The sequence below is a fragment of the Xanthomonas sp. DAR33341 genome (assembly GCF_003992815.1).
Lineage (GTDB): Bacteria > Pseudomonadota > Gammaproteobacteria > Xanthomonadales > Xanthomonadaceae > Xanthomonas > Xanthomonas cissicola.
The window spans coordinates 1-57,078 of sequence record NZ_QEYV01000010.1; the positions used below are offsets into that span (position 1 = coordinate 1).

General features: G+C 65.0%; 53 protein-coding genes and 1 other RNA gene (1 of these 54 only partly in view). 45 read left to right on the forward strand and 9 right to left on the reverse strand.

What is annotated here, in order from left to right:
• The first annotated feature begins 45 nt into the window (after positions 1-45).
• From EO156_RS00480 to EO156_RS00510, 7 genes are all read left to right on the forward strand, one after another.
• The gene (locus EO156_RS00480; RefSeq protein ID WP_003488457.1) at positions 46-474 is read left to right on the forward strand and encodes a hotdog fold thioesterase; all 429 of its coding nucleotides are present in this window, start codon (positions 46-48) and stop codon (positions 472-474) included.
• A 21-nt stretch (positions 475-495) separates the two neighbouring features.
• Positions 496-1,395, forward strand: a complete 900-nt coding sequence (locus EO156_RS00485; RefSeq protein WP_016851587.1) for a lysophospholipid acyltransferase family protein — start codon at positions 496-498, stop codon at positions 1,393-1,395.
• Positions 1,396-1,454: 59 nt separating this feature from the next.
• Positions 1,455-2,444 carry an alpha/beta fold hydrolase gene (locus EO156_RS00490; protein WP_005912163.1) on the forward strand — a complete coding sequence of 330 codons (990 nt, stop codon included), beginning with the start codon at positions 1,455-1,457 and terminating at the stop codon, positions 2,442-2,444.
• A gap of 20 nt (positions 2,445-2,464) precedes the next feature.
• Positions 2,465-2,728, forward strand: coding sequence for a hypothetical protein (locus EO156_RS00495; protein WP_015471569.1), 264 nt, complete (start codon positions 2,465-2,467; stop codon positions 2,726-2,728).
• Positions 2,729-2,854: 126 nt separating this feature from the next.
• Entirely contained in the window at positions 2,855-4,927 is a 2,073-nt protein-coding gene (locus EO156_RS00500) for a tetratricopeptide repeat protein (RefSeq protein ID WP_015462744.1), read from the forward strand.
• Positions 4,928-5,117: 190 nt separating this feature from the next.
• Complete coding sequence (locus tag EO156_RS00505; protein WP_003488468.1) at positions 5,118-5,729, forward strand: YbhB/YbcL family Raf kinase inhibitor-like protein; 612 nt, start codon at positions 5,118-5,120, stop codon at positions 5,727-5,729.
• Between the two features lie 83 nt (positions 5,730-5,812).
• Positions 5,813-6,823 carry an NAD(P)-dependent alcohol dehydrogenase gene (locus EO156_RS00510; RefSeq protein ID WP_016848723.1) on the forward strand — a complete coding sequence of 337 codons (1,011 nt, stop codon included), beginning with the start codon at positions 5,813-5,815 and terminating at the stop codon, positions 6,821-6,823.
• 54 nt (positions 6,824-6,877) lie between these two features.
• On the opposite strand, the gene EO156_RS00515 is transcribed toward EO156_RS00510, so the two are convergent.
• Together EO156_RS00515 and EO156_RS00520 are read right to left on the reverse strand one after the other, a co-directional pair.
• Positions 6,878-7,693 (reverse strand): META domain-containing protein, encoded by an 816-nt coding sequence (locus tag EO156_RS00515; protein ID WP_029827819.1) that lies wholly within the window; start codon positions 7,691-7,693, stop codon positions 6,878-6,880.
• 277 nt (positions 7,694-7,970) lie between these two features.
• Positions 7,971-8,768: an undecaprenyl-diphosphate phosphatase gene (locus tag EO156_RS00520; RefSeq protein WP_003488476.1), complete on the reverse strand. Its 798-nt coding sequence runs from the start codon at positions 8,766-8,768 to the stop codon at positions 7,971-7,973.
• Positions 8,769-8,987: 219 nt separating this feature from the next.
• On the opposite strand from EO156_RS00520, the gene glnA reads away from it, so the two are divergent.
• The 7 genes from glnA (at position 8,988) to EO156_RS00560 (ending at position 16,878) form a co-directional block, all read left to right on the forward strand.
• Positions 8,988-10,397: a type I glutamate--ammonia ligase gene (gene glnA / locus EO156_RS00530; RefSeq protein WP_003488480.1), complete on the forward strand. Its 1,410-nt coding sequence runs from the start codon at positions 8,988-8,990 to the stop codon at positions 10,395-10,397.
• Positions 10,398-10,673: 276 nt separating this feature from the next.
• On the forward strand, positions 10,674-11,012 hold the full coding sequence (locus EO156_RS00535; protein WP_002808480.1) for a P-II family nitrogen regulator: 339 nt from the start codon (positions 10,674-10,676) through the stop codon (positions 11,010-11,012).
• A gap of 22 nt (positions 11,013-11,034) precedes the next feature.
• Positions 11,035-12,477 (forward strand): ammonium transporter, encoded by a 1,443-nt coding sequence (locus tag EO156_RS00540; protein WP_029827820.1) that lies wholly within the window; start codon positions 11,035-11,037, stop codon positions 12,475-12,477.
• Positions 12,478-12,741: 264 nt separating this feature from the next.
• On the forward strand, positions 12,742-13,797 hold the full coding sequence (locus tag EO156_RS00545) for an ATP-binding protein (RefSeq protein WP_016850649.1): 1,056 nt from the start codon (positions 12,742-12,744) through the stop codon (positions 13,795-13,797).
• Positions 13,790-15,217, forward strand: a complete 1,428-nt coding sequence (gene ntrC / locus EO156_RS00550) for a nitrogen regulation protein NR(I) (protein WP_029827821.1) — start codon at positions 13,790-13,792, stop codon at positions 15,215-15,217. Before EO156_RS00545 ends, ntrC begins: the two co-directional genes overlap by 8 nt.
• Positions 15,218-15,579: 362 nt before the next feature.
• Positions 15,580-16,182 (forward strand): superoxide dismutase family protein, encoded by a 603-nt coding sequence (locus EO156_RS00555; RefSeq protein ID WP_005912185.1) that lies wholly within the window; start codon positions 15,580-15,582, stop codon positions 16,180-16,182.
• 48 nt (positions 16,183-16,230) lie between these two features.
• Positions 16,231-16,878: a superoxide dismutase family protein gene (locus EO156_RS00560; protein ID WP_016850224.1), complete on the forward strand. Its 648-nt coding sequence runs from the start codon at positions 16,231-16,233 to the stop codon at positions 16,876-16,878.
• Between the two features lie 149 nt (positions 16,879-17,027).
• Here the strand turns inward: EO156_RS00560 and EO156_RS00565 are convergent, their stop codons facing one another.
• From EO156_RS00565 to EO156_RS00575, 3 genes are all read right to left on the reverse strand, one after another.
• Complete coding sequence (locus EO156_RS00565; RefSeq protein WP_016850223.1) at positions 17,028-17,228, reverse strand: hypothetical protein; 201 nt, start codon at positions 17,226-17,228, stop codon at positions 17,028-17,030.
• Positions 17,229-17,410: 182 nt separating this feature from the next.
• A complete protein-coding gene (locus EO156_RS00570; RefSeq protein WP_016850222.1) occupies positions 17,411-17,848 on the reverse strand; it encodes a VOC family protein in 438 nt (145 codons plus the stop codon).
• Complete coding sequence (locus tag EO156_RS00575; protein WP_003488496.1) at positions 17,845-18,729, reverse strand: hypothetical protein; 885 nt, start codon at positions 18,727-18,729, stop codon at positions 17,845-17,847. Before EO156_RS00575 ends, EO156_RS00570 begins: the two co-directional genes overlap by 4 nt.
• 88 nt (positions 18,730-18,817) lie before the next feature.
• Here EO156_RS00575 and EO156_RS00580 point away from each other — a divergent pair, with 88 nt between their 5' ends.
• Positions 18,818-20,113, forward strand: coding sequence for an acetyl-CoA C-acetyltransferase (locus EO156_RS00580; RefSeq protein WP_005912193.1), 1,296 nt, complete (start codon positions 18,818-18,820; stop codon positions 20,111-20,113).
• 213 nt (positions 20,114-20,326) lie between these two features.
• Here EO156_RS00580 and EO156_RS00585 read toward each other — a convergent pair whose 3' ends face one another.
• From EO156_RS00585 to EO156_RS00595, 3 genes are all read right to left on the reverse strand, one after another.
• Positions 20,327-21,592 carry a heme biosynthesis HemY N-terminal domain-containing protein gene (locus EO156_RS00585; protein ID WP_016850220.1) on the reverse strand — a complete coding sequence of 422 codons (1,266 nt, stop codon included), beginning with the start codon at positions 21,590-21,592 and terminating at the stop codon, positions 20,327-20,329.
• Entirely contained in the window at positions 21,589-22,566 is a 978-nt protein-coding gene (locus tag EO156_RS00590) for a uroporphyrinogen-III C-methyltransferase (protein ID WP_016850219.1), read from the reverse strand. Before EO156_RS00590 ends, EO156_RS00585 begins: the two co-directional genes overlap by 4 nt.
• A 103-nt stretch (positions 22,567-22,669) precedes the next feature.
• Complete coding sequence (locus tag EO156_RS00595; RefSeq protein ID WP_005930669.1) at positions 22,670-23,449, reverse strand: uroporphyrinogen-III synthase; 780 nt, start codon at positions 23,447-23,449, stop codon at positions 22,670-22,672.
• A gap of 204 nt (positions 23,450-23,653) precedes the next feature.
• Between EO156_RS00595 and EO156_RS00600 the strand changes: the two genes are divergently transcribed.
• From EO156_RS00600 to EO156_RS00630, 7 genes are all read left to right on the forward strand, one after another.
• Positions 23,654-24,463, forward strand: coding sequence for a glycosyltransferase family 25 protein (locus EO156_RS00600; RefSeq protein ID WP_003488506.1), 810 nt, complete (start codon positions 23,654-23,656; stop codon positions 24,461-24,463).
• A 324-nt stretch (positions 24,464-24,787) separates the two neighbouring features.
• Positions 24,788-25,258: a YiiD C-terminal domain-containing protein gene (locus EO156_RS00605; protein WP_017156408.1), complete on the forward strand. Its 471-nt coding sequence runs from the start codon at positions 24,788-24,790 to the stop codon at positions 25,256-25,258.
• A gap of 28 nt (positions 25,259-25,286) precedes the next feature.
• Entirely contained in the window at positions 25,287-25,709 is a 423-nt protein-coding gene (locus tag EO156_RS00610) for a hypothetical protein (RefSeq protein WP_003488512.1), read from the forward strand.
• A gap of 74 nt (positions 25,710-25,783) precedes the next feature.
• On the forward strand, positions 25,784-26,218 hold the full coding sequence (locus tag EO156_RS00615) for a rhodanese-like domain-containing protein (protein ID WP_016849728.1): 435 nt from the start codon (positions 25,784-25,786) through the stop codon (positions 26,216-26,218).
• Positions 26,219-26,327: 109 nt separating this feature from the next.
• Positions 26,328-26,840 (forward strand): protein-export chaperone SecB, encoded by a 513-nt coding sequence (gene secB, locus EO156_RS00620; protein ID WP_003488515.1) that lies wholly within the window; start codon positions 26,328-26,330, stop codon positions 26,838-26,840.
• 15 nt (positions 26,841-26,855) lie between these two features.
• Positions 26,856-27,881, forward strand: coding sequence for an NAD(P)H-dependent glycerol-3-phosphate dehydrogenase (locus tag EO156_RS00625; RefSeq protein WP_003488517.1), 1,026 nt, complete (start codon positions 26,856-26,858; stop codon positions 27,879-27,881).
• Positions 27,882-27,941: 60 nt separating this feature from the next.
• Positions 27,942-28,018, forward strand: a non-coding RNA gene (locus EO156_RS00630) — sX9 sRNA.
• 317 nt (positions 28,019-28,335) lie between these two features.
• Here EO156_RS00630 and EO156_RS00635 read toward each other — a convergent pair.
• The gene (locus EO156_RS00635) at positions 28,336-28,932 is read right to left on the reverse strand and encodes a diffusible signal factor-reguated Ax21 faimly virulence factor (protein ID WP_003488520.1); all 597 of its coding nucleotides are present in this window, start codon (positions 28,930-28,932) and stop codon (positions 28,336-28,338) included.
• Positions 28,933-29,224: 292 nt separating this feature from the next.
• Here EO156_RS00635 and EO156_RS00640 point away from each other — a divergent pair, with 292 nt between their 5' ends.
• From EO156_RS00640 to EO156_RS00750, 23 genes are all read left to right on the forward strand, one after another.
• Positions 29,225-29,782 (forward strand): hypothetical protein, encoded by a 558-nt coding sequence (locus tag EO156_RS00640; protein ID WP_003488521.1) that lies wholly within the window; start codon positions 29,225-29,227, stop codon positions 29,780-29,782.
• A 35-nt stretch (positions 29,783-29,817) separates the two neighbouring features.
• Positions 29,818-30,174 (forward strand): hypothetical protein, encoded by a 357-nt coding sequence (locus EO156_RS00645; RefSeq protein ID WP_016849726.1) that lies wholly within the window; start codon positions 29,818-29,820, stop codon positions 30,172-30,174.
• 6 nt (positions 30,175-30,180) lie between these two features.
• Positions 30,181-30,996, forward strand: coding sequence for a glycosyltransferase family 9 protein (locus EO156_RS00650; RefSeq protein WP_016849725.1), 816 nt, complete (start codon positions 30,181-30,183; stop codon positions 30,994-30,996).
• A 663-nt stretch (positions 30,997-31,659) separates the two neighbouring features.
• Positions 31,660-42,222 carry an RHS repeat protein gene (locus tag EO156_RS00655; RefSeq protein WP_164735850.1) on the forward strand — a complete coding sequence of 3,521 codons (10,563 nt, stop codon included), beginning with the start codon at positions 31,660-31,662 and terminating at the stop codon, positions 42,220-42,222.
• A complete protein-coding gene (locus EO156_RS00660; protein ID WP_020372329.1) occupies positions 42,174-42,500 on the forward strand; it encodes a LysM domain-containing protein in 327 nt (108 codons plus the stop codon). The genes EO156_RS00655 and EO156_RS00660 overlap by 49 nt, the downstream gene beginning before the upstream one ends.
• 276 nt (positions 42,501-42,776) lie before the next feature.
• Positions 42,777-43,934 carry a tetratricopeptide repeat protein gene (locus EO156_RS00665; protein ID WP_226689971.1) on the forward strand — a complete coding sequence of 386 codons (1,158 nt, stop codon included), beginning with the start codon at positions 42,777-42,779 and terminating at the stop codon, positions 43,932-43,934.
• Between the two features lie 10 nt (positions 43,935-43,944).
• Entirely contained in the window at positions 43,945-44,208 is a 264-nt protein-coding gene (locus EO156_RS00670; RefSeq protein ID WP_003488414.1) for a flagellar biosynthetic protein FliQ, read from the forward strand.
• Between the two features lie 2 nt (positions 44,209-44,210).
• The gene (locus tag EO156_RS00675; protein WP_126936729.1) at positions 44,211-44,981 is read left to right on the forward strand and encodes a flagellar biosynthetic protein FliR; all 771 of its coding nucleotides are present in this window, start codon (positions 44,211-44,213) and stop codon (positions 44,979-44,981) included.
• Positions 44,981-46,054, forward strand: coding sequence for an EscU/YscU/HrcU family type III secretion system export apparatus switch protein (locus EO156_RS00680; RefSeq protein WP_016849723.1), 1,074 nt, complete (start codon positions 44,981-44,983; stop codon positions 46,052-46,054). Before EO156_RS00675 ends, EO156_RS00680 begins: the two co-directional genes overlap by 1 nt.
• The gene (locus EO156_RS00685; protein ID WP_016849722.1) at positions 46,051-48,114 is read left to right on the forward strand and encodes a flagellar biosynthesis protein FlhA; all 2,064 of its coding nucleotides are present in this window, start codon (positions 46,051-46,053) and stop codon (positions 48,112-48,114) included. Before EO156_RS00680 ends, EO156_RS00685 begins: the two co-directional genes overlap by 4 nt.
• Complete coding sequence (locus EO156_RS00690; protein WP_003488405.1) at positions 48,111-48,782, forward strand: flagellar hook basal-body protein; 672 nt, start codon at positions 48,111-48,113, stop codon at positions 48,780-48,782. The genes EO156_RS00685 and EO156_RS00690 overlap by 4 nt, the downstream gene beginning before the upstream one ends.
• Before the next feature lie 13 nt (positions 48,783-48,795).
• Entirely contained in the window at positions 48,796-49,563 is a 768-nt protein-coding gene (locus EO156_RS00695) for a flagellar hook-basal body protein (RefSeq protein WP_016849721.1), read from the forward strand.
• Entirely contained in the window at positions 49,563-50,270 is a 708-nt protein-coding gene (locus EO156_RS00700) for a flagella basal body P-ring formation protein FlgA (protein WP_026006957.1), read from the forward strand. Before EO156_RS00695 ends, EO156_RS00700 begins: the two co-directional genes overlap by 1 nt.
• A 10-nt stretch (positions 50,271-50,280) precedes the next feature.
• Positions 50,281-50,844 (forward strand): flagellar basal body L-ring protein FlgH, encoded by a 564-nt coding sequence (locus tag EO156_RS00705; RefSeq protein ID WP_003488399.1) that lies wholly within the window; start codon positions 50,281-50,283, stop codon positions 50,842-50,844.
• Positions 50,841-51,956 carry a flagellar basal body P-ring protein FlgI gene (locus EO156_RS00710; RefSeq protein ID WP_005932833.1) on the forward strand — a complete coding sequence of 372 codons (1,116 nt, stop codon included), beginning with the start codon at positions 50,841-50,843 and terminating at the stop codon, positions 51,954-51,956. The genes EO156_RS00705 and EO156_RS00710 overlap by 4 nt, the downstream gene beginning before the upstream one ends.
• 7 nt (positions 51,957-51,963) lie before the next feature.
• Positions 51,964-52,341, forward strand: coding sequence for a hypothetical protein (locus EO156_RS00715; RefSeq protein WP_005932831.1), 378 nt, complete (start codon positions 51,964-51,966; stop codon positions 52,339-52,341).
• On the forward strand, positions 52,338-52,721 hold the full coding sequence (locus EO156_RS00720; RefSeq protein ID WP_016849719.1) for a flagellar basal body rod C-terminal domain-containing protein: 384 nt from the start codon (positions 52,338-52,340) through the stop codon (positions 52,719-52,721). Before EO156_RS00715 ends, EO156_RS00720 begins: the two co-directional genes overlap by 4 nt.
• Positions 52,721-53,017, forward strand: coding sequence for a flagellar hook-basal body complex protein FliE (fliE, locus tag EO156_RS00725; RefSeq protein WP_016849718.1), 297 nt, complete (start codon positions 52,721-52,723; stop codon positions 53,015-53,017). Before EO156_RS00720 ends, fliE begins: the two co-directional genes overlap by 1 nt.
• Positions 53,018-53,027: 10 nt before the next feature.
• Positions 53,028-54,404: a flagellar basal-body MS-ring/collar protein FliF gene (fliF, locus tag EO156_RS00730; protein ID WP_230578006.1), complete on the forward strand. Its 1,377-nt coding sequence runs from the start codon at positions 53,028-53,030 to the stop codon at positions 54,402-54,404.
• Positions 54,405-54,408: 4 nt separating this feature from the next.
• Positions 54,409-54,855: a hypothetical protein gene (locus tag EO156_RS00735; RefSeq protein ID WP_005932824.1), complete on the forward strand. Its 447-nt coding sequence runs from the start codon at positions 54,409-54,411 to the stop codon at positions 54,853-54,855.
• A gap of 65 nt (positions 54,856-54,920) precedes the next feature.
• Positions 54,921-55,496, forward strand: a complete 576-nt coding sequence (locus EO156_RS00740; protein WP_026006925.1) for a FliH/SctL family protein — start codon at positions 54,921-54,923, stop codon at positions 55,494-55,496.
• Positions 55,496-56,821 (forward strand): FliI/YscN family ATPase, encoded by a 1,326-nt coding sequence (locus EO156_RS00745; RefSeq protein WP_016849544.1) that lies wholly within the window; start codon positions 55,496-55,498, stop codon positions 56,819-56,821. The genes EO156_RS00740 and EO156_RS00745 overlap by 1 nt, the downstream gene beginning before the upstream one ends.
• Positions 56,814-57,078: the 5' portion of a hypothetical protein gene (locus EO156_RS00750; RefSeq protein WP_016849543.1), read on the forward strand. It continues 197 nt past the right edge of the window; 265 of the gene's 462 nt are visible here — the first part of the coding sequence; the start codon lies at positions 56,814-56,816; its stop codon lies beyond the right edge, outside the window. The genes EO156_RS00745 and EO156_RS00750 overlap by 8 nt, the downstream gene beginning before the upstream one ends.

Below are 57,078 nucleotides of genomic sequence, written 5' to 3' on the forward strand. Positions count from 1 at the left end.
TTCCCCATTCCCCATTCCCCATTCCCCATTCCCCATTCCCAGCCCATGACCTTCCGCGAACCCGTCGATCTAGCCGCCCTCAATGCCGCCAGCCGCGATACCTTGATCGAGCATCTGGGCATCGTCTTCACCGAGGCCGGTGACGATTGGCTGCGCGCCACCATGCCGGTGGATGCGCGTACCAGGCAGCCCTATGGCCTGCTGCACGGTGGCGCCTCGGTGGTGCTGGCCGAAACGGTGGGCAGCAGCGCCGGCAACCTGTGCGTGGATATGACGACCCAGATCTGCGTGGGGCTGGAGATCAATGCCAATCACCTGCGCGCTGCCACCCAGGGGCTGGTGACCGGCACTGCGCGGGCGGTACATGTGGGGCGTAGCACGCATGTCTGGGACATCACCATCGAAAACCCGGCCGGCAAACGCGTCTGTGTGTCGCGATTGACCCTGGCGGTGGTTCCACGCAGCAATGGCTGAGCTCGCCCGGCAGCGGCATGCATGGAACAGCGTCATCCGCTGCCGGCACTGCGCGGCGGCCACGCTGCTGTCACAATGGTTGCGCCTCCTTCCCCCGTTACCGGTTCCGTTCGTCGAATGAGCGAGTCATCCCTGGACGCCACGCGCGACGCTGACGGCGCGTTGCGTTGGTTCCGGTATCTCTACCGGGTGCCACTGTTGTTGCTGCATCTGTGTCTCGGCCTGCCGGTCACCATGCTGTGCGTGGTGGTACCGGCGCTGGCGCGGATCCGCATCGGGCACGACGACACTCTGGAGGAGCGGATGATCCGCTGGTGGCAGGGCACCTTGATGCGCGTGTTCGGCTTCCGCCTGCGTCGCTTCGGGACGCCGCTACCGGGCGCGACCCTGTTCGTGGCCAACCACGTCAGCTGGGTGGATATCTCCATCCTGCACAGCCAGCGGGTGATGGGGTTCGTGGCCAAGCGCGAAATTGCCGGCTGGCCGCTGGTGGGCTGGCTGGCGACCAAGGGCCAGACCATCTTCCACCAGCGCGGCAATACCGAATCGCTGGGCGGGGTGCTGCAGGAAATGCTGCTGCGCCTGCAAAGTGGCAAGCCGGTGGGGGTCTTCCCGGAAGGACGTACCCGTGGGGGTACCGAAGTGGGCCCGTTCCATGCGCGCATCTTCCAGGCAGCGGTGGAAGCCGGCGTGCCGGTACAGCCGGTGGCGCTGCGGTACGGGTTGCGCGGCAACGCGCAGGCGGTGGTGGCCTTCGGTGAGCGCGAGAGTTTCTTCGCCAATATCGTGCGCCTGCTGGGCGAGCCGTCGCGGCTGGCCGAAGTGCATTTTCTCGAGCCGATTCGCGCGCTGGATATCGAAGGCCGTCGTCGCATGGCCGAGACCTCGCGCCAACGGATCGTCGCAGCGATGGAGTCCTAGCCGACGATGCGCACGCGCCTCTCCCCTGCGGTCAGCCGCAACGCCGGTGCGATACGCGCATGAACGCCTCCGACTACTTGCCGCCGCGCTGGCTGCGCAATCCGCACGTGCAATCGGTGCTGGGCAGCAGCGCCCTGCGGCGCATCCGCAGCCGCCAGTTGCTGGCCGCCAGCGGCGCGGTCACCAGCGAACATATCCTCGATGGCGGCGACGGTGTGCGCCTGCAGGGCTGGATGAGCGTCCCGCCCGGCGATGCGCCGCCACGCGGCACCGTGCTGTTGCTGCATGGCTGGGAGGGCAGCGCCGATTCCAATTACATGCGCCTGACCGCCGCGCGCCTGCTCGGTCTGGGCTACCAGGTGTTCCGGCTGAACTTCCGCGACCACGGCGGTACCCACCATCTCAATGTGGACCTGTTCCACTCCGACCGCATCGAAGAAGTGGTCAATGCCGCAGGCGATCTGTGGCGGCGTTTTCCTGCGCCGCAATTGCTGGCTGCAGGGTATTCGCTGGGCGGCAATTTCGCGCTGCGGCTGGCGCTGCGTGCGCCCGCCGCCGGCCTGCCGCTGGCGCGCGTGGCGGCGGTGTGCCCGTTGCTGGACCCGGCCGCCACCATGACCCAGCTGGAAAAGGGCCCGCAGTTCTACGATTGGTACTTCCGCCGTAAATGGCGCGAATCGCTGCTGCGCAAGCGCAAGCTGTTCCCCGAGCAGCACGGGTACGACGACGCCACTCTGGCGCTGGACATGCGCGGGCTGATGGCCTGGCTGGCGGTGAAACACACCGGGCATGGCTCGCTGGAAGCGTACTTCGACAGCTATTCGATTGCCGGCCAACGCCTGGCCAACCTGCAGGTGCCGGTCGACATCCTGATGGCCGAAGACGACCCGGTGATTCCGTTCGAAGATTTCGCTGCCTGGCAGTTGCCGGCGCATGCGCAGCTGGAAATCGCGCGCTGGGGCGGGCATTGCGGCTTTCTGGAAAACGCCCGCGGCGACGGCTTTGCCGAACGTTGGGTGGCCGAGCGGCTGGCGTCAGCGCGCCAATGATGTCGAGACGACATCCGTCCATGGATGCAATGGTCGCCGTTTTGGCAGTGGTTGTCGGTTGCGCGATGGTCTACTTCAGCGCGATCAGCCTCTACACCTATCTGCAGACCGGGGAGATCCTGTTCCGCTCACGCGCAGGGTCGGTTTCCGTGGGCGCCCATGCTGCGCTCTGGCATCTGGGCCAGGTGGTGTTTGGGGCGTTCTGCGTGGCCTATGGCGCCAGCGTGCTGCGTCGGAAGTTGGCATGCGTTTCAACCTCTGGCCGGGGCGAACGAGCGATATGAGTTCGCACCGCCGATAACGCCCACCTTGCACGCCGGCGCAGCGCCAGACGGCAGCGTCCGTTGCACATGCAAGCCGCCGCAGCGCGCATCGTTACAATAGCGGTTTGTCCGGGACCCGCCGCCGCCATGCAAGACGCCATTCTTCAAGCCCTGCGCCGCGATGCGGCCGACGATGCGGTGGCGCTGGCCCGCGAGTGGGTCACCAACGCGCCCGACCACGCCGCCGCCCACCGCTGGCTGGCGCTTGCGCTGCAGCAGCAAGGGCAGCCGGCGCTGGCGCTGGACAGCATCGACACCGCGCTGACGCTGACGCCCGAAGACGCCGACCTGCACCTGCTGCGCGCCGGCGCGTTGCTGGCCACGCGCGATCTGTCTGCCGCCGATGCCGCACTGTCGCGCACCACTGCGCTGGATCCCAACCAGTTCAATGCCTACGTGATGCAGGCGCATCTGGCGGTGGCGCGCGGCGATCTGGACGAGGCCGAACGGCTTAGCCGCACCGCCGCGCGGCTGGCGCCGGAACATCCGCAATTGCTGGCGGTCGATGGCGTGGTCGAGATGCGCCGCGGCCAGGACGACCGCGCGCTGTCGCTGCTGACCCGCGCTGCCGAGCAGTTGCCCGACGATGCCCGCGTGCTGTTTTCGCTGGGCTTTGCGTATCTGCAGAAAGAGCATTTCGCGTTCGCCGAGCGTGCCTTCGAGCGCGTGATCGAACTCAATCCGCCCGGCACCGCGCTGCGCGCCTTCATTGCCCAGCTGGCCCAGCGCCAGGGCCGCCTGGACGACGCGCTGGCGGCGATGCAGGGCGTGCTCGACCAGCCCGACGGCGATCTGCCGGCCATGCGCCGGCTTGCCGGCGAGATGGAACTGCAGGCCGGTCGCCCCGATCAGGCCGCCGCGCACCTGCGCCTGGCACTGGCGCACTGGCCGGCCGACCGCCGCACGCTGCACGCGCTGCTCACCGCCTGGGAGCGGCTGGGCGCGGTGGACGATGCGCGCGACACCCTGGATGCGGCGCTGGCCACCTCGGCCACTGCGCACGACCTGTGGCTGGCGCGCCTGGCAGTAGAGCCGGTCGGTGGGCCGCAGGCGCAGGCAGTGATCGAGCGCTGGCTGCTGGCCATGCCCGAACACCTGCCGGCCCTGGAAGCGCTGATGCGCGTGCACGACATGCAGGGCCAGGCCGACGAGGCGGAAATGGTGGCGCGCCAGATCGTGGCGGTGGAGCCGGGCCGCATCAGCGGCGAGCAGCGCATTGTCGAAGCCTTGCTACAACGCGATCCACCGGCGGCGATCGCCTGCGTCGAATCGTTGATCGAATCGCTGCCTGCACCGCAGCAGACCGTGCTGCGGCCATGGTTGGGCAATGTGCAGGACCGCGCCGGCCAGCCCGATGCCGCCGTGGGTACCTGGATGCAGTTCCACCGCGAACAGGCCCAGCATCGGTTGCCGTTGCCGCCGCAGGCAGCCAGGCAGCCGACGCAGTGGCCTGCGCTGGGCAGCATTCCCGACACCGTCACCGCACGCCCGCTGTTCGTGTGGGGCACGCCCGGCTCGCATGTCGAACGCCTGGTCGCGGTGATGGGCGCGGCCACCCCGCTGGTCCGCGGCGACCGCTATGGCATCACGCCGCCATCGGATGCGCTGCAGAGCTACCGCACCCTCGAACAGCTGGCCTCCGGCGAACTGGCACCGACGGCGCTGGTGGAAGGCTGGAAGGCGCAACTGCCGCGCCGCGGCATCGACGATGGCAATGTCATCGACTGGTTGCTGTGGTGGGACAACACCTTGTTGACCGCGCTGCGCCCGCACCTGCCCGAGGGCAGGCTGGCGATTGCGCTGCGTGACCCGCGCGACATGTTGCTGGACTGGCTCTCGGCCGGTGCGTCGGCGCCGCTGGCACTGCAATCGCCGCAACAGGCCACCGACTGGTTGCTGATCGCGCTGGAACAGCTGGCCACGCTGCACGAGCGCGACCTTTACCCCCACCGCATCATCCGGCTGGACGGGATCGAAGACGACCCGCAGGGAATTTCGACGGCCCTGGAACAGGCGTTCGGGCTGAGCTTCCCGCTGGTCGAACCGCGTGGCCCGGCGCGGTTGGCCTCCGGCCGCTGGCGCGATTACCGCGGCGTGCTCGGCGCCCAGTTCGATCTGCTCACCCTGATCGCGGTGCGCTTCGGTTACCCCCAGGACTGAGGCGCCATCAACGCGGTCGCGCCCACGGCAGGTGGGCGTGGCCGCAGTCGCGTCGTCGCATCGTGTGCAGGCGCGGTACGTACGCGGCGGTAAACCCGGCCGAGCGCATCAGAAGGTTCCATGGCGGCGTCTTCCGCTGTGGCGCAGACCCAGGCACCCTGATCCGTATCGCTTCCCTCGGAGACCCGCCATGCGTCTGACCAGCAACAGCATCGAAAACGGCAAGCCCATCGCGGTGGAGTTTGCCGCCGGCACGCCGGAGGGCTTTGCGCCCAACCGCAATCCGCACCTGGCCTGGAGCGAGACGCCGGCCGGTACGCAGTCGTTTGCGCTGCTGTGCCTGGACCCGGACGTGCCGACCGTGCCCGACACCGTCGGCCGCGACGACTTGCAGATTCCCGTCGAGCAGCCACGCACCGATTTCGTGCATTGGGCCATGGCCGATATCCCCGCCGATGTGCATGAGATTGCGGCGGGCAGCTGCAGCGACGGCTTCGTGGTCAAGGGCAAGCAGCAGCCAGCCGGCCCGGCCGGTGCCCGGCAGGGCCTGAATTCCTACACCCAGTGGTTCGCCGGCAATGCCGACATGGCCGGCGACTACCGCGGCTACGACGGTCCGTACCCGCCGTTCAACGACCTGCGCGTGCACCGGTATTTCTTCCGCGTGTTCGCGCTGGACGTGGCCAAACTTGGCCTGCCCAGCAGCTTCACCGCCGCCGACGTGCTGTCGGCGATGCAGGGTCATGTGCTGGCCGAAGCGGCGTTGTACGGCACCTACACGCTGAACCCATCGCTGCGCTGAGTGATCGCGCCGATGGCGGCGGTCGCTCCATCCCCCATGACGCCAGCCACGTTCGGCCGGCGCCGCAGCACAGGCAATCCCCCTTGAAAGCATTCCAGATTGGCAATCAAACCGGCCTTGAGAGCCTGGTTGCGGTCGAGATGCCCGAACCAGTTGCAGGAGCCGGTGAGGTCATCGTCGCTCCGCGACTGGTCGGGCTGATCAACCGCGACCTGCAGATCCTGAAAGGCACCTACGGCGGCAAGCTTGCGCCTACGCGCGTTCCGGTTGCCGAGGGTGTGGGCATCGTGACCTGCGTCGGAGCCGGCGTCAGCCAGGTCGCGCCAGGCGACCGTGTCGTCAGTGGGCACTTTCCCACCTGGCTGGATGGCAGGTTCCGCGCCGAGATGTTCGCCCACGACCTGGGCGTGACCCATGACGGCTGGCTGGCCGAAAAGGTGTCGCTGCCCGCCAGCGCCTTGATCAAGGTGCCTGCGTCGCTGGAGGACGCGGATGTCGCTGCGCTGGCATCTGCCGCGGTGACCGCCTGGCACGCCCTGGTGGAAGTGGCCAGGATCAAGGCCGGCGACCTGGTGCTGTGTCTGGGAACCGGTGGCGTCTCGATGGCCGCGCTCCAGCTGGCCAAGCTCCACGGCGCCCGCGTGGCCATCACCTCGTCCAGCGACGACAAGCTCGAGCTCGCACGCCGCCTGGGCGCCGACATCACCGTCAACTACCGCACCCACCCCGACTGGGCCGAGGCGGTGATGCAGCTGTCCGGCGGCGGCGCGGACGTCGTCATCGAGACCGGCGGGCAGGACACCTTGGGCCAGTCGATCAAGGCGGCGGCCGCGAACGCGACCATCGTGGTGGTCGGCGTCACCCCGGGCGCGGCGTCGCCAATTCCCGATTACGTGGCGTTGATCCGCAAGAACGTGACCATCCGCGGGATCGCCAACGGAAGCCGGGCGATGTTCGTGGACCTGCTGCGGGCGATCGAGCAGCACCGCATCAAGACCCTGCACAGCAAGACGTTCCGGTTCGACGAGGCGCCCCAGGCCTTGGACTATTTCGCCAGGGCGCAACACGTGGGCAAGGTCCTCATCCGGTTGTGATGCGGGCGGCGGCGGCGCGTGCGAGGCCGTTGCCGGCCCAATGCTGCGGCCGCGCTAGCTGCCGGCCTCGATCATCTGGTCGAGCACGTACACCGGTTTGGCGCCAGGCTCGCTGCCGGCCGGGTAGCGGGTCACGCGCAGCAGGGTGCGTATGCCGTCTTCATGGTCGAAACCCTCGATCGCGCCCTCGTAGGGCTGCCATGATGTAGCGGCCTGTAGGGTGGCAGGTGCGTCTGGGGCGTGCTCGCGCACTTGCAGGCAGCGGCGCGCAGGATCGGAAACGCAGGGCACGGTCTCTGCGGCTACTTCGATCAACAGCGTCTGCCCCGGCCCGCCATACCGGGTGTCCGCAGTGGGCGTGCCGCCGAAGATCAGCACAGTCCCGTCGCTGCGGGTCAGGGTCAGGCGGGGCGCAGCTGCTGCGTTGTCCATGATCACTGCGAAGCGCCCGGACAACAGGTCGCTGGCCGCGCGCTCCTGCGCCATCCGGCGTGCATCGGCGCACATTCGCTTGCTCGAGACCACCCGGCCAATCTGCACGTGCGCCTCGGCCACGCTGTAGTTGGCGCCCAGCGCGTTGCAGGTCTGGCCGACCTGGATGCGCTGATCGCCGAAATCCAGTTGCACTGGCGGCACGCCGTCGACGAACAGGCTGCGCAAGGCCGTGCCATGCGCATCGCTGGCCCGCTGCAGGTGCCAGTGCTGCGCGCGCAAGGCGCCGCGCAACGGGACATTGTCCGTGTCAGGGGGGACGGCGACCGGCGCCCGCGCAGCAGTGTGGCTGGAGCCGGGCGGGTCCGGCGATGCACCCGACCCGCAGGCCGTCACGCCTGCCGCCAGCAATGCTGGGGCCAAGAACACGGCACGCATGCGCAGCTCCCGGTGATCGATGCGCCAGTGATACCGCCAGCGTGCGCCCGGGGCAATGACCGGCGTCACGACGTGGACGCCCCAAAGCCGCCAATCAAGCGAGTGCATCCAATATCAGGCGGGGCGGCCGCTGCCCGGAATCGGCTGGCAGCGCTCGTACGCGGCAGTGCCGAACGCGCCACCCACAACTTCTTGGGGACGGCGCTTTACGTTGTTGGCCGCCCCTGGCTGCACATCGCACCCGTCTCGGAGTGCAGGCAGGCGGTGCTGTGGCGTGTCAGCCCGCAGCCGCCGGCAGCCACAGCAGCAGGGCGGCGCCCAGCAGCATGCGGTACACCGCAAACACCGTGAAACGGTGCTTCTTGATATAGCCCAGCAGCCACTTCACCACCACAAAGCCGGTGATGGTCGCCGCCACGAAGGCCACAGCCACGTCGGCCCAGTTTTCGGTGCCGAAACCGCCTTCCTTGTACATCTCCAGCAGCGCGTAACCGCTGGCCGCGAACATGGTCGGAATGCCCACCATGAACACGAAATCCGCCGCTGCCGAGCGCTTGCTCAGGCCCAGCAGCATCGCGATGAAGATCGTCGAGGCCGAGCGTGACGTACCGGGAAAAACACCGGCCACGACCTGCGCCAGGCCCACTGCGATGGCCACCTTCCAGGTCACCACATCGCGCTCGGGCAGCTTGCCGGCGAAGTGTTCGGCCACCAGCATCCACACCCCGCCGATCAGCAACGCCCAGGCGACCGGTTGCAGCGTTTCGGGCAATTGCCAGCCGGCCTTGCGCACGATCAGCCCGACCACCGCGGTGACCAGGAAGGCCACGCCTACCTTGAGCACGTAGTCGCGGTTGGCGCGCTCGCCCAGGCCGGTAGCCAGGCTCCACAAGCGCTGCCGCAGCGCCAGGCAGATGGCCAGGATCGCGCCGGCCTGGATGACGATATTGAAGAAGTCAGAACGGCGTCCGAGCCATTGTTCGGCGATCAGCAGGTGGCCGGTGCTGGAGATCGGCAGAAATTCGGTGAGGCCTTCGAGAATGCCCAACAACAGGGCGGAAATCAGATCGGACATCGGACTGGGAAGGGGTGAGGGAGGCGCCAGGATAGTGCATTGCGGCATGCACCACATCGGTGCGGCGTGTCCATTTTTGCACCTTAATAGTGCAATACGGATTTTACGGTCGCGAGCGATGTAAGCAAAATCAAGGGCTTGTGAAGTGCCAGGGCTTGGCACGGTCCCTGCTGTAGTCCCGCCCACGAGCCACTTAACTCCTGCCTGAGGTTTCTTCCGATGTCCGTGGAAAATGTTGAAAAGCTGATCAAGGACAACAAGGTCGAGTTCGTCGACCTGCGCTTCGTCGATATGCGTGGTGTACAGCAGCACATCACCTTTCCGGTCAATATCATCGAGCCGGCGCTGTTTGAAGAAGGCAAGATGTTCGACGGCAGTTCGATCGCGGGCTGGAAGGGCATCAACGAGTCGGACATGGTGTTGCTGCCGGACGCGGGCACCGCGTATCTGGATCCGTTCTTCGCCGATCCGACCATCGTGCTGACCTGCGACATCCTCGACCCGGCCACCATGCAGAGCTATGAGCGCGATCCGCGCGGCATCGCCAAGCGCGCCGAGGCCTATCTGAAATCCTCCGGCACCGCCGACCAGGCGTTCTTCGGCCCGGAGCCGGAATTCTTCATCTTCGATTCGGTGCGCTTTGCCAACGACATGGGCCACACCTTCTTCCAGGTGGGTTCGGAAGAAGCGGCCTGGAACACCGGCGAAAAGTACGACGGCGGCAACAGCGGTTACCGCCCGGGCGTGAAGGGCGGCTACTTCCCGGTTCCGCCGACCGACAGCCTGCACGACCTGCGCGCGGAAATGATCAAGACGCTGGAACAGGTCGGCATCGAAACCGAAGTGCACCACCACGAAGTGGCCACCGCCGGCCAGTGCGAGATCGGCACCAAGTTCAGCTCGCTGGTGCAGAAGGCCGACGAACTGCTGACGATGAAGTACATCATCAAGAACGTCGCCTACCGCAACGGCAAGACCGCCACCTTCATGCCCAAGCCCATCGTGGGCGACAACGGCTCGGGCATGCACGTGCACCAGTCGCTGGCCAAGGGCGGCGTCAACCTGTTCACCGGCGACGGCTACGGCGGCCTGTCGCAGCTGGCGCTGTGGTACATCGGCGGCATCTTCAAGCATGCCCGCGCGATCAACGCCTTCGCCAACTCCGGCACCAACAGCTACAAGCGTCTGGTCCCGGGCTTCGAGGCGCCGGTGATGCTGGCCTATTCGGCGCGTAACCGTTCGGCGTCGTGCCGCATTCCCTGGGTCACCAATCCGAAGGCGCGCCGCATCGAAATGCGCTTCCCCGATCCGTTGCAGTCCGGCTACCTGACCTTCACCGCGCTGATGATGGCCGGCCTGGACGGCATCAAGAACCAGATCGATCCGGGCGCACCGAGCGACAAGGACCTGTACGACCTGCCGCCGGAAGAAGAGAAGCTGATCCCGCAGGTTTGCTCCAGCCTGGACCAGGCGCTGGAAGCGCTGGACAAGGACCGCGAGTTCCTCAAGGCCGGCGGCGTGATGAGCGACGACTTCATCGACGGCTATATCGCGCTGAAGATGCAGGAAGTCACCAAGTTCCGTGCTGCGACCCACCCGTTGGAGTACCAGCTGTACTACGGCAACTGAGTTCCACCGCGGTGATGGCGGAGGCCCCCCTCCCACCTCCGCCATCGCCGCACACTTGTTCGAGCGATCCGTGGCCCCGGCCGTGGATCGCAGGGGTATTGAGAGAGCACATCGTTCGCGGCGCGCGGGCCTGACCTCTCCCACGAGGCGGATGCATGACATCTGCTGGGGTCCGCGCAATCGCGAACGATCGGATGCCGGGGTAGGCATCCAGGTGACTGACACCGCCGGGCGGCGCAATGCCGGCCGGTTCTTTCCACCATTCGGGGTATGCGCATGAAATTGATCACCGCCATCATCCGGCCGTTCAAGCTCGACGAGGTCCGCGAGGCCTTGTCTGCAGCAGGCGTGTCGGGCATCACCGTGACCGAGGTCAAGGGCTTCGGGCGCCAGAAAGGCCACACCGAGCTGTACCGCGGCGCTGAGTACGTCGTCGACTTCCTGCCCAAGATCAAGATCGAAACGGTGGTCACCGACGATCGCCTGGACGCGGTGGTCGAAGCGATCCAGAACGCCGCCGGCACCGGCAAGATCGGCGACGGCAAGATCTTCGTGACCGCGATCGAGCAAGTGGTGCGCATCCGCACCGGCGAGATCGGCGCCGATGCGCTCTGACCCCACCAGCCCCGGAGTTCGTATGAAGACAGCTCTTTTTGCCGGGTGGAAGGCCCGGTTCTACAGCGTGTGCATGCTGATGCTGTTCAGCGCGCTGATGGTGGGCGGCATGGGCAGTGCGCATGCGCAGTCCACGCCGCAGGTCACCCCGCTGCCGACCGAGCCGGTCACCACCGAACCGCTGCCGTCGGCGCAGCCGGCCGCTCCGCCGGCCGCCGCCGCCGAAGCCGCACCGGTCGTGGAGAAGGGCGATGTCGCCTGGATGCTGACCTCCACCTTGCTGGTGTTGCTGATGGTGGTGCCGGGCCTTGCGCTGTTCTACGGCGGCATGGTGCGCGCCAAGAACGTGTTGTCGGTGCTGATCCAGGTGGCGGTGGTGTTCTCGCTGCTGACCGTGCTGTGGGTGTTCTACGGCTACAGCCTGGCGTTCTCCGGCGAAGGCGCGTGGATCGGCAATCTGGACAAGGCGCTGCTCAAGGGCGTCACCATCGAAACCCTGGCGGCGACCTTCACCAAGGGCGTGAGCCTGCCGGAATACGTGTTCGTCGCGTTCCAGGCAACCTTCGCCGGCATCACCGGCGCGCTGATCGTGGGCGCCTTTGCCGAACGCGCCAAGTTCGGCGCGGTGCTGTTGTTCTCGGCGATCTGGTTCACCTTCGGCTATCTGCCGCTGGCGCACATGGTCTGGGCCACCGGTGGGTATCTGTTCGGGTTGGGCGCGTTGGATTTCGCCGGCGGCACCGTGGTGCATATCAATGCCGGCGTTGCCGGCCTGGTCGGCGCCTACTTCGTCGGCAAGCGTGCCGGACTAGGACGTGAGGCAATCAAGCCGCACAACGTGACCCTGACCTTCGTCGGTGCCTCGCTGCTGTGGGTGGGCTGGTTCGGCTTCAACGCCGGTTCCAACCTGGAAGCCAATGCCGGTGCGGCGCTGGCCTTCCTCAACACCTTGCTGGCCACCGCCGCCGCCATCCTGGGCTGGTCGTTGACCGAGAAGATCATCAAGGGCAAGTCGTCCGCCCTGGGCGTGGCCTCGGGCATGGTCGCCGGCCTGGTCGGCATCACCCCGGCCTGCGGCACGGTGGGCCCGTTCGGCGCGATCGTCATTGGTCTTGCCGCCGGCGTGCTGTGCGTGTGGGGCGTCACCGGTCTGAAGCGCCTGCTCGGTGCCGACGACAGCCTGGACGTGTTCGGCGTGCATGGCCTGGGCGGCATTATCGGCGCCATCCTGACCGGTGTGTTCTCGGCGGCCTCGCTGGGCGGCCAGAAGGGCGGCGATTACGACATCGTCCACCAGGTCGGCATCCAGGCGCTGGGCGTCGGGATCACGGTCGGCTGGATCGGCGTGGTGTCGGTGGTGGGGTTCGTGGTTGCCAAGCTGGTGTTCGGCCTGCGCGTGAGCGAAGAAGCCGAGCGCGAGGGCCTGGACATCACCTCGCACGGCGAAGCCGCGTACGAGTCGTGAGCATGCACACCCGCGGCCGCGCTGCCGCGGGTGGCGCAACGACCCGGCCGGGAACGCCCAGCCGGGTCCGTTTTCCCCCGTCGCCCGTTGGGCGCGGAACCACTGCCGAGGTGCCTGCATGACCAGCCCCACGCCCGTGACTGCCGGCGCGGATGCACGCTGGAGCGGTGCGCCCCGCCGCCGTCTGGCCAGCATTGTTTCAACGCACGCTTCGCTTTGCGCGCCATCCGCGCATTCCCATTCTGTTTGCACTAAATTGGTGCAATGGTGACGTCCTCTTCCATGCCATCGCTGGACAGCCTGGGCACACCGGTCGCCTGGGCCGACCGCGAGGGCCGCGTGCTGGGCGTCAACCCGGCGTTTGCCCGCTGGCTCGGGGTCAGTGCACGGCGGTTGGTCGAACAGCCCCTGGCCGCGCTGGAAGTGCAGGGCGATGCGCTGGCGCGCTTCCTGCTCAACGACGAGCGCGACGTATTGCGTCTGCACCGGCTGGCGCTGGGACTGCCCAACGACGCGCCGCGCTTTGCCGAAGGCTGGCTGTCGCGGCTGGACGATGGCGGCTGGCTGCTGGAAACCCACCCGGTCGACGAATTCCCCGCGCTCGATCCCACCCACGCCCTGCCCAACGCCTTGAGCGCTGCGCTCAAAGGGTTGGCGCACGAACTGCGCAACCCGCTGGCCGGGCTGAAGGGCGCCGCGCAGCTGCTGGCACGCCGCGCGGCCGGGCGCGACGAAGACGAACGCGAGCTGATCGAGCTGATCGGCACCGAGATCGAGCGTCTCAATACCTTGCTCGAACGGCTGCTGTCGCCCACCCCGGCGCGCCCGCACGACCGCCTCAACATCCATGTGGTGCTCGAACGGGTGTTGCGCCTGGCCGAAGCCGAGGGCGGCTGGTCGGTGCAGGTGCAGCGCGACTACGACCCCAGCATTCCCGACATTCTGGGCGATGGCGACCGCCTGACCCAGGCGGTCTGGAACCTGGTGCGTAACGCCTTCCAGGCCGGCGCCACGCGCGTGACGCTGCGCACCCGCGTCGAGCATGGCCAGCGCATCCGCGACCGCGTGCATGCGATGTCGCTGCGGCTGGAAATCATCGACGACGGCGGCGGCGTGCCGGAAGAACTGGCCGAGCACCTGTTTCTGCCACTGGTCAGCGGCCGCGCCGAAGGCAGCGGGCTGGGCCTGGCGCTGGCCCAGCAGGTCTCGCGCGAACACCACGGCACGCTGACCTATCGCTCGCGTCCGGGCCATACCGTTTTCACCCTGCTGCTGCCCGAGCTGGCCGGCGATCACGACAAGGAGCATCCGCATGGCTGAGACCGCCGCCGTATCCCACATCTGGGTGGTCGACGACGACCGGTCGGTTCGTTTCGTGCTGTCCACCGCCTTGCGCGATGCCGGCTACGCCGTGGACGGCTTCGACAGCGCCGCTGCCGCGCTGCAGGCGCTCGGCATGCGGCCCACGCCGGATTTGCTGTTCACCGACGTGCGCATGCCCGGCGAAGACGGCCTCACCCTGCTCGACAAACTCAAATCCAAACACCCGCACTTGCCGGTGATCGTGATGTCGGCCTATACCGACGTTGCCAGCACCGCCGGCGCCTTCCGCGGCGGCGCGCACGAGTTCCTGTCCAAGCCGTTCGACCTGGACGACGCGGTGGCACTGGCTGCGCGCGCGCTGCCGGACGCCGATGCCGGCGTCGAAGAAATCGTCGCCGCGCGGCTGGCCGAGGGCTCGGCCTCGTTGATCGGCGACACGCCCGCGATGCAGGCCTTGTTCCGCGCGATCGGACGCCTGGCGCAGGCGCCGCTGTCGGTGCTGATCAATGGCGAAACCGGTACCGGCAAGGAGTTGGTCGCGCGCGCGTTGCACAACGAATCCCCGCGCGCGCGCAAACCCTTCGTCGCGCTCAACACCGCCGCCATCCCGGCCGAATTGCTGGAAAGCGAGTTGTTCGGCCACGAAACCGGCGCGTTCACCGGGGCGACCAAACGGCATATCGGCCGCTTCGAACAGGCCGATGGCGGCACGCTGTTTCTGGACGAAATCGGCGACATGCCGTTGCCGCTGCAGACCCGCCTGCTGCGCGTGTTGGCAGAGAACGAATTCTTCCGCGTTGGTGGGCGCGAATTGATCCGCGTCGATGTGCGCGTGATCGCCGCCACCCACCAGGACCTGGAGGCGCTGGTCGAACAAGGCCGCTTCCGCGCCGATCTGCTGCACCGCCTGGATGTGGTGCGCCTGCAATTGCCGCCGCTGCGCGAACGGCGCGGCGACATCGCGCAACTGGCCGAAAATTTCCTGGCCATGGCCGGGCGCAAACTCGACATGCTGCCCAAGCGGCTGTCGTCGGCCGCGCTGGAAGACCTGCGCCAGTACGACTGGCCCGGCAACGTGCGCGAACTGGAAAACGTGTGCTGGCGCCTGGCGGCGCTGGCGACCTCGGACATCATCGACGTGGTCGACGTGGACGCCGCACTGGCGCGCGGCGGCCGTCGTCACCGCAGCGGTCGCAGCGATGGGCAGTGGGACGACATGCTTTCCAGCTGGGCCGCGCAACGCCTGAGCGAAGGTGCCCAGGGCCTGCACGCCGAAGCGCGCGAGCGCCTGGACAGGACCTTGCTCGAAGCGGCCTTGCAACTCACCCAGGGCCGCCGCGCCGAAGCTGCCGCCCGCCTGGGCCTGGGCCGCAACACGGTCACCCGCAAACTCGGCCCGGGGCGCAAACGTCGCTGATTTGGGTCTAACGCCCCTCTCCCATAAGAGAGGGGTGAGGGTGCCTGTGCCGATGCAAGCGCGACTGCACGCGCACCGATCCAACGAGGCCTTGATCGAGCCGAGCCTGCCCGACATTGCCCCCGGCAAGCGTCGATGCGTGGCACGCCGCCGCATCCGGTGGCTGTCGATAACGCCACCGCAGCCTGCCGTGCCGACGCCGTCGTCCAGGCAGTTCGCACCGTGCCTGGCGCCGCGCACACCATCTGGCAATCCGACTCAGCACACCAACCCCGTAAACTCCTGCGCTGCCAGCGGGTGCATTTCATGACACGTGAACATGCGCCCGCATAGGTTTCCAGCCTGATCAGGAGAACTGCTCGATGCGTTACCGGTCGCCTACGATCGTTGCCCTCACCGCGCTGGCGCTGGCCGCCTGCAGCAGCACGCCGCCGCCGCCCAAGGCGCCTCCGCCGCCAGCGGCGCGGGTGGTGCCTGCGCGCCCGGTGCAGCAAGCCGAGGCTGCGCTGGCATCTGCCTCGGGCAGCCTGGTCAGCGGTCGGGTGGTGCTGGTGCCGGCGCTACAGGGTATCCGCCTCACTGGCACCATCGGCGGCTTGCGGCCGGGCGGTGTGTCCGGATTCCATGTGCACGAACGCGGCGATTGCAGCGCGGCCGATGCCAGCAGCGCCGGCGCGCATTTCAACCCGGGTGGTGCGCCGCACGGGCGTGCCGGCGGCGGCGCGCATCATCTGGGCGATATGGACAATCTGCGTGCAGACGCCGAAGGCGTGGTGCATCTGGACATGATTCTGTCCGGCATCAGTCTGGGCGACGGCGCTCCGACGGATGTGATCGGCAAATCGCTGATCGTGCATGCCGACCCCGACGACTATCGCAGCCAGCCCAGCGGCAATGCCGGTGCGCGCCTGGCCTGCGGCGTCATTCGCGTCACCCAATGGGGCACGCCCCCTTCGCAGCCCTGAGTCGGGGCATCAACGGCTGCAGTTGCGGCCTTTCTTCAGGAGTTCTCCATGCGTATTGTTCCGACCACCTTGTTTCTGGCCACCGCCCTGGTGCTGACCGCGTGCAAGCGCGACGAACCGGCGCCGGCCGAGCCGGCACCTGCACCGCAGGCCAGCACGCCGGCCGAAGCGGCGCACGGTGGCGAACACGCCGCTTCCATGGTCACCGAAGCGGCAGCCACCACCACCGCAACCGCCGAGCTCAAGCCGACCAAGGGTAATGACGTCAAAGGCACGGTGACGTTCAAGACCGTGGACGGTGCGCTGCGTGTCACCGGCCAGCTCAGCGGCCTCAAGCCCAATACCGAGCACGGCTTCCACATCCACGAAAAGGGCGATTGCAGCGCACCGGACGGCAGCAGCGCCGGCGGTCACTTCAACCCGTCCCAGTCCGATCACGGCAACATCAGCGCCGACCCGCATCACGGTGGCGACATACCCAACATCACCGCCGACGCGCAGGGTAACGCCAGCATCGACGGCCCGGTCTCCAGCAACGTCAACCTCGGCAAGGCCGACCAGTTCGATATCGCCGGCCACGCGGTGATCGTGCATGCCGATGCAGACGACTACAAAACCCAGCCCACCGGCAACGCGGGCGGCCGCCTGGCCTGCGGCGTGATCACCACCGATAACGCGCAGGCGCCGGCCAAGTAAGTGCTCTGCGACCGTTGTCGATGCACGGCAACGGTTGAATAACGACGAACGCTGTGGACGATGTCGGCCGACGTGCCGATGGATGCGCAGGCAGCGCGGGAGCGCACACACCAACGCCGTGGCGATATCGTCGCGGCGTTGGCGTTTGCTTAGGCGCGTGGTGCAGCGTCGAAGCTTCGGTCCGACCACGCTATGGCGCGCGTGCGGATGCATGCGTCTGGATGCGGCGGCTTGCCGATGCAGTAAGCGCAACCCGTGCGCATCCAGCGCAGCGATTGTTGAACGATCGCCGCGAACGCCGCCTTCCACTGCCCCTGGCGATCACCCAGCACTCGCTTGCGGGCGGTCATTGTGCTTCCCCAGACGCAGTTATCTGTTGTCCAAGGCCGGTCCGGCCAGAGCCAGGCGAGCAAGCGGACGGTTCGCCTGGAGGCAGTGCATGGCGTTCAAGGAGATCGAACCGGTGGCCTCCAGCCCGCCAATCGCGCGTTGTTGATCGATCACTGCATGCGGCTCACCCGGCAGCGATCACTCAATAATTCGCCCACAAGCCCGGTGTCGCCAATTCCAGCAGATGCGCATCGGGATCGCGGAAGTAAATGCTTTGCCCGCCGCCCGGCCATTGCGTGCGGCCTTCGATGGGGACCCCGCAGGCATGCAGGTGATTTTCCCAGCCGGGCAGGGCATCGGTTGCGATGGCCAGTGCGAAATGCTGGCTCCCGTTGCCGTCATGCGGCGGAATCGTGCCGCCGGGCAGCGTAACCGTCGCCGAGGTGCTGCCTTGCAGGAACAGCAGCAGGACCTGCGCAGGCGCGATGGCGTAGGCGGCCATGCGCGTATCGCGATGCATCGGTTGCAGCCCCAGCACGCGGGCGTAGAAGGCGCATGCCCGCTCCAGGTCCGCAACATACACGCCGGTTTCCAGCACGCCCTGCAGCGCTGGGGGCAAGGCCGCCGGCGTCTGGCTCACGCCGCCAGCGCCTGCCGCGGATCCTGGCCCGGCTCGATATGCACGTACAGCACCGGCAGCCCATGCGCTTCCAGCACGGCGGCCATCTGCCGCTGGCGCGCCAGATAGTGCTCATATACGCCGCGCAGGCGTTCGCAGTCCTCGCGGTCGTGCGCGTAGTAATCGCACCAGCCTGCCGGGTCGAACAAGGCGATGCGCACTTCGCCGTCGATGTAGCGCAACACCGGTTCGGGGGGCTGCTCCAGCCACTCTTCGGTATGCGGTGCCAGCAGTGCGGCTTCGATGAGGGGCCACAGCGGCGCCAGGCCCTGATTGTCGTACTGCATCGACATCATCGCCGCCAGATCGTTGGCGGTGAGATATCGCGCATGCTCGATGCGGGCGCCGAAGCTTTCCTGCGCCAGCAAGGCGGTGTCGGCCTGCGCCATGCCCTGAGCAAGCAAGATTTCTTCCATTGCATCGGCCACGGTGGCAACCGTCTGCGGGTCGCCGGACAGCAGGAACGGCAGCACGCGCAACCCACCGCCGACCAGTTGCGCATCGGCCTGGAACGGCAGCGGAATCTCGCCTTGCGCGTCGGCACCGAAGGCCAGCACCCGCGGGCCCTGGTCGCGCCCGGGTGCACGCGCCTGCAGCTCTTCCAGGCGCCGATGCAGCGGCCAGCCGGGCCGCAACACTTCCGACGGATCGAAATGCGCCAATGCCACGCTCAGTTCCAGATCGCGGACTTCCGGGATCCACTGCGCCAGGTCGCGGCCGATGCGTTCGGCCAGCATGCCGGCCTGCGCCGGCGCCAAGGCGCCGCGCTCGGGGGCGCTTCCGCCGGTCAATTCCAGCGCCAGCACACCCATGGCGGTTACGCCGTGTTCGGTCTTGCTCATGATTCGCGGTTGGCCCATCACGGGGTCGAAGCTACACTGCGGCCATTATGCCTGCCGGCCCTGTGCAGGCCATGTCCCCGAGTCCCCCATGCCAGGTCAACCGATGCCCGCAGCCCGTCCCGTCGCCATTCTGGGCGGCGTTCGTATCCCGTTCTGTCGTCAGAACACCGCGTACGCGGACGTGGGCAACCTGGGCATGTCGGTGCGCACGCTGGGCGCGTTGGTCGAGCGCTTCGGGTTGCATGGGCAGCAATTGGGCGAAGTGGCGATGGGCGCGGTGATCAAGCACTCCGCGGACTGGAACCTGGCGCGCGAGGCGGCGCTGTCGTCGGGTCTGTCGCCGCTGACGCCGGGCATCACCCTGCAGCGCGCCTGCGGCACCAGCCTGGATTCGGTCATCACCATCGCCAACAAGATCGCGCTGGGGCAGATCGACTCGGGCATCGGCGGCGGCTCCGACACCACCTCCGAAGTGCCGATCGTGTACGGCAAGAAGTTGCGCGCACGGCTGCTGGCCGCCAACCGCGCCAAGGCCACCGGCGACAAGCTCAGGGCGCTGCTGCGCGGCTTCAAGCTGGCCGAGCTCAAGCCCGAATTCCCCGGCGTGGCCGAGCCGCGCACCGGCAAGAGCATGGGCGACCATTGCGAGGACATGGCCAAGGAATGGAACATCTCGCGCGATTCGCAGGACGAATGGGCGGTGGCCTCGCACCACAAGCTGGCCGCTGCCTATGAGCGCGGTTTCTTCGACGCGCTGATCGCGCCGTTCCGCGGCGTCTCGCGCGACAACATCCTGCGCGCCGACACCTCGCTGGAAAAACTCGCGACCTTGCGCCCGGCCTTCGACAAGACCTCCGGCCGTGGCACGTTGACCGCTGCCAATTCCACCCCGCTCACCGATGGCGCCGCCGCGGTGCTGCTCTCCAGCGAAGCCTGGGCGTTGGCGCATGGCCACACGCCGATGGCCTACCTGCGCGATGCACAGGTGGCGGCAGTCGACTTCGTGCATGGCGAAGGCCTGCTGATGGCGCCCACCATTGCGGTGCCGCAGATGCTGGCGCGCCAGGGCCTGACCCTGCAGGACTTCGATATCTACGAAATCCACGAGGCCTTCGCCGCGCAGGTGCTGTGCACGCTGCGCGCGTGGGAGAGCGAGGACTACTGCCGCAACCGGCTGGGCCTGGACGCGCCGCTGGGCCGCATCGACCCGGACAAGATCAATCCGCTGGGCTCGTCGCTGGCCACCGGCCATCCATTCGCCGCCACTGGCGCACGCGTGGTGGCCACCGCTGCCAAGCAGTTGGAAGAGCGCGGCGGCGGCCGCGCGTTGATTTCGATCTGCACCGCCGGCGGCATGGGCGTGGTGGCCATCGTCGAGCGCTGATGCCACTGCGCGGTATGGGATTGGGCATGGGTGATCCGGGATTCGCAGGCGCAGTCGCCGCCTTTGCGAATCCTCTCCTTCATTCCATCGCTGCGCGTGGCAACAACTCAACGTCAACTTCTTCGATGGAGTAGATGCCCACTTGGCGAGCATTCGCCTTGTTCTTGAGGTGCAATGCGGCGGTACGCACATCGCATACCGCCGCTGTCTCCACTACAGGATGCGATCGTCCGCTGCGTGCGGATCGATTGGCGCGGGGTCGTACGTGGTGATGACCGGCTCGCGCAACGACTGCTGTGGCATGACGTCCTGCACCGGTTCGCCACGTGCGGCGCGCAAGGCATTGGCATAGCAATGCTGTGCCGACAGCAGGTCGCCGGAGGCGGCAAAACCGTGTCCCAGTTCTTCCCAGGCCTCGCTGCCGGCGCCGCCTGCGATGGCGCGATGCAGGAATTCCTCGGCCTGCGACCACTGCTGCTGGTGACGCGCGAGCCGCGCCAGTGTCAGCAACAGCCCTGGGCTGTCGGGATATTGGGTCAGCCAGCGCTGCGCGCTGGCGCGGCGCGAATCGTATTTTTCCAGCGGCAGCACGCCGTACAGGCGCACCAGCGATTCGTCCCATTGCGCGTCCAGCGCCTGCTCCAGGCTGTGCACGGCGGCATCGTCCCAATGCAGCACGGCCGCACGTTGCGCGTAGGCGCCCACCACTGCCGGCGTGGTGCGTAATGCTTTGGGCAATGCTTCCCAGCGCTCGGCCAGTGCATTGGCGTCGCTGGCCTGCAACAGGGTCTGCTCGGCCAGCGTCGCTTCCAGCGTGCTGTAGGCATCGGGCGCCAAGACCGCCTGCTGACGCAGCGCACCGAGCTGGCCATAGGCTTCGTCGGCGCGACCGATCTGCGCCAGGGCGTGGGTGCGCAACAGCAGGCCGCGTGCCGGCAACGGCTGCGCGTTGGCGCTATCCAGTGCATTGATTGCGTCGACGGGGCGCTGGCGCGCCAGGTGCCGCTCGCCCTGCAACAGCGCATATCCTGTCGGGTCGCGCTCGGCCAGTTGCTTTGCAAGTGCCGTGGCCGCCGCATCGTCGGCGCGCGCATCGGCCACGCGCACTGCGCTGGCCAGGGCAATGCCGCTCACCTCGTCGTCTTCGCTGGCACTGACCAGCAGCCGCTCGGCGCGTTGCCATTGGCCATGATCGGCAGCGCGCAGACCTTCGATCAAACGCGCACGGCCCTTGTTGCGGCGGTACTTGCCCCACACGCGGAACGGCAGGCTGATCAACGTCCATAGCAACCACAGCACCAGCAAGGCGATCAGCAGGATCAGCAGCGCCTGCGGCATGGCGGCGTGATAGTCGTTACCTCCCACACTGACAACGACGTTGCCAAGGTCGTAACTGTTCTGGTGCGATAGCCACTGTGCGCCGAGCACGCCCAGCGCCACGGCAACCAGCAGAATCAAGACGGTACGCAACACTTTCATTGGGTGGATCTCCCTTCACGCATGGCCTGCAGTTGCAGCAGGGTGGTGCCCAGTTCCGGCAGGCGCGGACGCAGTGGCGCTTGTTGCAGGCTGCGCAAGCGCGCACGCAGCTGACGACGTTGCGGCGAATCCGGCCAGAGCCGGGTAGTCCAGGTCTCCACGCGGCGCAGCGATCGCGCAAAACCGGCGGCATCGCCACGTTCCGCGGCCGCGCGGGCCAGGCTGATTTCGATCTGCACTGCATCGCGCGCAGCATGCCGGTCGCCGCCGGTAAGCAAGGCGTCGCCGCGGCTGGGACGGATGTCCACGAGCGGCGCCAGCGCCTTTTGCCACCACGGTTGCGCCGCGTCGCTGGCCTGCGCGGTCTGTTCCGGCAGGCGCTGCAACTCGGCGGCCAAGGCGTCCAGATTCTTGCCGGCCTCCGCCTGCGGGCCGGCCCCGAGACGCTCCAGCGCACCGCGTTCCTGCACCAATGCCTGACGCAGATTGAGATAACCGGGGTCGTCGATGCCGCTGAGTGCGCCGTTGGCCAGCGCATAGGCGCGCCGCGCGCCATCGGCATCGCCGGCGATGCTCAGGCGCTGCTGGCCAAGCCGCAGCAGCAGCTCCACTTCATCCAGGCGCAGCGCCTGTGCGCCATGACGGTTGGGGTCGGCCAGCTTTTGCACGGTGTCTTCGAGCAATGCGCTGCGCTGACTCAGGCCCAGCATCTCGTCGCGCAGGACGCGGTTGGTGGCCGCCGCGTCCTGCAGACGCTCGTTGGCCAGGCGCTGATCGCGGCGCAGCGTTTCCAGCATTTGCTGGGTGCCGTCCCAGCGTTGCTGCTGCGCCTGCGCGGCCTGCAGCTGCGTTGCCTGATAGTTCTGCCACGCGCGCCAGCCCAGCAGCAGCGCCACACCGACGGCCGCCACGGCCACGACAAGCAGCAGCCATGCCAGGGGAAAGCGTCGCGCAGGAGCGGGCATTTCGGTCATTCGGACATCCTCGGGCAGTCACGACCGGCGCAGGCGCCGCAGTCATCGCACACAGCATGGCGTGCAGCGCCGGACGGCGGCAAGCTGTGCTTGAGTTCGCAGTTCAGCAAGGTCGCGGTGGTGTCATGATCGCCGCCTCAGCAGCAGCGGCGAGCTGCAGCGGCAACGGGCCTTCTGCGCGCATGCCATGCGCGAAGCCGGCGGCATGTGCGGCTCCGAGCATACGATCGCTGGATGCCACGACCGGACGCTGTTGCCACGCAGCGACCAGTTCGGCAGGCAGCTGTTGCAGAACCAGCGTCAGCGCTTCGGCGCTACTGAGCGCCAGCACGCTGCGCGGCAGTGCAAGCGACAACGCCTGGATGGCCGAGGCGCGCAAGCGCAGCGGGACGCGTTGATAGACATCGGCACGCACGATGCGCGCACCGCGCTGCTGCAGCGTTGGCGCCAGCATGCCGCGTCCGCCGGGGGCGGTGATCAGCCCGACGGCCTGTAGCGGCGCCTGCAGCAACGGCAGCGCAAGCAGGCCTTCGCTGTCCATGCGCGCCGGCCGCACCACGGTGTCGATGCCGCAGGCGTGCAATGCGCGCGCAGTGCCGTCGCCCACGCTGACCCAGTGCGCCTGCGCCGGGCGCTGCAGCGGCGCCAGACGATGCGCCGCCTGCACTGCCGCCGGGCTGGTGAAAATCGCAATCGGTGCTGCCAGCGCCTGCCGCAGCGCGTCTCGCGCTTGTGCGGTGTCATGGGTCTGCAAGCGCCATGGCGACAGCGCAAGTACCCGTCCGCCATGCCGCGCAACTGCGCGCCGTAGCGGCGCATGTTCACCGCTGGGGCGCAGCGAGATCAGGGTCCAGGCAGCATCGGAATGGGCAAGGCCGGTCATGGCGTGATTATGCGAGAGCGCCGGTCACCTGCGGCGCGATGTCGCCGCATCCAGGGGTGCCAGTGCGCATCGATGACGAAGTGCCGGCCGCCGGAGCGATGTTTTTGGCACCCTGACTGGCGCCCTTCGACTCGATCCAGAACCTCTTGCAACCGCTGGGAATCCGGTCACGATCCTGGCCAACAACCGTGCTGGAGCGGCGAAGTGATCAAGTCCTACCTTATCAATATGCAGCGCAGCGGCGACCGGCTGCAGGCCATGTCGGCGCGCTTGGATGCGCTGGGCCTGCCGTTCGAGCGCATTGCTGCCGTCGATGGCGCCACGTTGACGGACGAGCAGATCGCCGACTTCGTACGCGAGCGTCCACTGGAAGGGTCGGGCGATGCCTTCAGCACCGGCCCACGCAAGTGGACAGCGTCCAACATCGGCTGCTTTCTCAGTCATCAGGCAGCGTGGCGCATTGCGGCCGATTCCGACGACGCCTACACGGCGATTTTCGAAGACGACATGCATCTGTCCGATGCGCTGCCGGCGCTATTGCGCAGCACCGATTGGCTGCCCGGCGGCAACAGCATCGTGCGGCTGGAGCCGTCCTACAACCGCATCAAGCTCGATGCCAAAGTGGCGGATGTCGCCGGGCGCCATCTGCGCCTGGTGCGGCCATCGAGGTATCAGCATTGTTGGCCGGTGTGCGCCGGCGCGCTGATCATCAGCAGGGATGCGGCGCGATTGCTGCTGGCTGCAAAGGCGCGCTGGCACACCATGGCCGATATTTTTTTGTTCGGGTGGAGCGAGTCGCCAGTGGCGCACCAGCTGTCCACCTATCAACTCTCGCCGGCTGCGTGCATCCAGGACAAGTTCTTCCATGCAGCTGCGGAAAACATCGTATTCACCAGCACGATCGATGCGCCGCCGACGCACGCACAGAAGCAGCGCAGTACGCATTGGAAAGCCAGGGCCACCGCGCTGTTGCGAGTGGCGCAGGGCTATCGCAAGGTGGTCTTTGCGCCATAGCGCGGCAAACAAACCGGCGCGCGCAGGCGTCGGTTCTGCCTGGCGGTTGCGCGGTCGTTGGCTGGCGGTTTTATGCATGGCGCGCTATCTGCAACGCCACCGGCAGGCATCGTGGCGGACATCGCTTGCTGACCGAGCGCGCGATCCGGGTTGCACCAAGGTGTCGATACGTTTGTTTCACGCAACCAGAGCGATGCCGGCCTGCACATCGCACGTGGCGATGACTGCATTCACCATGCGGTGCCGCATGTCATGCAGGTGCACAAGACGCTCGCAGAACATTGCGGCATGATGCCGCCCTTCGCCGTCTTCCAGTCTTTGCCGATGACTCCTTCGTGCACGCTCGCATCCGCCCTGCAGTCGCTGCAGCAGCAGTTCATCGCCATGCCGCCGGTCCTGTCGATGGGCATCGCTGTCGACGGCTTGCACGATGGTGCGTTGCGCCTGCGGGCACCGCTGCAGGCCAACGTCAACGACAAGGCCAATGCATTCGGCGGCAGCCTGGCCTCGCTGATGACGCTGGCCAGCTGGGGGTGGCTGACCCTGCAGCTGCAATTGGCCGGGCACCACGCCGATGTCTACGTCGCCGACAGCCAGCTGCGCTATGTCGCGCCGGTGTACGAAGACCTGGTCGCCAATGCCGAGCCGTCCGAGCTGGGGAGCTGGGAGGCCTTTCTGGCGACGTTCCGGCAGCGCGGCAAGGCGCGCATCGGCATGCGCGCGCAGATCGCGCTGGGCTCCGGTGCCGCCGCGGCCACGTTGAGCGGGCGCTTCGTGGCGTTTCCAAAACGGTAGGATGCCGGCTGGATCCGGGGGAATACGCATGCGTGCAGTCATTACAACGATCGTGCTGCTTGGGCTGGCACTGCTGAGCGGGGTGGCCAATGCCGGCAGCCGTGCCCAGGCGCGTGCGCTGGAAACCACCCAGGCCGCCTACACGGCCGCCGTGCGCTGGAACGATTTCGACGCCGCGCTGGGCTTCGTCGAGCCGGCCTATGCCCAGGCGCATCCGCTCAGCGACCTGGAACGTTCGCGCTACGAGCAGGTGCAGATTTCCGGCTACCGCGAAGTGCGCGTGGGCCAAGACCCCAACGGCGACCTGCGGCGCGAGGTCGAGTTGCGGGTGATCAACCGCAATACCCAGGCCGAACGGCTGGTGCGCAGCATCGAGATCTGGCGCTGGAATCCCGAGCAGAAGCGCTGGTGGCTGGCCAGCGGCCTGCCCGACCTGTGGAAGGGCCAGTAGCCTGCCCTTGCGCGCCGGGCGTCGCGTGCGCCAGCTGTGCGACAATTCCCGCCCGCTCGACTGACCCTGACCCCGTGAATTTCGAAGAGCTGCAGGCCTTTGTCGGCCGCAACCCCATGTTGTCGCTGGCCCTGGTGGGCCTGACCATCGCCCTGATCGTCACCGAGGTCGCGCGCCTGTTCCGCGGCTATCGCGCGCTCAAGCCGGCCGAGCTGACCCGTCTGATCAACAGCGAAAACGCGCTGGTGATCGACCTGTCGCCCACTGCCGACTTCGAAAAAGGCCACATCGCCGGCAGCCGGAACGTGGCGCTGGCCAAGTTCGACCCAGCCGGCAAGCTATTGGCCAACGCCAAGGCCTCGCCGGTGGTGGTGGTCTGCCGCAGTGGCACCGCCTCCGCCGGTGCAGCCAAGACGCTGAAGAAAGCCGGTTTCGAACAGGTGTACTGGCTCGAAGGCGGCGTGGCCGTCTGGCAGATTGCCGAGCTGCCACTGATCAAGGGCCGCTGATCGGCCTTGTGCGGCACCCGGCACGCCCCCATTGCTGGCGTGAGAGACTCGCGCTTTCACGTTCGCATCACTCAACGCTGCATCCACCGAACCGTTTCTGGAGTTAGGAATGTCCGACGAAATCCTCAACGGCGCCGCTGCGCCGGCCGACGCCGCTGCTGGTCCCGCCTTCACCATCGAAAAGATTTACGTCAAGGACGTGTCCTTCGAATCTCCGAACGCACCGGCCGTCTTCAATGACGCCAACCAGCCCGAGCTGCAGCTGAACCTCAACCAGAAGGTTCAGCGCCTCAACGACAATGCCTTCGAAGTGGTGTTGGCCGTGACCCTGACCTGCACCGCCGGTGGCAAGACGGCCTATGTGGCCGAAGTGCAGCAAGCCGGCGTGTTCGGCCTGGTCGGCCTGGACCCGCAGGCGATCGACGTGCTGCTCGGCACCCAGTGCCCGAACATCCTGTTCCCGTACGTGCGCACCCTGGTCAGCGACCTGATCCAGGCCGGCGGCTTCCCGCCGTTCTACCTGCAGCCGATCAATTTCGAAGCCCTGTATGCGGAAACCCTGCGTCAGCGTCAGAACGAAGGGACCTCGCTGGCCGATTCCGAGCCGGCTGGCAACGCCTGAGCGTTGATTGCGCCGATGAGCGATTTGACCCACAAGATCGCCGTTCTCGGCGCCGGTTCCTGGGGCACGGCCCTGGCCGCGCTGCTCGCCAGGCATGGTCACCCGACCGTGCTCTGGGGGCGCGACGCGGCGATGGTGGATACCATCGACCGCACCCACGAGAACGCGCGCTATCTGCCGGGCATTGCACTGCCCGACAGCCTGCGTGCCACCACCGACCTGCAGGCGGCGGTCGCTGACGCCACCTGGATCCTGGTGGTGGTGCCCTCGCATGCGTTCACCGAGACGATCCGGCTGATCGCACCGCTGCGCCCGCCCGGTGCCGGCGTTGCGTGGGCGACCAAAGGCTTCGAACCCGGTTCCGGGCGGTTTCTGCATGAAGTGGCGCGTGACATCCTCGGCCCCAGCGTTCCGCTGGCCGTGGTGACCGGACCTTCCTTCGCCAAGGAAGTCACGCTCGGCCTGCCGACCGCCATCACCGTGCACGGCGACGATGCGGCGTTTGCGCAAGTGGTGGCCGATGCGATGCATGGCCCCACTTTCCGCGCCTACACCGGCGACGACATGGTGGGCGCCGAGCTCGGCGGGGCGATGAAAAACGTGCTGGCGGTGGCCACCGGCGTGGCCGATGGCATGCAGCTTGGTCTCAATGCACGTGCCGGTTTGATCACACGTGGCTTGAACGAGATGCTGCGTCTGGCGGCGGTGATCGGCGCTCGTCCGGAGACCTTGATGGGCCTGGCCGGGTTGGGCGATCTGGTGCTCACCTGCACCGGCGATCTGTCGCGCAACCGTCGCCTGGGTCTGGCCTTGGGGCGCGGGCAGAGCTTGGACGAGGCGATCCGCGAGATCGGTCAGGTGGTCGAATCGGTGCAGACGGCCGATGAGGTCATGCGTCAGGCCGAACACCACGGCATCGAACTGCCGATCTCCAATGCCGTGCGTGCGGTATTGCACGGCGAAATCACCCCGGAAGCAGGCTTGAAGGAATTGCTGGCACGCGAGCGCAAGCCAGAGTACCCGCAGACCTTGTTCACCTGAGAACAGCTGACAAAACGCTGCGCTCACCACCAGGCCTGCGTGGCCGGTGCTCGGAATCTCGCGTACCACTCTTTCGTTGTGGTTCCGCGCGCACCGTCCACACCCACTGGATGATCGCTCGCTACGTTTTGTTCGCCGCTCCAAGACCGGTAGCGTTTCGGCGTCTATTGCGAAGATGCACAACACAACGCCCGGCACGACCGGGCGTTTTTGTTTGGCCGCGTGCCGCGGCGCAAGCAGGGCTTTGGCGGATCAGACGTCAGGTATGTAGGGGCGCCCAACGCGCGCATGGCCAACCCTCGTGGCGCAGGCGCATCGTTGGCGAGTTTCCCTGTGCGAAGCGATGCGTATCGCGACGTGCGTGTGCAAACCGCCAAAATAAAGAAGCCCGGTCGGGGGACCGGGCTTCCAGTGCAACGCGGGAGAGAGATCGCGTTGCAGTCAAACGTGCGGCTTACCAGCTGAAGCGCGGGCCGACCGACCATTCCTTGTTGCCGTCGCCATCCATACGGATGTCGCCGTTGATGCCCCAGTTCTGGTTCAACTTCACCTGGGCGCCAAGACGGCCGTAGAAGTTGTCGCCGATGTCGATGCCACGCTTCTTGGAGAAGTCTTCGTAGCCAGCCAGTGCATAGACTTCGAAGTGCTCGCCGAAGGCGTTACGCAGACCGGCTTCAACGCTGTAGCCGTCGAAGTTGATGTTCGGGGTGTCCAGGTCCAGCTTGCGGTAGGCAACGCGCGCAACGAAGTCGGTGCTCGTGGCGATTTCGTGGTTGAAGCCCACGCCGACCCCCCACTGCTGGAAGTCCGAGTCGGTGTTCTCGAACACGTTGTTGTTGTCGTCAGCGTTCTGCTTGGAGTAATCGCCGAACACGTGGAAGTTCGGAGCGATGGCGTAAGAGGCCTTCACGCCCCAGCCATCCGCATCGCGACCTTCGGTCGGCGTGCGCACGTAATCGCCTTCGACGAAGTTGTAGGAGAGGTTTTCAGCAGCCGAAGCCGCAAACGGCAGAGCTGCGAGAAGGCCGAGGGCCAGCAAAGAAGTCTTCATGATCGGGATACCTGTACTTATTTGATTGGACCGGCGCTGAGGCGAATGCCGTTCGCTGCCGAGATGTAAATTCTCCGTTATTCGATGGAACGCGACATGAATTTTGGACTGACCAGTTGATGAATCATCGCGCCCGGTTCAGCTGCGCTTTTTGCGGATTAGCGCGATACGCCTCGGGTGACCCCGAACTGTGATCGCCGTTATCCCTGGCGATTGTGCGACCGGTCGCTAAACTATTTGCGCTGGGAGGGGATAGACAGATGAGATGCCCACATTCCGATTGTGAGACCACATGACACAGAGCACAGACGAACTTCTTGCGAGTGCAACGCAGGCCATGCTGGATGCGAACGACGCAGAGTCGCTTGCGCTACTTGGCACGCTGCTTGAGCAAGATCCCAAGTGCGCACAAGCTCACTATCTACTGGCCGCACAGCAGGCGCAGCTTGGAGCGCTTGGTGTTGCCGAGCAGGAATTCAGAACGGCATTGCAGTTGTCACCGGGGTTTGTCATGGCGCGCTTCCAGCTCGGCCAGTTGCTCCTGGTCACCGCACGCAATAACGACGCGATTCAGATGTTGACGCCATTGTCCGAATCAATCGATGGAGCGATCAGTGTTTACGCCAGTGCCTTGATCTCGATCGCAAACGATCACACCGAGCTTGCCATTTCGCAGCTGCAGATGGGGTTGGCGCAGGCGCAGCCCGTCGCCGCACTGCAGGCAGATATGCAGCGGCTCGTGCGCACGCTGTCAGACGGTGAAGCGACAGCACAGACAAGACAGCCCGACGCTGCCGACACATTGCCCGGTGCATCGATGCTGCTGTCGAACTACAGCCGTTACAACTGAGTATGGAATTGGGCCGGCTCTCTCCGACTGCTGCCTTGATCGCGGCGATCCGTGGCGAGACAGTGCGAGGCCGGGGTCAAGTCGCGCCAGCGTCATCGACCAACCGCAAGGCCGAAGCGGCGTCAGTGGTCAAACAGGCAAAGTCGACTGCACAGCTGGAACGTCAGTTGATGGAGCTCGTTCGCGAGTTGCCCAGTGACGATTTGCCTGCAGTGCGCCGCGCTCGGCCGCTGTTGATTCGACAAGTGCTGCTTTGGGAGTTCGGCCAGGCATTCCGTGAGCATTCCGAGTGGACATCGATCATGCGGCGGATTGAGGCGCAGCTCGATGCGACCGATCCTGAGGGGCATGCCTTCGCCGGCTTGGTGCGTTCACTGCAGCGCAAGGCGTAGCGAAACGTGGGCAAGAATGCAGTTTCCAGCCTGATCCCCTCTGCCTGGTCGCCGGATGGCGTCGTGTTTCCGATGGAAGGCGCGCATACCGGCGATCTGGTGATGGCGCTTCCGGCGATTGGCGCTGCGCTCCAGCACGGCCCGGTGGCGGTAGTAGGTCTGCGGCCGAACTATTACCGCTCGCTACGACGACTGCCGATCCACTTCCGCTTCCACATCGAGGGTGGGCGTGTGCTCCGGCCGCACTGGCGCGCAAACATGCATCCCATCGATGTCTGGCTGCAAAGCCTGCAGGATGCGCGGGCGGTCAGGATGGACATCCCGACCGACGACGGACCATGGGTATCGCACCTGTTGCCGGGAGGGCCATGGGTCGTATTGAGCCCCTGGGCCGACTTTGCTCCAAAGCGGTGGGAGCCCGATCGCTGGCATGCATTTGCACAGCATGCGGCTGATAGAGGATTTCTGGTCGCGATGGTCGGCCCGCCACAGTCTCAGGCGCTGGCCGAGTACGTCGCCTGCGATACGCATCTCAACCTGGTGGGCATGGATACGCCGGAAAACTGGCCGGCGCTATTGCGGCGCGCCAGTCTGGTGGTGACGGTGGATAGCGCTCCGCTGTACTTCTGCGATGCGATGAACATCCCAGTCATTGGGTTGCACGGACGCACCCGGCTCAGCGAGGCCGGCCCCTACTGGGACAATAGCTTGTGCGTAGAAGCCGACGGGATGGCCGCGGTTTCGTTCGACGCGGTCGTGGCGTCCTTCGAGCGTTGGGCGGCGCCTGCCGGCACAGCCTCGTACGGCGGCAGGAGCGCGTAACGCCAGGCCTAAACTAATTTCTGCGACCCGGGATTGTAGGGAGGTAACGGCGGCAAAACGCCGACCACGACAATCCAGAGGAGCAGGGGCATGGTGGCAGTGTTTACGGGCAATGGACTGGGACTGTTCGATAGCTCCCTGGCTGCCCTCGGGGCGACGACCGGTGGTACCGCCTCGCTGGGTCAAGGACGTGACCGGCAATATGTCAACGTGGCTCAAGGCAATCTGGTGTTGCAGGCCGTCGACGAGCACTTGAACTTCCGTGGTCTGTCGGTCGGATTAAACCGCACCTACAACAGCCTGGGGCAGCTCTCCGACGTCGGTGCAGACGGCTGGCTGACCGGATTCGAGCGCAAGGTCAGTCTGGTCGGCACGCTCAATACCTCCGGTTCGCGCGCACGCCTGCAACAAGGCGACGGCAGCAGCACCGAGTTCCAGTACGACACGACCACACGCAAATACATGTCTACCGCCGGCGCCGGCGCGCACGACACGCTCTCCTGGGATGCCGAGTCCAAGAGCTGGACGCTGACCGAGGGCAGTACGCGCCGCCAGGAAATCTTCGCCGATCATGCCGATGCGCTCGCGCAGGGGCGGCTGCTGCGCATCATCGCCGGAACCACCGATGGAGGCGCCTCCGCAGCCTTCGATGTGGTGTACGACGTGGATGGCCGCATCGGCGCGGTTGTGCAGGCCGATGGAACCAGCGGCAGCGATGCACTCGTCTTCTCTTACGATGCACAGGGCCGTCTTGCATCGGTGGGCACGCGCCAGACGGGCGTGATCGAGCACCAGATCGCCTACGAGTACGACGCCCAGGGCCGTCTGACCGCCGTGGTAACGGATCTGACGCCGCAGGACGATAGCGACAACCTCTGGAACACAGACGACCGCGCGTCCAACGATGGCCACCTGTTCCGTACCGAGTACAGCTATGTCGATGCGACCAGCCTCAGGATTGCATCGGTACGCCAGAGCGATGGCGTAGTTACCCGTTACACCTACCAAGGCGATGGCCGTTTGGCCAGCGTCGCCTATGGCGAAGGCGCGCAAGCGCAGGCGTACACCCTGGCGTATGCCAGCGATCAGCGTCAGACCGATATCACCGATGCCGCCGGGCGTACCTGGAGCTATCGCTTCGACGTTTCCGGCCAACTGCTGGAAGTCCTCGCCCCGCCGGTGAGCGGCCAGCGCGACGTCACCAGCTACACCTATGACGCGGCAGGCAACCTGCTCTCAACCAGGCAGGCACGCGGCAGTGCCGTGCTCACTCAGGTCACTTACATCTACGATGCCAGCGGCAACCTGCTGCGCGAGACAAACAAGGCCGGCGAGGTCACCGTTCGCGCCTACTCGGCGCAGAACCAGCTGCTTTCCGAAACCCGCTATCTTGCCGGTACCACCAACTTCAGTACCGCAGAGCCCCCGGTCGCAGGTGCGCTACGCACGCGTTACGTCTACGACAGCCAGGATCGACTGCGCTATGTCGTCGATGCCGAAGGTCGCGTGAGCGCATTGGAGTACGCGAGCAGCGGCACAGGCATCGGCCAGCTGGCAAGCACGCGTAGTTTTGCCGCTGCAAGCTACGCCGGCACGACCTACACCGAAGCAGCCTTGCAGGCCTGGGCTGCGCCGTTGCTGGCAGACACCTCGCTGGTCGAATACAGCTACGACCCGAATGGGCGTCTGGCACTGACGGTTGCCTATGCGCAAGTGGACGCCAACGGTGCGGGTGTACGCGATCAAGCCACGCTCACCACACTGTCGACCTATGACGGCCAAGGCTTATTGCTGCGCAAGGCCACCGTGCGCGGCACCGTCGACGCGCCGGTGCTGAGCGAGATCGTGGATTACTCCTACGATGGCATGGGTCGCCTGCTGGGTATCGTGCACAGTCCCGGGACTGGCATTGGATCTACTGCCCCGGTAGTGCCTGTTGATCCAACGGATCCGACAGAGCCGCCCGTCGACCCGGTTACTCCGCCGCCAATGCGCACGACCACGTATCAGTACCTGGACAGCGTGGGACGCATCGCAATCGCACAGACGGCAGGGGCGACGCAGATCCAGGTGCGCGACAGCGCAGGACGAACGACGACGACAGCGTTGGAAGATCCGTCTGCCATCGGCGCCGCGCGTACGCAACGCTACATCTATGACGCCGCCGGCTTGTTGCGCGCATCCGAAGATGCCCTGGGCGGGCGCGTCTATCAGTTCTACGACGAAAAGGGCCGGCTGGCGGCGCAGGTCGATGCCACGGGTACCGTCATCGGCTACAGCTACGATGGCGCAGACCGGGTGGTCGCCACCACGACGTACGCCAATCGCGTCACGACCTCCAGTTGGCTCGTCGACGGCCAGGTGGTCCCGACGCTGGTCTCTCAGATTGGTTTGCAGCTTGATAGCGCCAACGACCGCGTTACCCGGCGCAGCTACGACGACGCTGGCCGCGTGCTCACCGAAACCAGTGCAGTGGGTTTGGTCACCCGCTACACCCACGATGGCGCGGGACGCCTGGTTACCGCCAGTATCGGGACGGGGGCCACCGCGCGGGTCACGCGCAATTTCTACGATGCTTCGGGCTTGCTGACGGCGACGTTGGATGCAGAAGGCTTTCTCGTCGAGCGAGGCTACGACAAGGCCGGGCGGCTGATCCGTACCACGGCCTACGCCACCGCAACCACGTCCACCCTGCGGGCCGCCGGCACGCTGCAGCAACTACGTCCAGCCGCCGCAGACGGGGACCAGACCACCCGTCTGTTCTACGACCGGCGTGGCAATCTGGTCGGCCAGCTCGATCCGGAAGGCTACGTCACCGAATACGTGTTCGACGAGGATGACAACAGCCGTGCCACCCTGTCGTACTACAAGCAAGTTGCTGCATCGGCGCGCGAAGGCGACTGGGCGAGCATTCGCCAGCAGCTTGCTGCGGTGACCGATGAAAGTGCCTATCGGCAGCAACGCCGTCAGTTCAATGGACTGGGTCAGCTGGAAACCGAGATTTCCACAAGTGGCCTGGTGACGCGTTACGCGTATGACGCGGCGGGCCGTCTGGCACACACTATCAGTGAAGACCGGCATCTAGACCAGTGGGGCTGGGAAGCGGTCAACACGCGGGAAGCTAACCGTTTCTACAACGCTTTCGGCGAGCTTGTCGCCGAGCTGGATGGTGTCGGCTCGGAAAAATTACTCCAGGCGCAGTCGGATCAGGAGCGTCAGGAGCTGATCGCCCGTTACGCAACGCATTATCAGTACGATGCGCTGGGTCGCATGATCCGTAGCACCAATCCAAGCGGGGTCGCCACATGGTTTGTCCATGATGCCGAAGGGCGCCTGCGCTACACCGCGCAGGGCATGTCCAGTGCGGAAGGCGTCAAGAACGCACAAGCCGAAGTCACCGAATGGCGTTACAACGCCTTTGGCGACCAGACCGAGCAGATTCGTTACGTCGGTCGTCTGCAGCTGGCGGTGCCGGACAGCCGCCAGAGCCTCCTGGATGCACTCACTACCTTATCTTTCACAGCTGCAAACGACGCGCGTCAACAGTTTACTTACAACGCAAACGGTCAGGTCATCACGGCGACCGACACACTCGGTGTACGCACGCTGCAGACTTACAACGTGTTTGGTCAACTGGAGCGGATTGAGCGCGCAGCCGGCACACCACGTGGCATTGTCACGACCTATAGCTATGATCGTCGCGGTCTGCAGCTGCAGACTGTGCAGGACGCTGGGACGCGACGGCTCAACTTGACGCAAAGCGTTCGCTACGACGCCTTTGGACGCGCCGTCAGCCAGACCGACGCACGTGGTGGCATCAGTAGCTTCGCATACGACAGTAACGGCAGACTCATCCGGACATCGCGTCAGGTAGAGGGGCGCGATGAAACTACGACCACACGCTATGACGCGTTTGCGCGTGCATTGGAAATTACCGACGCAACCGGCAACACCGTACGCTTCAGCTACGACGATGCAGCGCTGGAAGTAAAGATGACATCCGCATTGGGTGTGGTCACCCGATCGCATTACACCAAGTTTGGCGAACTGCGGCAGGTGGAGGGTACCAAGCCGGCGAATTACGACTATGACGCGAACGGGAGGCTGGTGTCCTGGAAGGATGGAGCAATCAGCAAGAATCGTGAGTATGACGATGCCGGCAGGCTCGCTTCTACCGATGAAACGGGCCCGCGCTTTGTCTATACGTACGACGACGCTGGAAGGCAGATCGCGAGCATCGAGCCGAACTGGGGCTACAACCCGGACACGGGTTCTGTCGAAATTCTGCCGAGCAGCCCTTCCACCCGTTACACATATGATGCGCTCGGGCGCCAGCTTCGCGTGGTGGATGCGAGAGGGACGATTACCGACTTCCGCTACGACCTGTCAGGCCAGCTGCTGGAATCGATCGTCGATCCGGGCGGGCTTGCAATCAAGACCACCTACGCCTGGGACGAACTCGGCCGGCAGATCTCCGTCGTCGAGGCCGCAGGCACGACCGCCGCGCGGACCACCCTTTACACCTACGACACCGCCGGCAGGCGTGTCAGAGAGGTCGTTGACCCGACCAAGCTCGCGTTGACGACAACCTATACCTACGATGCCAATAGCAATCTGGTTGCGCGTCAGGATGCCAGCGGCAGTCTGACGCGTTACATCTATGACGATGCCAATCGTCTAAGGTTCCAGATCGACGGAATCGGCGCTGTCACCGAACATCATTACGATGCGGCGGGCCGCGTCGTGGCGACGAGAACGTACGTTGAGCCAGTCGCGCTAAGCAACACCGCGCTTCAGGCAACAAGCGTACAAGTGCAGGCCTTGGTCATACGTAATGATGCGCGCGACCAGCAACAGTACGTTGTTTTCAATGCCGACGGCCAGGTGGCGCGCACGATCGACGGCACGGGTGCGACGGTGTCCTACGCTTACGATGCCAAGGGGCGCCAAGTCAAGACGACGCGGCATATATGGCCAATTGCACTCGATAACACCAAGAGACTGGCCTTCGAGCGCGGTGATTCAAGTATGGGCAGCGTCGAGTTGGAGCTTGACGTTCGCGATGCAATCGAGTGGAAAGCGTACTATGCCAGTGGGGCCATCGCAGCGACTGTGGATGGTTCCGGTGCGGTCACGGAATTTTTCTATAATCGATCCGGACTACTCTCGGGTCGTAGAGACTACTCCCAGAGAATAGATCTCGATCAGTACGCGAGCCAAGGTATCGATCAAATCGTACGCGACCGGCTCGACCGCGGTGAGTATGAGGCGGACGATACAAGTGGTGAATATACGGAGTCGACGCTCGGTCTGGCGAATGACCAGGATTATGATTATCGCGAAGTCGGCTACATCCGCGATAGTGCAGGCCGGGTCATCTACGAGCTGCAAACAATCAACGAGTATCGCCTCGGTTATCGGGATAGCGGCAAGCTATCGGTGAAGCGATATGTGTACACGGCAGCAGGCGAGCTGTCGTCAGAAACGATGTATGGGCTGGGCATCCGAGTGCCGGGCGATGGCGGCAAGCCGATTCTCGGGAATTCATGGATCGATGTCGGGCAGCGGCTGGAGAGCGAGTTGGCTGAGCTCGGCCAGAACGAAAGCAGGCAAAGCCTGATCCGTACGCGTAACTATTACTACGACGCGGCGGGCCGGCAGCGCTTCGCGATCGACGCGAGCGGGGCAGTTACAGAGCAGAAGTACGATGCGATGGGCCGGGTTGTCGACAAACGCAGCTACGGCACGCTGCTGACCAACTTACCGGCTACCCTGGCCGAGGTCGAGGCCGGGGCCTCCACCGACACGAATTACCAGGGCGGCTTGTTCCGCTACGATGGCGCTGGCCGTGTGATCTCCCAGACAGATCGTTTGGGCAAGGTCGAGTTCTTTGGTTACGACGGTGCGGGACGTGTGATTCGTCACCAGGACCGCAATGGTGCAGTCTGGAATTACACTTACGACGCTGCAGGGAATAAAACCGCGCAGTTCAGCCCAGCCGTTACGGTCGCAGCGGCCGATGCCTCGGGCGTTGTGACCAGCACGCAGCGTAGCATCGTCACGCGCTACACCTACGACGGGCAGGGCAATGTCACCTCGATGATCGAGGATGCCGACGGTGGCCGTCCTCGTGTCACCAACTACGAATACGACAGCCGTGGTAATCAGATCCGTACCATCTTTCCCGATGCCGGTCGTCTGGATGCCGCGGGTCAGCTGGTCGCATCTGGTGAGCGCGCGACCATCGAAGTCACCTATGACGCGTTCGGTAATGCGGTCATGCAGAAAGATGTGCGCGGCAGGTACAGCTACAAGGCCTACGACCCTGAAGGAAGGCTGGCCTATGACGTGGACGCCGAAGGTTATGTGACTAGTTACGGGTATAACGCGTTCGGCGAACAGTCCCGGCTGACGCGACACGTCTACAAGGCGGATATCTCCACCGATGGCCCCGCTGAGAATCCGGAAACGATCGATCGCTACCTGCAGTGGATGGACTCGACTGAAGATCGAACGGTTTATACGTTCTATGATCGTGCGGGCCGCAAGTCGAGTGTCGGTACGATGCCGCCTCTGACGGTGCCAACGTTGGCAAGAGCGTCCGACGAGATGCAAGCCACATACTGGGGCCAGGAGCCAGTCGAGCAGGACCTGGACTGGAACGCGACCTCGCGCACGACGTTCTACTACGATGCCTTTGGAAATGTGAGGAAAGAAGCGGTTCTGCTTGACCGGGATCATTGGGAAACCTATACCGATCTCGGATACGGCACGTACGCGATGACGTACCACGCGTACGACGCCAATGGTCGCGAAATCCGGCGGACCGATCCGGAGGGCTATGTCACCACCTACGAATACACAGCCACCGGCCAACTTTCCAAACAGACTGAATATGCTAACCCGCTCCTCGAAGGTGACGCGGAAAATTTGCCTGGTATTCCCCCATCCGAACGCGACCGCAGCACCACGTATGCGTACGACGCCTTGGGACGCAAGATATCGGAAACAGTGACCCGTCGTGCCCAGGACAAATTCGGTAACGAAAGTGTTGGCCCTCTGGTCAATACCTATGCCTACGACAGCGAGGGTCGCCTCACGCAGTCGCGCATCAAGGACCAGATCGTCAATATGGCCTACGACGCGCTAGGTCGAATGGTGTTGACGCGGGAGGCGACGCGCGGCGCTGTCAGTGCCGCTGCGCCCGGATTGCTGGCGGGCGGGGGAGTTTCCGGAATCGACGATACGAAGCTGTACCAGGACGTGCTTCCGACCACGACGATGCGCTACGACGCATTCGGCAACCTGGTCGAGCAATCCAATGGTGCCGAGGGCGCGGGTTGGGTCACCCAGACGTTCCGTTACGACTGGCAGGGACGCAATGTCTGGCAGCGCGATGTGCTGGGCAATGAGTTGACGCGAACGTTCGATGCCGCCGACCGTGTGTTGGAAGAACGGCGCAAGGTCAGCTATGCGACGTTCTCGCAATCTGAGAGCGGCAGGTTCAATTACACCTGGAAAGCGGCGGCCGAGTTGGGCGACTGGGCGTGGCTCAGTACGCGTTATAGCTACGACAACATCGGGCGCCAGCTCGGCAAGCAGTCGTTCCGCGAGAGCTTCGCCAGTAACCAGAGTTTGGGCGAGGTCGTCGAGGCCAGTGAGCGCGTGGAGTACAACGCGTTCGGCGAGATTGCTGTCAAGGACATGCATACCGCCGGTGCGGAAGTGGACCAGACGATCCGCTATCAGTATGACGATCGTGGGAATGTCGTTTGGACCAATGCCGACGGCGTGGAGCGACGCTTTACGTACGACGCTGGCAACCGTCAGATCTCCGAGTCGCATCAGGTTGGTGGCTCCAACGGTGAGTCCTGGAATGGCTGGTATGTACAGAATTCGCTTGAGCTCGATCTTCTTGGCCGAGTGGTCAGGCGCACGCGTATGGCGTCCGGCCAGGAGGGCAATGCTGCTGATGCGGTGACGCAGCACGCGTACGACCGCTGGGGCAACCAGACCTGGGTAAGCGATGCCAGGGGCAATGAAACCGAGTTCGCCTACAACGATGCCAACCAGCTGATCTCCCAGACGGCACCACAAGTCAAAGTGGTCTCGGCAGCCGGTGTCACGACCTATGAGCGGCCAGTGCTGCGCTGGTTCTACGACGCCATGGGGCAGCTTGTTGGAACGCGCGATGCAAACGGCAATGGCCGCCGTTACACCTATGACATCCGCGGCCGGATGACGAGCGAGGAAGACGCCACCGGTGGCATCAAGCGCTACCGCTACGACGCGCTTGGTCGTCAGACGCTCTCGTCCGACGCGGACGGCACCATGACCTTCAAGCAGGTAGATGCGGCGGGACGCGTGGTCTCGGTGTGGGCCGACAATGGCAATAAAGCCGATGGCAGTCGCAGCTGGCAGGAAGTGGAGCGCTATGTGCTGGACCAGGACGGCAATCGCCTGGTCAGCATCGACAGCAATGGCAAAGTGACCAAGGCCTCCTACGACAGCCAGGGTCGGATGATCCGTTCGGAGAGTGCCGCCGGCGTGGTCATGGAATACGCCTATGACTTACGCGGCAACAAGATCCTGGAGCGCAATGCCTTGGCGGGTGCGCGCCACGCCACTGCAGTGGAAGGGCGCGACTGGAAGATCGATCGCGATGGCCAGCAGGTCTTCTTCGACGAAAAGACCTGGGCCTACGACGCCTTCAACCGGGTCATCGACCACAACGACCTGAGTGGTCTGGATTACGACTACACCTATGGCGGGAACTCGGGCCAGCTGCTCTCTGTCTCCATCAGCGATCGGTCAGGAGGAGATTTCTTCAGGGCACCAGAAAGCGCTACGCAGATGAAGCAAGAGCCCGGCGAGCCGGGTGATCCCGGCGATGCAGAGCCACCAGCGCCAAGCTATGTCGAAAGTCAGCGGAATTATTACTACAACGCCGACGGTTTGGTCACGCGGATCGAAGAGCCGAGCGCTTCGCGTGATCCGTCGACCTGGGCGCCGCGGACCAACACCACCCGCTACGAATACGACGCCAACGGCAACCGCACGCTGGAAGAAACCACCAGCTACGACGCCAACAACCAGTTGTTGCACATCTCCACGCGCACCAGCTACGACGCGCACAACCGCATCGAGCGGGTGACCCAGGACGACCTGGTGGCGCAGCGCCGTCTGCTGGATGTGCGCTATTCCTACGATGCGGTGGGCAATCGCCGGCTGGTGGAGATGGGGAGTGCGTTCAATCCCGCAGGCGAGCAGCCGTCCAATGCGAGCTTCGAGGACGGCAACCGCGGCTGGACGTCGGGCGAAGGCTGGGTCATCAGTCAGCGCGGCGCTGGCGGCGCTGCGAACACCGGTACCTGGGGTGCCGAGTTCAAGGGCTCCAACAAGGGGCCGCAGAGCATCACCAACAACAAGCGGGTTTCCGTCGTTCCGGGTCAGACCATGACCGCCAGCGCGATGGTCCAGCAGGGCGCCTCCGCTGCGGGTGCTGCGTCGGCGCGCGTGCTGGTGATCTGGTACGACGCTGCGGGCAATATGCTGCCAGGCGGTGAGGGTAAGTCGTGGAGTGGCGGCAACCTAGTCACCAGCGGGAGTGATGGCAACTGGGGCAAGTCCGAGCTGACCACGACCGTGCCACCGGGTGCAGTCTCCATGTCCATTGGCGGCAGCGCCAACAAGCGCGTCAATTCCAACTCGCTGTGGATGGACGACTTCCAATGGACAATCGGCCCGGCCCCCAACCCGGCACCGCTCAATGCCGGCATGGAGCAGGGCAGCACCAATTGGGACCTGGGCGAAGGCTGGACGATCGGTCGGGAAGGCCCGAACGGCGATGCCTACACCGGCACCTTCAGCGCCCAGTTCAACGGTTCCAACAGCGGCCCCAAGAGCATCACCAACCAGGAGCGCGTGCCGGTTGTGCCGGGCAAGAGCGTCACGGCCAGCGTGATGGTGCAGCAGGGTGCCTCCAGCGCCGGCGATGCTTCCGCGCAGGTGCTGATCGTGTGGTACGACGCCGACGGCAACATGCTGCCCGGTGGCCTGGGTTCGTCGTGGTCGTCGGGCAATGTGGTGGACAGCGGCTCCGGCGGTGCCTGGCACAAATCCTCGGTCACCGCCACGGTCCCGCCGGGTGCGGCCTTCATGACCATCGGCGCCAGCGCGCTCAAGCGCGCCGGCGGCGATCCGTTGTGGGTGGACGACTTCCAGTGGACCTATACCCCGGTCGAACCGGGCATCAAGGAGCTGCCAGTCGACAAGGCGTACTGGTTCGACTACGACAAGGAAAACCGCGCCACGGTCAGCAATGGCGTGCTGCAGGCCGGCAAGATCGTCATCGCCAACGACGACACCAGCTCGCTGCAGAGCTACGACAAGGATGGCAACGTCGCCTTGCGCCAGTCCTACGACAACGGGGTGCTCAAGCGCCAGCAGTTGTTCTACGACGACCAGGGCCGTGTGGTGCGCATCGTGCAGACCTTGCCCGATGGCGTCACCCGCCTGCTGGAGACCAGCCGCTACGACGGCGCCGGGCGTCTGCTGGAGCGTCGCCAGTACGCCGACGACGGCGCGGCCAAGCGCATCGATGTCAGCAGCTACGACGCCGATGGCCGGCTGATCAGCCAGACCGCCTACGGCATCCCGATGGGCGGGGTGTATCAGCCGGTGGACGAAGAAGGCAACCCGCTGCCGATGCCCGACGACGGGCTGGAAGGGCTGCAGCTGCTCAGCGTGGTCAACTACCAGGACGGCACCGCCGCCACCGGTTACGACGCGGCCGGCCGCCTGCGCGGCTACCGCTACTCACTGGTGCGCAACGAGCAAGGCAGTGGCATGACCACGCCGGAGGGCTACACCCACACCTACCGCTACACCTACCAGGGCGCCGAGACCTACCTCACCCAACAGGTGGTGGGCACCAGCACGCACAAGGACTTCAAGACCAGCAACAGCACCAGCACCTTCGATGCCTGGGGCAAGCTGCTGTCGGTGCGCGAGAACACGCCGGGTGGCAAGGTCGACGACCGGCTGCGGTATTTCACGATGGACGCGGAGGGCAACATCCTGCGCCGCACCGAGGGCACCTTCAAGAACGGGGTGTTCGAGCAGGACGATGCCGCGCGCCTGCGCACCGAGCATATGCGTTTGCCAACGGGCAATACGTGGCCGCCGGCCGTTTCGACGGCAAGACCGAAGTGCTGGGGCAGATGAACGCCTATGCCAGTACCGACGTCGGTACCTACAAGGTGACGGTGCAGGCCGGCGACACGCTGCGCGGGCTGGCGCAGCGCCTCTACGGCAACAGCAACCTGTGGTACGTGCTGGCCGAAGCCAACGCCATCGACGACGACAGCGGCCTGGTGGCCGGTGCGACGTTGAACGTGCCCGACGTCAAGGCCAATACCAACGACGCCACGACGTTCAAGCCGTTCAATGCCAGTGAGGTAGGGGCCCATTGCGCTGTTCCACATCAGCCGGAAGCGACCTGAACAATAGGTCTAGCCTTTAGAAATGTCGCAGTAGCCTCGGAAAAATCTTTCGCGGACACGTGTGGCATCGCTTGACATGCCTCCCGGGGGAGGCCGTAAAGTTCACACCGTCATCACAGGGGGATGCGGCGAGCTCGCTTCGGGGGATAGTGACTATCAGGATCGATAGCCACGCACGAGCGCTGCACCGACGGGTCCAGAACGTACCAAGGTTTCACCCATCGTTCTCTAGGCCACCTGGCCTGGCATGGTGGTTTGCGTCTCATGGATGTGGCGATGCCGTCTGTCGATAAACTTGATGCCTATTGGACGCAAGATCCCGCCAATCCGGAACTCGCCTGCCAGCTGATCGATGCCCTGATCGAAACCGGTCAGTCCGCGCGCGCAGAGGCGGTAATCGCTGCGTTGCCGACCGAAACGGTGCTGCTTGCAGGCGTGCAGTTCCGTGCTGCGCGACTGGATCTGCTGGCTGGCCGCTATGCGGAGGCCCAAGCACGCCTGCAGCCGCTGGCCGAACGCCATGCCGCGCCTGCCCTGGACCATGACATCGCCTTTGCGCAGCTGTGCCAGCAGAATCTGGACGGTGCTGCCGCCACGTTGGAAAAGGCACGTGCGCGCCATGGCGACAGCGCGGAGTTCGCTTTGCTGTCCGCACGTATCGCCCTGATGCGTACCGATTACGCAGCCGCCGACGAGGCACTGGCGGCGGCACTGGCGTTTACGCCCCAGCATCCAACCGCATTGGGGTTGAGTGCGCTGTGTGCGCTGGATGTAGGCGATACAACACGCGCCGTAGAGCAGGCACATCGCTGCCTTGCGCTGTTTCCGGATCAGCACGAAGCGTTGCTGACCGCCGGTGCGCTGGCGCTATACGCGCAAGACGGCGCAGCGGCTGCGATGCATTTTGAGCGGGCGCTGGAGCGCTTTCCGATGTCCGGCCGTGCGCTGTCCGGTCTGGGGCAGGCGCAGATGCTGCAGGGCGCCTTGGCACCGGCCAAGGTATTGCTGACGCAGGCAACGCAGGCCATGCCGGACCACATCGGCACCTGGCATGCATTGGGTTGGCTGCATCTGCTCGATGGCGAGCGGTTGGCTGCCGATGCCTGCTACCGGCGCGCTTACGCGCTGGATCGCAACTTCGCCGAATCGCACGGTGGCCTGGCAGTGGTGGCCTTGCTGGATGGGCAGCGCGAAGAAGGCGAGGCGCATCTGCGGCGTGCACTGAAGCTCGATCCCAACAGTATCAGTGGTCGCTACGCACAGTCGCTGTCGCTTGCCGACCACGGCGAGCAGGCGCAGTCGGAAGCTGTCTTTGCAGCCTTGATGCGCGAGGGCGCACTTGCGGGTGCGCATGCGCTTGGCACGCACACGCCGGCGGAGATGGCGCGACGCCTGCGTGCGCGGCTGTCGTCCAACACCGCAGCAGCGCATTGAAGGCCCGCTTGTGGACGCCGATACCGCCATGCATCTGCTGGCAGAGACCTTGCTCGCCTCGGCCAAGATCTCGGCACCGATCCTGCTGATCACCTTGGTGGTCGGGCTGGTGATCTCGGTGCTGCAGGTCGTCACCCAGATCCAGGAAATGACGCTGACCTTCATCCCCAAGCTGATCGCAGTGGGCGCGGTGATCATGGTGCTGGGAAGCTGGATGCTCTTGACCGCCGTGGAGCTGGCCAAGCGCATGTTCGACTTTGCGGCCGGGCTTTGACGATGGAGGCACTGACCGGTCTGGCTCTGTTGTTTGGCTACGCATCGCTGCGCTACCTGCCGGTGATGGTGTTGCCCGGGCTGTCGCCGCTGGCATGGGCGCCGATGTTGGTGCGCATCGCCAAGATGCTGGCGTTCGCATGGTTGACGCTGCTGTCGCTGCCCGATGGCTACGTCTCTCCGACGATCGGGCAACCGATGGCGCTGCTGGTGGCCGCGCTTGGCGAGCTGATGATCGGCGGAATCTTCGGTCTGGCCTTCATGCTTCCCAATGCCGCGTTGCACACCAGCGGCTGGCTGTTGGACATGCAGGCAGGTCTGGGCGCTGGCGCCCTGCTCAACCCGGCAAGCGCCGACACGCAGGAATCGCTGCTGGGCCACGGGCTGATGCTGGCGGCCACCGTGCTGTTCTTCTCGCTGGATCTGCACGTGCTGCTGTTCAAGGGTCTGGTTGCGAGCACCACAGTGCTGCCGCTCGGACGTATGAGCCGGCCGATCGATGCGGAGGCGTTCTTCGCATTGCTTGGAGGCAGCTTTGTCGGCGCGCTGATGGTGGTGATGCCGGTGGTCCTGGGACTGTTCTTCGTCGATGTCGCGGTGGGCTATGCGTCGCGTTCGATGCCGCAGGCCAACGTGTACTTTCTGGCGCTGCCACTCAAGGTTGCCGTTGCGCTGGGCCTGCTGGCATTGACGTTGGCCTATGCGCCGGGCCTGATCGGCCGGCTGTTCGGCACTGCGTTGAATCAGGCACCGCAGATGTTGGGAGCACCCTGATGGCCGACGCCGACCAGGACAAGACCGAGCAGCCGACCCAATCCCGGTTGGAAGAAGCGCGCCGCAAAGGCGAAGTCGCCAAGAGTCCGGACCTGACCGCCGTCCTGATGCTGGGGATTTTTGTGGTGGTCACTATGTTGACCGGGCGCGACATTGCGGTGGCGCTTGCCGACGCCACGCGCAACACCATGCAGCTGGCAGGAGTGCAACCACGCATCGGCACGGATCTGGTGGCCTGGTTGATCGAGACCTACAGCGGCCTGCTGCAGGCGATGACCCCGCTGATCCTGGCGTTGCTGGTGGTTGCGGTGCTGGCCAACCTCGGCCAGACCGGGCCGATCTTCAGCACGCATGCGCTTGCACCAAGCCTGCAACGCATGCATCCCATGAATGCGATCAAGCGGCTGCTGTCGATGCGCGGTCTTTGGGAGCTGGGCAAGTTGATCCTCAAACTGTGCCTGCTAGGGCTACTTGCCTACAGCGCGGCAGGCCGCGCAGCGGATTTCGTCGGCAAGATCGCGCTGTCGCCACCGGCGCTGCTGATCGAGCAACTACGTTCGGGCTTCTGGACGACATCGGTCTATGTCTTGCTGGCGCTGCTGGTGGTTGCGGTGGCGGACCTGGCATTCATGCGCAAGGACCATGGCAAGAAGATGCGCATGAGCCGGCGCGAAGTCCGCGACGACGCCAAGCGGCGCGATGGCGACCCGGAAGTGAAATCCAAGCAGCGCCGTCAGATCCGTGAGTTGCTCAAGACGGTGCGCTCGCTGCCGCGTGTGGCCGATGCCGATGTCATCCTGACCAATCCCACCCACTATGCCGTGGCCGTGCAGTACCGGCCGCGCAGCATGCGTGCGCCGATCGTGCTGAGCAAGGGGCGCGGTTTGCTGGCGGCTCGCGTGCGACGTGCCGCGCAGCGTGCCGGCGTGCCGGTGGTCCGTATGCCGGCGTTGGCGCGTGCGCTGTATCGCGACTGCGCGATCGACGCACCGGTGCCGGAAGATCTGTTCGACGCCTTGGCACCGGTCTATCGCACGCTCTACGCCAGTCGACCTGCCGGGTTCGCCGCATGAAAGGGATTCTTGCGGCATTCCTGCAGGACAAGCGCGACCTGGCCTTGGTAGGGCTGGTCGTCGGCATCTTGATGGTGCTGTTCGTACCGGTGCCATCGGCGCTGCTGGATCTGCTGCTGATCATCAATATCAGCCTGGCGCTGCTGATACTGCTGGTGACGTTCTTTACCGAATCGCCGCTGAACTTTTCGACCTTTCCGACCCTGTTGCTGATCGCGACGATGTTTCGGCTGGCGTTGAACGTGTCGGCAACCCGCCTGATCCTGGATGGCGCCGATGCAGGCCGGGTGATCGGTGCGATCGGTACGTTTGTGATTCGCGGCAATTACGTGGTCGGTATCGTGGTATTCCTGATTCTGGTGGTGGTGCAGTACGTGGTCGTTACCACCGGCGCGCAACGTGTGGCCGAAGTGGCTGCGCGTTTCACGCTGGACAGCATGCCCGGCAAGCAGATGAGTATCGATGCCGACATGAACATGGGGTTGATCGACGAGCACGAGGCACGTCGGCGGCGCAAGCAGATCGAGAAGGAAGCCAACTTCTACGGTGCGATGGACGGTGCCACCAAGTTCGTCAAGGGCGATGCGATCGCCGGCATCGTCATCGTGTTGATCAACATCATCGGTGGTCTGGCGATCGGCATCGCGCAGATGGGCATGCCGTGGACCGAGGCGGTGCAACGTTTTACGTTGCTGACCGTCGGCGACGGCATCGTGACCCAGATTCCATCGTTGGTGATCGCTGTGGCGACCGGCATCATCATTACCCGCGCTGCAGCGGATGCGCGCCTGGGCGCGGAGATTCCGCGCCAGATTCTGTCCAATCCACGTGCGCTTGCAGTGGTTGCGGCCGCGCTCTTGCTGATGCTGACGTTGCCCGGCTTTCCCAAGCTGCCGGTGATCGCCGCGTTGATTGGGGTCGCGGTCTTGATCCGCTACAGCCTGATCAAACGCTATCCCGACGATGACGTGGGTGTTGAAGATGCATCGCAAGGTCCGACTGCGCAGGAAGAACTGCAGCAGGCCATGCGGGTGGAACCTATCGAAATACGCATGGGTGCCGCATTGCATGATCTGCTGCTTGGTCCGGCTGGCGACTTCGCGCTACGCATTGTGAATCTGCGCAAGCAGGTCGCCGGCGAGCTTGGATTTGTGATCCCGAAGGTACAAAGCACCTTGCGTGCGGAACTGGAGCGCAACCAGTACGAGCTGCTGGTGGAGGGTAACCGTGTCGGCCAGGGGGAGATTTATCCGGATCGCTTGCTGGCGATCAATCCAGGCGGCACGCGCGTCAAGTTGGAAGGGTTGGAAACACGCGATCCCGCATACGGTCTGCCTGCGCAGTGGATCGCACCGGAGGCGCGTCAGGCGGCTCGTGCAGGCGGCTACACGCTGGTCGAGCCCGACACGGTGCTGGTTACGCATCTCAACGAGTTGGTCAAGCGGCATGGCCCGGACCTGCTCAGTCGCAGCGAGACCGAACGCCTGCTGTCGCGCCTGGACGAGCATCGCGCGCCGCTGGTGGCCGAGTTGGTTCCCAATGTGCTGACGTATTCCGACGTGCAGAAGACGCTGCAGCTGTTGTTGCGCGAGCAGGTGAGCATCCGCAACCTGGAAGCCATCGTCGAAGTACTGCTCGATGCCGGGCGCAACCAGAAGCAGCCCGACGAGCTGGCCGAGCGGGTACGTGAGCGCCTGGGTGCGACCATTTGCCAGCGCTTCCAGGATGCACGCGGCGAGCTGCATGTGTTGACGCTGGAGCCGGGAATCGAACGGACGTTGATGGGCCAGCAGCGCAGCGGCGAGGGCCGCAGCGCGTTATTCACCGACATGGCGCAACTCGATGGTTTCATTCGCCAACTTGCCAAACAGGCAGAAGCGATGATGGGACAGAACCGCCTGCCGGTGCTGTTGTGCCCTTCGCCGCTGCGCAGGCCGCTACGTGCCTTGATTCAACGCTCACTGCCGCATGTTGCCGTGCTGGCGCTCAATGAGATCCCTTCCACTGCTCCGGTCCGCTCGTTCGCGGCAGTGGGCACACCCTTGCAGGTTGCAGCATGAGCGACACCATCCAGGCAATCAGCCGAAGTTTGAATGCGGATATCGACGCCTTGACCGCGGTCAGCCAGAACGTGGCCAACCTCAACACGCCCGGTTACCAGAGCGTACGCGCCCGTGGTGATTTTTCCGCAGCCAGCGGGACGACGGCGATGAGCGTGCAGCGGGGCGATGGCGCCTTGCGTGAAACCGGGCGCGGGCTGGATCTTGCGCTGCGCGGCAATGGCTTCTTCGTGACGCAGCAGGACGGCCAGCAGCGGTTGCTGCGCATGGGCAGTTTCGTGCGGGGCGCCGATGGCAGCTTGCAGACCCGCGAAGGAGCCGCGGTACTGACCGATGCCGGCATGCTGACCCTGCCGCAGTCCGACATACGTGTCGACGAACAGGGCGGCATCTGGGATGGCGAAGCGCTGCTGGCGCATCTGCGCATCGTCGATGTGGCCGAGCCGGGCCGCCTGATTCCCAGCGACGGCGGCTACCGCTATGACGGCGTGACCGCACCATGGAACGGCACCGTCCAACAGGGCAGCGTCGAACAATCCAACGTCGATGCGGCGGCCGAAACACTGCAGCTCATCGAACTCTCGCGCCACGCCGAATCGGTACAGCGCGTGATTTCCCTCTACGACCGAGCGATGGATACGGGTATCAACCGTATTGGCGACAACTGATAGGACTGCCCTGATGATCGACGCTCTTTACATCTCATCCACCGGCCTGCGCGGTCAGCAGCAGCAGATCGACGTGATCTCCAACAACGTCGCCAACATGCAGACGCCGGGCTTCAAGCGCGGACGCGTCAACTTTGCCGAGATCGCCAATGCGCCTCTGCCCGGCCAGGGTATCGGACAGGCCGGCAACGTGCATGGCGGTGGCATTCGTGTGAGCTCCACCTCGCTGGAGTTCGGTGCCGGCGCACTGCAGCCCACGCGTAACCCGTTGGATCTGGCCATCGATGGCGATGGTTTCTTTGAGATCGAGAATGCCAATGGCGATCGGTTCTACACACGCTCGGGTCGTTTTCATGTCGATGCCGAAGGTTACCTGGCCATCTCCAACGGCATGCGTCTGTCGGCAGGAATCCAGATGCCGCAGGGTTCTGCGGATGTGCTGATCTCTTCGGCTGGCGAAGTGAGCGCCAAGCTCGATGGCAGCGAAGAGCGTTCGGTTCTGGGCAGCATCGATCTGGTCAGCTTCGTGTCTACCGAGGGCCTGGAGTCGCGCGGAGAGAACGTGTTTCAGGCGGCGGCCCGTTCCGGCGAAGCGATTCCGTTGGCCGCAGGCAGCAGTGGGTCAGGGAAAGTGCAGCAGGGCTATCTGGAAGCGGCCAACGTCGACATGATCGATGAGATGACCGGACTGGTGCTGGCACAACGGGCGTATCAGCTCAACGCGCGGGTGCTGCAAGCCTCCGACCAGATCCTCGAAACCATCAACAACCTGCGCCGCTGATGACTAGGGTGCTTGCCTTGTGGTTGTTGATGGCCTGTGCCAGCGCGCAGGCGAACAACGTCTCGCCCGATCGACTGATCGCGACAGCGCGCGCCTCGCTTGAGGCGTTGTCCAGTACGTTGCCGGGCGAGGTGATTCTGACCGCGTCCGCGCTGCCGGCCTCGCAATTGGACACGGAAACGGTCACCGCACGGTTGACGCTGCAGGCCGGGCCGATCGATGGAACCTGGCCCCGCAAGCGTGTGGGCGTACCCGTCCAGATTCTGCTCGATGGCGTGCCGACACAGACCAGGATGGTCTGGTTTACCGTGCAATGGTGGCTGGAGCGGCCGACCTATGCACATGCATTTGCCAATGGCACACCGGGCGAGCAGGTGGTCGTCGTGACTAAGCGCATGGACGTGGCCGGTGTACTTGCCGTCGACGAGCTGGCGGCGCCAGGCAAGGCGCCAGCGGCGGCCCGCTTGAAGCACGCGGTGCGGGCAGGCGATCTGGTGCAGACGCACGATTTCGCTGCCGCCCCTGCGATCGCGCGACGCGATCCGGTGACCCTGCGCATTCGCCGTGGTGCGGTCGAACTGCAGTTGCCGGCGATCGCGGCGGCCGATGGACAACCCGGTGAGGCGATTGCCGTCCTGCCCCAGGGCGCACGCACGCCTGTACAGGCACGTGTGGTCGCCAGTGGTGAGGTGTCCATTGAACACTAGAGACACGCTCATGCTCGCTGCGCTGCTGTCGGCGACGTCAAGCCAATGCGCCTTGGCACAGGAAAGCCTCATCAACCCGAACACGTATCGCGGCATCGCTGCCGACCGACGCGCTTACCGCGTGGGCGATGTGTTGACGGTGAACGTATTGGAAGCGGCCAGAGCGCGCTCCGGTGCGGCCACCGATGCCGGTTCCGATGTTCGCCTGAGTGGCACCGCAGGCAACAATGCCTATCGCGGCAGCTTCGACGCCGGTCTGTCCGGTGCCACCAAGGGCAGCGCGGAAACGTCGCGGGTGGGTGAGTTGCGTACGCAATTGTCCGTACAGGTCAAGGAGGTGCTGAATGATGGATCGCTGGTGGTCGAAGGCGAGCAGTCGCTGTTGATCAACAAGGAAGATCAGCGCATCACGCTGAGCGGCATCGTGCGGCCGGACGACATCCTCGCCGATAACACCGTGTGGTCGCATCGGCTCGCCAATGCGCGTGTGGAGTTCAACGGCAAGGGTGTGGTTGCCGAGTCGCAACGTCAAAGCGTGGCCTACCGGCTGCTCAAGTGGCTGAGGGTGCTATGAACCTGCGTTTGCTGGTGCTCCTGCTTACGCTGTCGGCTGCATCTGCGCATGCCGCCCCGGTCTCCGATGTCAGAATCAAGGACATCGCACGCATCGCGGGTGTGCGCGAGAATCCGCTGACCGGCTATGGGTTGGTGTTCGGTCTTTCCGGGACCGGTGACTCGGCGCGCAATCGCGCGACCGTACAATCAGTCGGCAATACGCTGCGCAACTTCGGTGTCAGCGTCGAACTGGGCGACCTGTCCAGTCGCAATGTCGCAGCCGTGCTGGTCACGGCCAAACTGCCGGCGTTCGCCGAGCCTGGCCAGCCGCTCGATGTGCAGGTTGCCTCCGCGGGCGATGCTCGCAGCCTCACCGGCGGGACCTTGATGCTGGCACCCTTGAGCGGGCCCGATGGCAAGGTCTACGCCATCGCACAGGGGGCGATCTCGGTCGGCGGTTATCAGTTCGAGGCGATCACCGCATCGGTGCAGAAAAATCATCCCACGGTCGGTTGGATTCCTTCCGGCGCCACCGTCGAGCGTGCAGCCGCGCTGGATGTCGCCGGTGAGCCGGGGACCTTGAGCATCCTGCTGGACGAAGCGGACTTCACCACCGCCAATCGCATCGCGCAGGCAGTGAGTGCCAGCTTGCCGGGCGTCACCGCAGAGGCCGAGCATGCCGGCAAGGTCGTCGTTCATTACCGAGACAATCCTAGCCGGGTGGCGCGCATCTCGCAGATCGAAAATGTACGGGTGGCGCGTGAGCGGCCGGCACGAGTGATCATCAACGAACGCACCGGCACGGTCGTGGCCGGAAGCAATATCCGCCTGGGGCAGGTAAGCATTTCCCATGGCGACCTTCGCGTGGAGATCTCCACGCGGTACAGCGTCTCGCAACCGGATGGGCTGTTGGTGCGTCCGGGCGCCGGGGTGCGCAGCGTGCTGGTCCCGGAGAGCACCATCAGCACCGAGGAGCCGATCGCACCGCTTGTGTCGGTCGCAGAAGGTGCCACTGTGGCTGACCTCATTTCCGCGTTGCGTACCGCCAAGCTGACCACCCGCGATGTCATCGCGGTCCTGCAATCCGTCAAATCCGCAGGCGCCCTGGATGGCGACCTGATCATTCAGTAGGTCACCCATGTCACAAGATCTCACCGTCGACGCCGTGCGCATGGCTCTTAGCCTCAACAAGCTCAAGGCCGAAGTCACCAGCTGGAATATCGCCAATGCATCGAGTCCCGACGCGCCGGTGTTCGTGATCGACCACAGCCGTACCGATCGTGTTCTCAATGCCGCTGCCGGCGCCAGCCCTGACGATGTTGCCGCATTGCTGGGCAACCCGGATTCGCCCACGCTGGCGATTGTGGACCAACGTTACGACCGCGAGCGCGCCAGCCTGGACGACTTGGTCGCCGAGTCGGTGTCTGCTGGTCTCAATTACCAGGCATTGACCGAGTCGCTGAGCCGACATTTCGGTCTGATGCGCCTGGCGGTGACCGGACGGAGCGGCGCATGAGCATCGATGCGATTCTGGACGCAAGCCGGGCAGGCATGCAGAACGAGCGGCTACGCATGGGCCTGGCCGGGCGGCATATTGCGGTCGCCAATCAGCCGATCGATCCCCGCCAGCTGGCTGTCCCGGCTACCGCTTCGTTCGCCGAGACGGTGGGCCTGGGCGATGGCATGGACGCGGCGCGCAGTCTTGGAACGCGCACGGTTCTGGATCCGAAGAACCCGATGGCCGACGCGCACGGGCAGGTGCACTACCCGGCAGTGGACATGGTGAGCGAGATGACCAGCCTGATGACAGCCAGTCGTGGCTACGAGGCGAATGTGCGCTCGTTCAACGTACTGCGCAGCATGGTGTTGCGTGCGTTTGAGATTGGAGCCAAGTGATGGCGATCGAAGCAATTGGAGCGATTGGGCCTGCGCAGGTGGAAACACTCGGCGCACCGGCTGCCGCCACCGAAGGCGTGAACTTCGCGGATGTGGTCGCACGTGGCATCTCCGGTGCAGACAGCGCCATCCAGACGGCGGATCAGCAGATGCGTGCAATGGCCGCAGGCCAAGAAGTGGCGCCGCACGATCTGATGATCTCGCTGGAAGAGGCGCGCATGCACCTGACGTTGCTGTCCGAGGTCCGTAACAAGCTGGTCGAGGGGTATCAGGAACTCTCGCGGATGCAACTGTAAGGACACTGACGTGCTTTCCTCTCTCAAAACGACTTACTCGGCATTGACCCCTGCCCGCAGGGTTGGACTGCTGGCTGCCGTTGGCATCTTGCTGCTGCTGACGGCAGCCACGATCTGGTGGGCGCTGGCGCCGCGCCAGGCGCTGCTCTTCGGTGAATTGAAGCAAGCCGATGCTGCCGAGGTTTCTGCAGCGCTGGATGAATGGAAGGTTCCCCACAGCTATACCGCAGACGGCAGCGGCATCCTGGTGGAACAGGCGCAGGTGCATCCATTGCGGATGCGCCTGGTGTCTGCCGGTGTTCCGAAAGGGGGGCATGTCGGATTCGAGCTGTTCGATACCAACGAGTTCGGTGTCACCGAGTTCGCCCAGCGCATCAATTATCAACGTGCGCTACAGGGTGAAATCGAGCGCACCATCGCTACGATTCCCGGTGTCGAATCGGTGCGCGTACACCTTTCGATTCGCCGCCCCGGGGTGTTTCTGGCCGAAGACAGCCAGTCAAAGGCATCGGTGGCCGTGTCACTTGTGCCCGGTGCCGCGCTGACAGCAAAGCAGGTCAGCGGAATTCGCGATCTGGTTGCCTCGGCCGTGGACGGACTGGCGCCTGAGGCCGTGGTGGTGGTGGGGCCGAGCGGCATGCAACTGGCGGCAGGCGCCAACGAGGCCGCCGGCGGAGTACAGGGCGATCTGGCACGCGATCTGGGAGCCGGTTACGAACGTGATATCCGCAAGATTCTTGAGGCGCAGCCGTCCACTGCGGGCGCATCGATTTCGGTCAATGTCGCACTGAACTTCGACAAGGTACGCACCACCAGCGAGCGCACGCTGGTGGCGCCAGGCCAGGATCACGGGACGCTGGTGCGTCGCAGCTCCAGCTCGGATCGCGCGACCGACGCCGGCAGCGGGGCGGTCTTGAACGAGCAGGTCGAGTACGCACACGGCACCGAGAAGCAGGAGATCACGCGTGCTACCGGACGCGTCGAGCGGATCAGCGTTGCGATTGCATTACGCCAGCCGTTGACCGAGGTGGAACGGCAGCATCTGCAGCGTCTGGTAATGGCGGCAATCGGTGGCGATGCCGCGCGCGGCGATGTTGTCGAGATCGGCGTGGGAGCCGCTGCGTTACCCAGCCGACAGACGGTGCAACCGGCCGTGGCTGCACCCACTCCCGATCGCCCGGTTGCTGGTGATGGCATCGTGTCGACCCGGCCAGCAAGCCTGTTGATCTGGTTGCTGGTCGCCCTAGCGCTTGGCCTGATCACCGGTCTATCGATAGGCAGGGCAGTGACGCGTGCGCGCAACAAGCGCCTGAGCAGGGAGCAGAGCGAACAGGCAGCGCAACAGATTCGAACCTGGCTGCTGGGGCCTGCGCATGAGCGAGGCTGAGTGCATGCGCAAGTCTGCGCTGCTTGCCAGCGTCATGCGCTCCGGCGAGCGTCGGCGGTTGCTGGCATCGTTGCCGGCAGCCATGGCGGCACAGTTGCGTGAGCAGATCGCAGTCGTCCGTCGTCATGGCTGGGACGATCTAGCGCTGGTGGAGTCGGCGCTGCAGGTGTCGAGGTTGTCGATCGCGCACTCCGACACCGAGGTGGGTCTGGAGCAGATCGTGCAGCTGTCCGGCACATTGGGTGCGGCCACCTTGAGTCGCGTGGTCATGGCAGCGACATCGGCGGACCCGTCTTTCATCCTTGCCGCGCTAGCGCCTGCGACGGCCAGGGACGTTCGCGCCGAGCTTGCGACGGCCCGGCCACTGCCGCCAGCGCTAGCGGCTGCCGTGCGCAACGCGGCACACGGCCAGGTCACAGCTGCACATCCATCCATGCGGGCAGTGCCATGAAGCGTCTTGCCGTCACGTCGGACTGCCGTCCCTGGTATGCGCCTGCAGAGCCTGCATCGGACGATATGGCGTCCGCCGTCGCGCAAGAGCACTTGGTGCTGGAAGACGCACGTGCAAAGGGATATCAGGAAGGTCTGGCGCGCGCGCACGAGGAGGCCGCAACGCTGGCGCAACGCGAGTTGGAAAAGGTGACGGCCTCCTTGCAGGCCCAGGCCCACGCCGCGCACGAGGCGACCGAGCGCGTACGCGTGCAGATGCAAACCCTGATTGCCGGATTGGCGCAGGTCATCGAGCAGCAGGCACAACGCAGTCGCGAGGTTGCCGTGGAGGTGGCGTTTCACGCCGTCACCCACGTTGTTGGGGCCGCGTACGCAAAGGGGTCGCTGCTGACGGAGTTGTGCCATCGGGCAGTGCGGGATGCCGGTCATGAAGCGGTGGCGCTGCATGTATCGGAGCAGGACCTCTCGCTCTGCGCCAATCTGGCCGCCCTGCCGGTCCACTGCGATCTGGCGCTGCGGCCCGGGCAGTGCATCCTGGAAACGCGCGCGGGCAGAACCGAGTTCGGGCTGGATGTGCGCCTGACGGCGCTGCAGGCCGCCTTGCTGGACGGCTTGTCCACCTATACCGCAGTGCCGGACTGATGAGCCTGAGCCAGCATCTGACCACAGCCATCCAGACAGCGCGCTACGTGCGTCGCTACGGGCGCGTCTGTGCGTTCAATGGGCTGGTGATCGAAGCCGATGGACCTGACGCGCGCGTCGGGGATCTCTGTGAAGTTGTTATGGCGGCAGACGACCGGCGCGTGGATGCGCAGGTGGTGGGACTTCGGGACGGCAAGTTGCTGCTCATGCCGTACGGCGAGATCGCCGGTCTCGCGCCAGGGGCAAGAGTGGAGACCACGACACGGTCACTGGACGTACCGGTCGGCCATGCCTTGCTCGGGCGAGTCGTCGATGCATTCAGTCGCCCGCTCGACGCACTGGGGGCGTGCGTTCTCGATCGACGCTACCCGCTGCATGCAGCGCCGCCCAATCCACTGGAGCGGCGTGACATCACCGAGATTCTCGAAACCGGCGTCCATGCGGTGGATGGCTTACTGACCTTGGGCAAGGGGCAGCGCGTTGGCATTTTTGCAGGCAGCGGTGTGGGCAAGAGCACCTTGCTGGGAATGTTCGTGAGGCATGTGAAAGCCGACGTGATCGTGCTTGCACTGGTCGGCGAGCGTGGTCGCGAGGTTGGCGATTTTGTTCGCCATACGCTCGGGTCGGAGACGATGAAGCGCTGCGTGGTGATGGCCGCCACTGCAGACCAGCCGGCATTGGTACGCACCCATGCAGTGCACGCAGCGCACGCGGTTGCAGAGTTCTTCAGGGACCAGGGTAAATCGGTGTTGCTGGTGGTGGATTCGATGACCCGGTTCGCCATGGCGCAGCGCGAGATTGGTCTGGCCAGCGGCGAGCCCCCAACCTTCCGTGGCTATACGCCGTCGGTGTTTGCATGGTTGCCACGGATTGCCGAGCGCTGCGGGAACTTCCAGGGTGGCGCAATCACTGCGATCTATAGCGTGCTGGTGGAAGGCGACGACCTCAACGAGCCCATCACCGATCATATGCGCGCCATTCTGGACGGGCATATCGTGCTGGATCGCAGGCTGGCGTCCAAAGGGCAGTATCCGGCCATCAATGTACTTGCCAGCGTCAGTCGCCTGCTTACCCAACTTGCCACGCGCGGCGATGTGGACGTGGCGGCGCGCGTACGGCGCGTGCTGGCCATTCTTGAGGATTCCCGCGATCTGGTGGAACTGGGCGCTTATCAATCCGGAGCGAATCCCGCGCTGGACCAGGCATTGGAAGCCTGGCCGCAGGTAGAGGCGGTTCTCAAGCAGGCCGGGCTCCCCCCAATGACGCGGGTGCAAACCCTGCAGACCTTGCAGCGCGCGCTACCGCTGGAGGAAGCGCATGGCTGACGATGACGCGCGTCGACAACTGCAACGACTTGCCGTGCTTGCGCGTGTACGCGATTTGCAGACGCGCAAGGCGTCGCTGGTGCTGCAGGGCACGCTGCGCGAAAGCCGCAGAGCGCATGCGCTTGAGCAAGCCAGCCAACAGCGCGTTCACGCGGTCACTGACTGGAAGCAGCGAGCAGCCAATGGCCTACTGCAGCTGGATACTTATCAGGTCGCGCTGCAGGTCGAGGCTGCCGTGCATGCAGAACATATCCAGG

Bases quoted from the DNA above. Each gene is read 5' to 3' on its own strand.
- EO156_RS00480 (WP_003488457.1), top strand. From the start codon at position 46: ATGACCTTCCGCGAACCCGTCGATCTAGCCGCCCTCAATGCCGCCAGC.
- EO156_RS00485 (WP_016851587.1), top strand. From the start codon at position 496: ATGGAACAGCGTCATCCGCTGCCGGCACTGCGCGGCGGCCACGCTGCT.
- EO156_RS00490 (WP_005912163.1), top strand. From the start codon at position 1,455: ATGAACGCCTCCGACTACTTGCCGCCGCGCTGGCTGCGCAATCCGCAC.
- EO156_RS00495 (WP_015471569.1), top strand. From the start codon at position 2,465: ATGGATGCAATGGTCGCCGTTTTGGCAGTGGTTGTCGGTTGCGCGATG.
- EO156_RS00500 (WP_015462744.1), top strand. From the start codon at position 2,855: ATGCAAGACGCCATTCTTCAAGCCCTGCGCCGCGATGCGGCCGACGAT.
- EO156_RS00505 (WP_003488468.1), top strand. From the start codon at position 5,118: ATGCGTCTGACCAGCAACAGCATCGAAAACGGCAAGCCCATCGCGGTG.
- EO156_RS00515 (WP_029827819.1), bottom strand. From the start codon at position 7,693: ATGCGTGCCGTGTTCTTGGCCCCAGCATTGCTGGCGGCAGGCGTGACG.
- EO156_RS00520 (WP_003488476.1), bottom strand. From the start codon at position 8,768: ATGTCCGATCTGATTTCCGCCCTGTTGTTGGGCATTCTCGAAGGCCTC.
- glnA (WP_003488480.1), top strand. From the start codon at position 8,988: ATGTCCGTGGAAAATGTTGAAAAGCTGATCAAGGACAACAAGGTCGAG.
- EO156_RS00535 (WP_002808480.1), top strand. From the start codon at position 10,674: ATGAAATTGATCACCGCCATCATCCGGCCGTTCAAGCTCGACGAGGTC.
- EO156_RS00540 (WP_029827820.1), top strand. From the start codon at position 11,035: ATGAAGACAGCTCTTTTTGCCGGGTGGAAGGCCCGGTTCTACAGCGTG.
- EO156_RS00545 (WP_016850649.1), top strand. From the start codon at position 12,742: ATGGTGACGTCCTCTTCCATGCCATCGCTGGACAGCCTGGGCACACCG.
- ntrC (WP_029827821.1), top strand. From the start codon at position 13,790: ATGGCTGAGACCGCCGCCGTATCCCACATCTGGGTGGTCGACGACGAC.
- EO156_RS00555 (WP_005912185.1), top strand. From the start codon at position 15,580: ATGCGTTACCGGTCGCCTACGATCGTTGCCCTCACCGCGCTGGCGCTG.
- EO156_RS00560 (WP_016850224.1), top strand. From the start codon at position 16,231: ATGCGTATTGTTCCGACCACCTTGTTTCTGGCCACCGCCCTGGTGCTG.
- EO156_RS00565 (WP_016850223.1), bottom strand. From the start codon at position 17,228: ATGACCGCCCGCAAGCGAGTGCTGGGTGATCGCCAGGGGCAGTGGAAG.
- EO156_RS00575 (WP_003488496.1), bottom strand. From the start codon at position 18,729: ATGAGCAAGACCGAACACGGCGTAACCGCCATGGGTGTGCTGGCGCTG.
- EO156_RS00580 (WP_005912193.1), top strand. From the start codon at position 18,818: ATGCCAGGTCAACCGATGCCCGCAGCCCGTCCCGTCGCCATTCTGGGC.
- EO156_RS00585 (WP_016850220.1), bottom strand. From the start codon at position 21,592: ATGAAAGTGTTGCGTACCGTCTTGATTCTGCTGGTTGCCGTGGCGCTG.
- EO156_RS00590 (WP_016850219.1), bottom strand. From the start codon at position 22,566: ATGACCGAAATGCCCGCTCCTGCGCGACGCTTTCCCCTGGCATGGCTG.
- EO156_RS00595 (WP_005930669.1), bottom strand. From the start codon at position 23,449: ATGACCGGCCTTGCCCATTCCGATGCTGCCTGGACCCTGATCTCGCTG.
- EO156_RS00605 (WP_017156408.1), top strand. From the start codon at position 24,788: ATGACTCCTTCGTGCACGCTCGCATCCGCCCTGCAGTCGCTGCAGCAG.
- EO156_RS00610 (WP_003488512.1), top strand. From the start codon at position 25,287: ATGCGTGCAGTCATTACAACGATCGTGCTGCTTGGGCTGGCACTGCTG.
- secB (WP_003488515.1), top strand. From the start codon at position 26,328: ATGTCCGACGAAATCCTCAACGGCGCCGCTGCGCCGGCCGACGCCGCT.
- EO156_RS00625 (WP_003488517.1), top strand. From the start codon at position 26,856: ATGAGCGATTTGACCCACAAGATCGCCGTTCTCGGCGCCGGTTCCTGG.
- EO156_RS00635 (WP_003488520.1), bottom strand. From the start codon at position 28,932: ATGAAGACTTCTTTGCTGGCCCTCGGCCTTCTCGCAGCTCTGCCGTTT.
- EO156_RS00640 (WP_003488521.1), top strand. From the start codon at position 29,225: ATGACACAGAGCACAGACGAACTTCTTGCGAGTGCAACGCAGGCCATG.
- EO156_RS00665 (WP_226689971.1), top strand. From the start codon at position 42,777: ATGCCGTCTGTCGATAAACTTGATGCCTATTGGACGCAAGATCCCGCC.
- EO156_RS00675 (WP_126936729.1), top strand. From the start codon at position 44,211: ATGGAGGCACTGACCGGTCTGGCTCTGTTGTTTGGCTACGCATCGCTG.
- EO156_RS00680 (WP_016849723.1), top strand. From the start codon at position 44,981: ATGGCCGACGCCGACCAGGACAAGACCGAGCAGCCGACCCAATCCCGG.
- EO156_RS00685 (WP_016849722.1), top strand. From the start codon at position 46,051: ATGAAAGGGATTCTTGCGGCATTCCTGCAGGACAAGCGCGACCTGGCC.
- EO156_RS00690 (WP_003488405.1), top strand. From the start codon at position 48,111: ATGAGCGACACCATCCAGGCAATCAGCCGAAGTTTGAATGCGGATATC.
- EO156_RS00695 (WP_016849721.1), top strand. From the start codon at position 48,796: ATGATCGACGCTCTTTACATCTCATCCACCGGCCTGCGCGGTCAGCAG.
- EO156_RS00700 (WP_026006957.1), top strand. From the start codon at position 49,563: ATGACTAGGGTGCTTGCCTTGTGGTTGTTGATGGCCTGTGCCAGCGCG.
- EO156_RS00705 (WP_003488399.1), top strand. From the start codon at position 50,281: ATGCTCGCTGCGCTGCTGTCGGCGACGTCAAGCCAATGCGCCTTGGCA.
- EO156_RS00710 (WP_005932833.1), top strand. From the start codon at position 50,841: ATGAACCTGCGTTTGCTGGTGCTCCTGCTTACGCTGTCGGCTGCATCT.
- EO156_RS00715 (WP_005932831.1), top strand. From the start codon at position 51,964: ATGTCACAAGATCTCACCGTCGACGCCGTGCGCATGGCTCTTAGCCTC.
- EO156_RS00720 (WP_016849719.1), top strand. From the start codon at position 52,338: ATGAGCATCGATGCGATTCTGGACGCAAGCCGGGCAGGCATGCAGAAC.
- fliE (WP_016849718.1), top strand. From the start codon at position 52,721: ATGGCGATCGAAGCAATTGGAGCGATTGGGCCTGCGCAGGTGGAAACA.
- EO156_RS00735 (WP_005932824.1), top strand. From the start codon at position 54,409: ATGCGCAAGTCTGCGCTGCTTGCCAGCGTCATGCGCTCCGGCGAGCGT.
- EO156_RS00740 (WP_026006925.1), top strand. From the start codon at position 54,921: ATGGCGTCCGCCGTCGCGCAAGAGCACTTGGTGCTGGAAGACGCACGT.
- EO156_RS00745 (WP_016849544.1), top strand. From the start codon at position 55,496: ATGAGCCTGAGCCAGCATCTGACCACAGCCATCCAGACAGCGCGCTAC.